Source organism: Candidatus Binataceae bacterium (assembly GCA_035508495.1).
Classification (GTDB): Bacteria; Desulfobacterota; Binatia; order Binatales; family Binataceae; genus JASHPB01.
In genome coordinates, this window is sequence record DATJMX010000035.1 from 1 (window position 1) to 56,627 (window position 56,627).

Annotated in this window: 59 protein-coding genes (1 of these 59 running past the window's edge); 34 read left to right on the top strand and 25 right to left on the bottom strand. The window is 61.2% G+C overall.

The annotated features are described in order from the left end of the window. The coding region (locus tag VMA09_11490; GenBank protein ID HUA34221.1) for a hypothetical protein at positions 1-495 on the bottom strand (495 nt) is incomplete at its 3' end. 290 nt (positions 496-785) lie between these two features. Between VMA09_11490 and VMA09_11495 the strand changes: the two genes are divergently transcribed. Together VMA09_11495 and VMA09_11500 are read left to right on the top strand one after the other, a co-directional pair. Beyond that, positions 786-1,535 carry a glutamine amidotransferase gene (locus VMA09_11495; GenBank protein HUA34222.1) on the top strand — a complete coding sequence of 250 codons (750 nt, stop codon included), beginning with the start codon at positions 786-788 and terminating at the stop codon, positions 1,533-1,535. Positions 1,536-1,578: 43 nt separating this feature from the next. Beyond that, positions 1,579-2,049 (top strand): Fe-S-containing protein, encoded by a 471-nt coding sequence (locus tag VMA09_11500; protein ID HUA34223.1) that lies wholly within the window; start codon positions 1,579-1,581, stop codon positions 2,047-2,049. On the opposite strand, the gene VMA09_11505 is transcribed toward VMA09_11500, so the two are convergent. Further along, on the bottom strand, positions 2,046-2,189 hold the full coding sequence (locus tag VMA09_11505) for a hypothetical protein (protein HUA34224.1): 144 nt from the start codon (positions 2,187-2,189) through the stop codon (positions 2,046-2,048). The genes VMA09_11500 and VMA09_11505 overlap by 4 nt on opposite strands. Positions 2,190-2,563: 374 nt before the next feature. Here VMA09_11505 and VMA09_11510 point away from each other — a divergent pair, with 374 nt between their 5' ends. The 8 genes from VMA09_11510 to VMA09_11545 all read left to right on the top strand — a co-directional run bounded on the left by VMA09_11510 (position 2,564) and on the right by VMA09_11545 (position 9,029). After that, the gene (locus VMA09_11510; protein ID HUA34225.1) at positions 2,564-3,055 is read left to right on the top strand and encodes a CopD family protein; all 492 of its coding nucleotides are present in this window, start codon (positions 2,564-2,566) and stop codon (positions 3,053-3,055) included. 183 nt (positions 3,056-3,238) lie between these two features. Next, positions 3,239-3,640, top strand: a complete 402-nt coding sequence (locus VMA09_11515; protein HUA34226.1) for an FHA domain-containing protein — start codon at positions 3,239-3,241, stop codon at positions 3,638-3,640. Positions 3,641-3,669: 29 nt separating this feature from the next. Next, positions 3,670-4,527, top strand: coding sequence for a MotA/TolQ/ExbB proton channel family protein (locus VMA09_11520; GenBank protein HUA34227.1), 858 nt, complete (start codon positions 3,670-3,672; stop codon positions 4,525-4,527). Between the two features lies 1 nt (position 4,528). After that, positions 4,529-5,137: a hypothetical protein gene (locus VMA09_11525; protein ID HUA34228.1), complete on the top strand. Its 609-nt coding sequence runs from the start codon at positions 4,529-4,531 to the stop codon at positions 5,135-5,137. Between the two features lie 62 nt (positions 5,138-5,199). Further along, a complete protein-coding gene (locus tag VMA09_11530; GenBank protein ID HUA34229.1) occupies positions 5,200-5,799 on the top strand; it encodes a hypothetical protein in 600 nt (199 codons plus the stop codon). Positions 5,800-5,812: 13 nt separating this feature from the next. Then, positions 5,813-6,388 carry an FHA domain-containing protein gene (locus VMA09_11535; protein HUA34230.1) on the top strand — a complete coding sequence of 192 codons (576 nt, stop codon included), beginning with the start codon at positions 5,813-5,815 and terminating at the stop codon, positions 6,386-6,388. Then, a complete protein-coding gene (locus VMA09_11540) occupies positions 6,363-7,163 on the top strand; it encodes a protein phosphatase 2C domain-containing protein (protein HUA34231.1) in 801 nt (266 codons plus the stop codon). The genes VMA09_11535 and VMA09_11540 overlap by 26 nt, the downstream gene beginning before the upstream one ends. A 12-nt stretch (positions 7,164-7,175) precedes the next feature. Then, complete coding sequence (locus VMA09_11545; GenBank protein ID HUA34232.1) at positions 7,176-9,029, top strand: serine/threonine-protein kinase; 1,854 nt, start codon at positions 7,176-7,178, stop codon at positions 9,027-9,029. Positions 9,030-9,035: 6 nt separating this feature from the next. Here the strand turns inward: VMA09_11545 and VMA09_11550 are convergent, their stop codons facing one another. Next, positions 9,036-9,911: an alpha/beta hydrolase gene (locus tag VMA09_11550; GenBank protein HUA34233.1), complete on the bottom strand. Its 876-nt coding sequence runs from the start codon at positions 9,909-9,911 to the stop codon at positions 9,036-9,038. A gap of 53 nt (positions 9,912-9,964) precedes the next feature. Here VMA09_11550 and VMA09_11555 point away from each other — a divergent pair, with 53 nt between their 5' ends. The 3 genes from VMA09_11555 (at position 9,965) to VMA09_11565 (ending at position 12,458) form a co-directional block, all read left to right on the top strand. Then, on the top strand, positions 9,965-10,732 hold the full coding sequence (locus tag VMA09_11555; GenBank protein ID HUA34234.1) for a M15 family metallopeptidase: 768 nt from the start codon (positions 9,965-9,967) through the stop codon (positions 10,730-10,732). Positions 10,733-10,802: 70 nt separating this feature from the next. After that, a complete protein-coding gene (locus VMA09_11560) occupies positions 10,803-11,594 on the top strand; it encodes an alpha/beta hydrolase (protein HUA34235.1) in 792 nt (263 codons plus the stop codon). A 66-nt stretch (positions 11,595-11,660) separates the two neighbouring features. Further along, complete coding sequence (locus VMA09_11565) at positions 11,661-12,458, top strand: hypothetical protein (protein ID HUA34236.1); 798 nt, start codon at positions 11,661-11,663, stop codon at positions 12,456-12,458. On the opposite strand, the gene lptB is transcribed toward VMA09_11565, so the two are convergent. Both lptB and VMA09_11575 read right to left on the bottom strand, forming a co-directional pair. Beyond that, the gene (gene lptB, locus VMA09_11570; GenBank protein HUA34237.1) at positions 12,459-13,256 is read right to left on the bottom strand and encodes an LPS export ABC transporter ATP-binding protein; all 798 of its coding nucleotides are present in this window, start codon (positions 13,254-13,256) and stop codon (positions 12,459-12,461) included. 148 nt (positions 13,257-13,404) lie between these two features. Continuing rightward, the gene (locus VMA09_11575; GenBank protein ID HUA34238.1) at positions 13,405-14,709 is read right to left on the bottom strand and encodes a BamA/TamA family outer membrane protein; all 1,305 of its coding nucleotides are present in this window, start codon (positions 14,707-14,709) and stop codon (positions 13,405-13,407) included. A 441-nt stretch (positions 14,710-15,150) separates the two neighbouring features. Here VMA09_11575 and ilvA point away from each other — a divergent pair, with 441 nt between their 5' ends. After that, positions 15,151-16,662: a threonine ammonia-lyase, biosynthetic gene (ilvA, locus tag VMA09_11580; protein HUA34239.1), complete on the top strand. Its 1,512-nt coding sequence runs from the start codon at positions 15,151-15,153 to the stop codon at positions 16,660-16,662. Positions 16,663-16,933: 271 nt separating this feature from the next. Here the strand turns inward: ilvA and VMA09_11585 are convergent, their stop codons facing one another. Together VMA09_11585 and thiO are read right to left on the bottom strand one after the other, a co-directional pair. Then, on the bottom strand, positions 16,934-17,224 hold the full coding sequence (locus VMA09_11585) for a hypothetical protein (protein HUA34240.1): 291 nt from the start codon (positions 17,222-17,224) through the stop codon (positions 16,934-16,936). Positions 17,225-17,280: 56 nt separating this feature from the next. Continuing rightward, positions 17,281-18,447 carry a glycine oxidase ThiO gene (gene thiO, locus VMA09_11590; GenBank protein ID HUA34241.1) on the bottom strand — a complete coding sequence of 389 codons (1,167 nt, stop codon included), beginning with the start codon at positions 18,445-18,447 and terminating at the stop codon, positions 17,281-17,283. A gap of 141 nt (positions 18,448-18,588) precedes the next feature. Between thiO and VMA09_11595 the strand changes: the two genes are divergently transcribed. From VMA09_11595 to VMA09_11635, 9 genes are all read left to right on the top strand, one after another. Continuing rightward, positions 18,589-19,257: a hypothetical protein gene (locus tag VMA09_11595; protein HUA34242.1), complete on the top strand. Its 669-nt coding sequence runs from the start codon at positions 18,589-18,591 to the stop codon at positions 19,255-19,257. Further along, positions 19,202-20,359 (top strand): serine hydrolase, encoded by a 1,158-nt coding sequence (locus VMA09_11600; GenBank protein ID HUA34243.1) that lies wholly within the window; start codon positions 19,202-19,204, stop codon positions 20,357-20,359. The genes VMA09_11595 and VMA09_11600 overlap by 56 nt, the downstream gene beginning before the upstream one ends. 88 nt (positions 20,360-20,447) lie before the next feature. Continuing rightward, positions 20,448-22,397 (top strand): primary-amine oxidase, encoded by a 1,950-nt coding sequence (locus VMA09_11605; GenBank protein HUA34244.1) that lies wholly within the window; start codon positions 20,448-20,450, stop codon positions 22,395-22,397. A 28-nt stretch (positions 22,398-22,425) separates the two neighbouring features. After that, positions 22,426-23,583: a PLP-dependent transferase gene (locus VMA09_11610; protein ID HUA34245.1), complete on the top strand. Its 1,158-nt coding sequence runs from the start codon at positions 22,426-22,428 to the stop codon at positions 23,581-23,583. 223 nt (positions 23,584-23,806) lie between these two features. After that, positions 23,807-26,920, top strand: a complete 3,114-nt coding sequence (locus tag VMA09_11615; protein ID HUA34246.1) for a response regulator — start codon at positions 23,807-23,809, stop codon at positions 26,918-26,920. Continuing rightward, the gene (locus tag VMA09_11620; protein ID HUA34247.1) at positions 26,913-27,227 is read left to right on the top strand and encodes an Hpt domain-containing protein; all 315 of its coding nucleotides are present in this window, start codon (positions 26,913-26,915) and stop codon (positions 27,225-27,227) included. The genes VMA09_11615 and VMA09_11620 overlap by 8 nt, the downstream gene beginning before the upstream one ends. 100 nt (positions 27,228-27,327) lie before the next feature. Then, complete coding sequence (locus VMA09_11625) at positions 27,328-28,071, top strand: hypothetical protein (GenBank protein HUA34248.1); 744 nt, start codon at positions 27,328-27,330, stop codon at positions 28,069-28,071. 215 nt (positions 28,072-28,286) lie between these two features. After that, positions 28,287-29,153, top strand: a complete 867-nt coding sequence (locus tag VMA09_11630) for a hypothetical protein (protein ID HUA34249.1) — start codon at positions 28,287-28,289, stop codon at positions 29,151-29,153. Next, positions 29,057-29,368 (top strand): beta-propeller fold lactonase family protein, encoded by a 312-nt coding sequence (locus VMA09_11635; protein HUA34250.1) that lies wholly within the window; start codon positions 29,057-29,059, stop codon positions 29,366-29,368. The genes VMA09_11630 and VMA09_11635 overlap by 97 nt, the downstream gene beginning before the upstream one ends. Before the next feature lie 55 nt (positions 29,369-29,423). On the opposite strand, the gene VMA09_11640 is transcribed toward VMA09_11635, so the two are convergent. The 10 genes from VMA09_11640 to VMA09_11685 form a co-directional block, all read right to left on the bottom strand. After that, positions 29,424-31,010 carry a 2Fe-2S iron-sulfur cluster-binding protein gene (locus tag VMA09_11640; GenBank protein HUA34251.1) on the bottom strand — a complete coding sequence of 529 codons (1,587 nt, stop codon included), beginning with the start codon at positions 31,008-31,010 and terminating at the stop codon, positions 29,424-29,426. A gap of 16 nt (positions 31,011-31,026) precedes the next feature. Beyond that, complete coding sequence (gene nuoF, locus VMA09_11645; GenBank protein HUA34252.1) at positions 31,027-32,319, bottom strand: NADH-quinone oxidoreductase subunit NuoF; 1,293 nt, start codon at positions 32,317-32,319, stop codon at positions 31,027-31,029. 24 nt (positions 32,320-32,343) lie between these two features. Next, on the bottom strand, positions 32,344-32,880 hold the full coding sequence (gene nuoB / locus VMA09_11650) for an NADH-quinone oxidoreductase subunit NuoB (protein HUA34253.1): 537 nt from the start codon (positions 32,878-32,880) through the stop codon (positions 32,344-32,346). A gap of 164 nt (positions 32,881-33,044) precedes the next feature. After that, positions 33,045-34,595: an FAD-dependent monooxygenase gene (locus tag VMA09_11655; protein ID HUA34254.1), complete on the bottom strand. Its 1,551-nt coding sequence runs from the start codon at positions 34,593-34,595 to the stop codon at positions 33,045-33,047. A 140-nt stretch (positions 34,596-34,735) separates the two neighbouring features. Further along, positions 34,736-35,728: a zinc-dependent alcohol dehydrogenase family protein gene (locus VMA09_11660; GenBank protein HUA34255.1), complete on the bottom strand. Its 993-nt coding sequence runs from the start codon at positions 35,726-35,728 to the stop codon at positions 34,736-34,738. A gap of 19 nt (positions 35,729-35,747) precedes the next feature. Beyond that, a complete protein-coding gene (locus VMA09_11665; protein HUA34256.1) occupies positions 35,748-38,567 on the bottom strand; it encodes a hypothetical protein in 2,820 nt (939 codons plus the stop codon). A 353-nt stretch (positions 38,568-38,920) separates the two neighbouring features. After that, the gene (locus VMA09_11670) at positions 38,921-40,333 is read right to left on the bottom strand and encodes a dihydrolipoamide acetyltransferase family protein (GenBank protein ID HUA34257.1); all 1,413 of its coding nucleotides are present in this window, start codon (positions 40,331-40,333) and stop codon (positions 38,921-38,923) included. Position 40,334: 1 nt separating this feature from the next. Continuing rightward, positions 40,335-41,315, bottom strand: a complete 981-nt coding sequence (locus tag VMA09_11675) for an alpha-ketoacid dehydrogenase subunit beta (GenBank protein ID HUA34258.1) — start codon at positions 41,313-41,315, stop codon at positions 40,335-40,337. Positions 41,316-41,324: 9 nt separating this feature from the next. Next, entirely contained in the window at positions 41,325-42,365 is a 1,041-nt protein-coding gene (locus VMA09_11680; GenBank protein ID HUA34259.1) for a thiamine pyrophosphate-dependent dehydrogenase E1 component subunit alpha, read from the bottom strand. Between the two features lie 93 nt (positions 42,366-42,458). Further along, positions 42,459-43,388: a DUF1028 domain-containing protein gene (locus tag VMA09_11685; GenBank protein ID HUA34260.1), complete on the bottom strand. Its 930-nt coding sequence runs from the start codon at positions 43,386-43,388 to the stop codon at positions 42,459-42,461. Between the two features lie 192 nt (positions 43,389-43,580). Here VMA09_11685 and VMA09_11690 point away from each other — a divergent pair, with 192 nt between their 5' ends. Further along, a complete protein-coding gene (locus VMA09_11690) occupies positions 43,581-44,297 on the top strand; it encodes a hypothetical protein (protein HUA34261.1) in 717 nt (238 codons plus the stop codon). On the opposite strand, the gene VMA09_11695 is transcribed toward VMA09_11690, so the two are convergent. Further along, a complete protein-coding gene (locus VMA09_11695) occupies positions 44,290-44,628 on the bottom strand; it encodes a hypothetical protein (protein ID HUA34262.1) in 339 nt (112 codons plus the stop codon). The genes VMA09_11690 and VMA09_11695 overlap by 8 nt on opposite strands. Positions 44,629-44,672: 44 nt before the next feature. Between VMA09_11695 and VMA09_11700 the strand changes: the two genes are divergently transcribed. Next, a complete protein-coding gene (locus VMA09_11700; protein ID HUA34263.1) occupies positions 44,673-44,846 on the top strand; it encodes a hypothetical protein in 174 nt (57 codons plus the stop codon). A gap of 73 nt (positions 44,847-44,919) precedes the next feature. Here the strand turns inward: VMA09_11700 and VMA09_11705 are convergent, their stop codons facing one another. Together VMA09_11705 and VMA09_11710 are read right to left on the bottom strand one after the other, a co-directional pair. Continuing rightward, positions 44,920-46,323, bottom strand: coding sequence for a cbb3-type cytochrome c oxidase subunit I (locus VMA09_11705; protein HUA34264.1), 1,404 nt, complete (start codon positions 46,321-46,323; stop codon positions 44,920-44,922). A 10-nt stretch (positions 46,324-46,333) separates the two neighbouring features. Then, the gene (locus tag VMA09_11710) at positions 46,334-46,906 is read right to left on the bottom strand and encodes a c-type cytochrome (GenBank protein ID HUA34265.1); all 573 of its coding nucleotides are present in this window, start codon (positions 46,904-46,906) and stop codon (positions 46,334-46,336) included. 412 nt (positions 46,907-47,318) lie between these two features. Here VMA09_11710 and VMA09_11715 point away from each other — a divergent pair, with 412 nt between their 5' ends. Then, entirely contained in the window at positions 47,319-48,185 is an 867-nt protein-coding gene (locus tag VMA09_11715) for a crotonase/enoyl-CoA hydratase family protein (GenBank protein ID HUA34266.1), read from the top strand. Between the two features lie 21 nt (positions 48,186-48,206). Continuing rightward, entirely contained in the window at positions 48,207-48,926 is a 720-nt protein-coding gene (locus tag VMA09_11720) for a dienelactone hydrolase family protein (GenBank protein HUA34267.1), read from the top strand. Position 48,927: 1 nt separating this feature from the next. On the opposite strand, the gene bfr is transcribed toward VMA09_11720, so the two are convergent. From bfr to VMA09_11745, 5 genes are all read right to left on the bottom strand, one after another. After that, the gene (bfr, locus tag VMA09_11725) at positions 48,928-49,404 is read right to left on the bottom strand and encodes a bacterioferritin (GenBank protein ID HUA34268.1); all 477 of its coding nucleotides are present in this window, start codon (positions 49,402-49,404) and stop codon (positions 48,928-48,930) included. 69 nt (positions 49,405-49,473) lie between these two features. Further along, entirely contained in the window at positions 49,474-49,704 is a 231-nt protein-coding gene (locus VMA09_11730; GenBank protein ID HUA34269.1) for a (2Fe-2S)-binding protein, read from the bottom strand. Positions 49,705-49,771: 67 nt separating this feature from the next. Next, entirely contained in the window at positions 49,772-49,990 is a 219-nt protein-coding gene (locus VMA09_11735; protein HUA34270.1) for a hypothetical protein, read from the bottom strand. A gap of 4 nt (positions 49,991-49,994) precedes the next feature. Next, on the bottom strand, positions 49,995-50,780 hold the full coding sequence (locus VMA09_11740) for an enoyl-CoA hydratase-related protein (GenBank protein ID HUA34271.1): 786 nt from the start codon (positions 50,778-50,780) through the stop codon (positions 49,995-49,997). Between the two features lie 23 nt (positions 50,781-50,803). Next, the gene (locus tag VMA09_11745) at positions 50,804-51,037 is read right to left on the bottom strand and encodes a hypothetical protein (GenBank protein ID HUA34272.1); all 234 of its coding nucleotides are present in this window, start codon (positions 51,035-51,037) and stop codon (positions 50,804-50,806) included. Between the two features lie 126 nt (positions 51,038-51,163). Here VMA09_11745 and VMA09_11750 point away from each other — a divergent pair, with 126 nt between their 5' ends. The 7 genes from VMA09_11750 to VMA09_11780 form a co-directional block, all read left to right on the top strand. Continuing rightward, positions 51,164-51,607 (top strand): hypothetical protein, encoded by a 444-nt coding sequence (locus VMA09_11750; GenBank protein HUA34273.1) that lies wholly within the window; start codon positions 51,164-51,166, stop codon positions 51,605-51,607. A gap of 160 nt (positions 51,608-51,767) precedes the next feature. Continuing rightward, complete coding sequence (gene gspE / locus VMA09_11755; GenBank protein ID HUA34274.1) at positions 51,768-53,486, top strand: type II secretion system ATPase GspE; 1,719 nt, start codon at positions 51,768-51,770, stop codon at positions 53,484-53,486. Positions 53,487-53,513: 27 nt separating this feature from the next. Beyond that, the gene (gspF, locus tag VMA09_11760) at positions 53,514-54,755 is read left to right on the top strand and encodes a type II secretion system inner membrane protein GspF (protein ID HUA34275.1); all 1,242 of its coding nucleotides are present in this window, start codon (positions 53,514-53,516) and stop codon (positions 54,753-54,755) included. A gap of 20 nt (positions 54,756-54,775) precedes the next feature. After that, the gene (gspG, locus tag VMA09_11765) at positions 54,776-55,195 is read left to right on the top strand and encodes a type II secretion system major pseudopilin GspG (GenBank protein HUA34276.1); all 420 of its coding nucleotides are present in this window, start codon (positions 54,776-54,778) and stop codon (positions 55,193-55,195) included. Next, complete coding sequence (locus VMA09_11770) at positions 55,192-55,791, top strand: prepilin-type N-terminal cleavage/methylation domain-containing protein (protein ID HUA34277.1); 600 nt, start codon at positions 55,192-55,194, stop codon at positions 55,789-55,791. The genes gspG and VMA09_11770 overlap by 4 nt, the downstream gene beginning before the upstream one ends. After that, on the top strand, positions 55,788-56,255 hold the full coding sequence (locus VMA09_11775) for a prepilin-type N-terminal cleavage/methylation domain-containing protein (GenBank protein ID HUA34278.1): 468 nt from the start codon (positions 55,788-55,790) through the stop codon (positions 56,253-56,255). The genes VMA09_11770 and VMA09_11775 overlap by 4 nt, the downstream gene beginning before the upstream one ends. A gap of 5 nt (positions 56,256-56,260) precedes the next feature. Beyond that, positions 56,261-56,627 carry the 5' portion of a type II secretion system protein GspJ gene (locus VMA09_11780; GenBank protein ID HUA34279.1) on the top strand. The gene runs 293 nt beyond the window's last position, so the window shows 367 of its 660 coding nt (coding positions 1-367); its start codon is at positions 56,261-56,263; its stop codon lies beyond the right edge, outside the window.

Below are 56,627 nucleotides of genomic sequence, written 5' to 3' on the forward strand. Positions count from 1 at the left end.
GGCCGGGTCGAAGATCGACTTCTGTCCGAAGAGCACGATCGCGCAAAGCAAAATGATGAGCGCGACCGAGATCCCCTCGAGTATCAGCATCAGGATGCTTGACAGCTGGATGTCCTTATATGCCAGCAGCCAGATCGTGAAGCCGCACAGCGCGAACAACATCAGTTGCGGGATGTGGATTCCGATCATGTCGAGCAGCGTGCTGGCAAAGATCGTGAACCCGGTCATGCCGGCGGTGCCGATAAACAGGTAGGCCCATATCAGGCACCATCCGGAGACGTTGCCGGAGGTCGTGCCGAGCCCCATCACCGTATAGCCGTACATCGAGCCCGCCGCGCTCGAGCGCTTGGCGAACTGGTTCAGGTTGAGCGCCACGAACAGCAGCATCACGGTGCCGAACAGGTAGGAGAGCCAGCTCGCGTTGCCGGCGCTGCTGTACATCAAGGGTACGATCAGCGCCGCCGTCATCGTGGGCGAGATCAGTGCGATCGCCATTGCGCTAACTTCGCTGAAGTTGAGACAATTCGATCGCAACCCGGATTTGGATACGTCGCTGTTTGCCATAAAAACTCCGTTTGCCTCTCGGGCAACTCTGCGGTTGTTGCCTCAAAGGCAACGCTCTGCAATCATTGTGCCCTGTTGGCAACATCGCCATTAATCAAGCGCGACGTGCGATCTTTAAGCGCAACCCCTGCCCTGAGCGGCCCGCTGATGCTGCCGCGACAGGCAGATGCCCGGCAGGCGAACAGCGCCCAAGTTGCCAAAGACGGTCATGGAGACGGTGGATGAAATCAGCTATCGCGATCAGATACGTACACTTCGAGGACCTCGGCACATTTGAGCAGCCGCTGCGACAGGCGGGGTTCGACGTGCATTACATCGAGGCAGCTGACGGCAAACTGGATGAGGCCAAATGCCTCGCCGCTGACATCTTGTTTTCTCTGGGTGGACCAATCGGCGCGTACGAAGACGATGCTTATCCGATGCTCAAGCCGATCCTCGCGATGCTCGAGCGGCGCATCGCGGCCGACTTGCCGACGGTTGGAATCTGCCTCGGGGCGCAGCTGCTTTCGCGGGCGCTCGGCGCGCATGTGTACCCTGGCGCGGGCAAAGAAATCGGATGGTCGCCGATTAGGCTGACGGAGTTCGGCGCCGCCTCTTCCCTGCGCAATTTCGGCTCGACTCCCGTCCTGCATTGGCATGGCGACACCTTCGATTTGCCGCACGGCGGCACGCTGCTGGCCTCGACCGAACGCTACGCAAACCAGGCGTTCAGCTTCGGCCACAAGGTTCTCGGCTTGCAGTTTCATCCCGAGGTGACGGCGCGAGGGCTCGAGCGATGGTTCATCGGACATGCGTGCGAGATCGCCGCCACGAGCGGCATCGACGTTCCGTCGCTGCGTGCACAATCAACCCGCTTCGCGTCGGAGCTCGAGGCAGCATCGCAGAAATTCCTTGTGGAATGGCTTGGCCAATGCGGTATAGGCGGTATAGAAGGTGCCCAAGATGTCGACGGTCGGGTGATGCGCAGATAGCGCGGGATTGACATCGATTTGATCGGCGTATAGCCGGTTAGGCATGCGAGCCTCGCGGTTCAAAATTTCCGGACGCCTGTTGCTGGCCGGGGCAGTCGCGCTGGTTGGTCTGACGGCGTCACTGACGGTGGTTGGTATTGGGCCGCGCACGACGGAGGTGGTAGGCATCGGCGCCATCACTATCGCGACCAGCGATATCAAGCCCGGCAGCGTGAAGTTCTATTCCTATCAAGGCGCCTCGGGCGACAAGATTCGTTTCCTGCTCTCGCGCGACGAGACCGGCGACGTGCGCGCCGCGATTGACGCATGCCAGCGCTGTTACACTTTTCACAAAGGCTACACCGCCTCACGCGACGGCTACTTGATCTGCCGGCTCTGCGGTAATCGCTACAAGCTCAGTGACAAGACGCTGGGTATAGCCACGTGCAATCCGGTCAAACTGCCGATCCGAAAGAACGGCGACACCGTGCAGGTCAATTCGAACGACCTCGAACACAATCGCTCGATGTTCTAGATAGCGATGGATCCGAGCCAGACGGCGATTGAGATCGAGGCGCCGGCGCGCGTCTCGTCGGTGCGCGGCTTGCGTTGCTGCTGCTGCTCGGCAGCATGCCCGCGACGACGGGAGTTTTTGTCGTCTTCGGAATGTCGCATCCTGAGCTCGCGCTGAACTTCTGTCATCCGCTGGAAAGCGCGGTGGCCGCCGCGCCGATTCTGCTCGCGCGCCCGGCCCTCGCTGCGCTCAGGCCTTCGTTCGTTGAATTCGAACTCGCGCGGCGTCCGGCCGAAACACGGCCTTCTGAATTTTCGCCCGAGCCTGAAGGTCCGCCACCCGAATGGGGCTGCCTAATCGGCACGTATACTGACATCTGGTTTTGCGATTGCGCCAAGCGCGGCTCTTTGCGCGCCGCAATCTCTCGCTCGTGCCGGATCAGGCCGGCAGAAATGGGTTCATTCGCGGGCGTCGGGTCCTTGAATTCCTGATCTCGCTCGAGTGGGAGAAGGGTTTCGGCGATTTGCCGAAATCCATGGCTCGGACCCTCGTCGCGTTCTGGATGATCGTGTGGCGCGCAAAGCCACCCGAGGATTGGTTCGAGCGCGCCGCGGCGCGGGTCTCCAAGGCCGCGCTCTGGGCAGTCGTCGCGATTGTCGCCAGCGGGAGCTACCTCGCGTACCTCGGACTCGGCTTCGACCTCGACCATCTGCTCTACTCGTCTTACGGCCGTACACTGATGGTCAAGATCGCGATCTTCGCCGCGGTGCTGCCCTTCGGCGCTTACAATCGCTTCTGGCTGATCCCGCAGATCGACACGGCGCCGCCGCGCCGCGCGCTGCTGCGTAATGTCGGGATTGAAGCGTTGATCATTGCGGCTCCTGTTCGCGACGATGCTCGCCAACACGCCGCCGACTCATCCGCACGTGATGACGCCGGGGATGACGATGACGATGTGACGCCAATCCGCGCATCCGGTATTTTCTTCACGATCAAGCCGACTAACCGTCTTCAATTGAATGCTTAATTAGCTGATTGGAGTTGGAATAGGCAGGCGAGCGCGGCTATACTTGCGCGCGATGGCGTTAGTCACCGCGCCGGGCTCGAGCGGGGCAGCTCGGGCAGCGGCGTTTTTCAATTCAGCGACCGCGGTCCATCGCCGGGTACGGTTCATCCCGGACCGCTCACTCTCACGAGCGACATCTCAACTATGAGTTCACGACGCTTCACTGTTGGGCGCGCGCCGACCTGTGACATTCCAATCGCCGATGATTCGGTGAGCCGGGTCCATGCCGAAATCGTGATCCTGGGCACGGATCGGATGCTGGTGCGCGACCTGGGCAGCCAGAATGGCACCGTACTGCTCCGCCAGGGGCGCGAGTTCAAGCTCGGCGAGGAAACGATTTACCTGACCGACACCCTGCGCTTTGGCGAGGTGACATTGCTCGCGCGCGAGGTTTACGAGGCGCTACCTGCCGAGCAACCTGTGCCCGCCGCGGTCGTCCAACGTCCGGCACGCGGAAAACCGTCGAGTGGTGGCGCTGTAATGGTGAGATGCGACTGCGGAGCGGTCAAACCTCGCGGCCAGCAATGTCCAGTGTGCGGTGAGTAACCGCAGGTCAGAAAGGGAGTCACGTTTCGATGAGTCAGCCACAGCAAGTCGCGCCTGTCCGAGCGCCGCAGCCCCCGGCCGGAAGCGCTCCGGCGGCCTCGCCACAGAATACCCTGAATCAGCTTTGGGCGGTTCCCGATCGGCGCACCGTGATGATGATCTCGGTCGGCGCGGCAATCGTTTTCATCCTGCTGCTCACGGCGATCTTTCCCAAGGACAGTCACGGTGCCGAGATCTTGACCGATCACAGCAAGTACTCGCACTTCCCCTACCCGTTCACGATTCAGAACCTCGAGCACATCCTGTTTTTTATCGGACTCGGCGAGCTGTTTGTGCGCTGGCGCGTCGCGTCGCGCGAGCATGAGTTCGCCGAGATGCATTTACTGCCCGAGGACCAGGAAACGGTGCTCACGCACGGCGATCTCGGCCCTATTCGCCGCCGCGTCGCGCATATGTTCGGACGCGAGCACGGTTTTCTGCCCTATCTGATCGACGTATCGATTCTGCAATTCCAGTCGGGGCGCTCAATCGAGCAAGTCGTCGGCGTGATGAATTCGAGCCTCGAGCTGATCGAGCATCGCGTCGATCTGCGCTACGGCCTCATTCGCTATATCGCGTGGCTGATCCCGACGGTCGGCTTTATCGGCACGGTCGTGGGGCTCGGCGGATCGCTCGCGCTGGTGCCGCAGAACGGCAATATCTCGATTTACGAAATCGCGCAGGCGCTCTCGCTCGGATTCAACTGCACGATGGTCGCGCTGATGGAAAGCGCGATCCTCGTGTTCGTGCTCTATCTCGCCCAGGAGAAAGAAGAGACCGCGATCAATCTCGCGGGCACTTACACGCTGCGCAATCTGATCAACCGGCTTTACGAGGAGCCGAAGTGAAGTGAAGCCGCGCAATCGCGAGGTCAGTATCTTCAACATGTCGGTGCTCGATCTTTTGACGGGCGCCCTGGGAGCATTCTGCTTCCTGACCCTCGCGCTCTTCCCCTACTACTTCAAAGCGACAGGAGCTTCGGCGGGAATCAGCAGTACCGATGCGAACCAGGCCAAGAAGGCTGCAGAGCAGCTTAAAGAGATCAACCTCAAGCTGAAGAGCCAGCTCGCGACCGCCAAGGCGAACCAGGCGGGGATGCCGCCGTTCGCGATGGCGTCGCTCTTCGCGTCTCCGCCGAACGCGCCCAACTCATGCGGCGCGCTCCAGGTTACCGATTATTCGGGCCCGGGTGGACAGCAAGCCGTAAAGCTCCTGCCCACGGCCGGCAGCAACGGCTACGACACTGGTCTCGATCTGTTCCTGCTGGCTCCCGGCGACTACTCAATCACAGTGACGGCCTACGCCACCGGCTTGCCCTGTTCACTTTGGATGACGGTGAATGGCGCTACCGGCCAGACTCAAACTTCGACTGTAATGAATACCACGGCAGCCGCGAGCTACACGCTGAAATTCTCAGTCGCGGCCGCGGATCTATCATTCGCCCAGGTAATGAAGTGAGAATGTTCGACCAGTGGTGAACGAGCGGTCACAAAGAGCTATCGAGCCAAGGGCAGCGGGCAATGAAACCGCGTAATCGCGAGGTCAGTATCTTCAACATGTCGGTGCTCGACTTGTTGACGGGCGCGCTCGGCGCGTTCTGCTTCCTGACGCTCGCGCTCTTTCCGTACTACTTCAAAGCCCAGGGCGCCGCGGCGTCGCCCGCGCCGCAGCCGTCGCCGGGCACGAATATCGCCGAGCTGCAGGCCGAGAATAATAGCCTGACCGAGCAGATCGCGGCCGAAAAATCGTCGGGCAAGCAGATGCCGCCGTTTGTGCTGATGTCGATAGGCTCCTATTTCGCCAGCACCGGCAACACCTGCGCAACTTTCAGTTTGACGGGGATTACTCCACCGGCAGGGGCGCCGGCCGCCGGCTATCGCCCGACCGGCAACCAGACTCCGGATGGCCGATTCTACGGCTACTACCTCTTTCTCCAGCGCGTCGGCCAGTATGGAATCGACGTGAACGCTGCTCCAATCGGGGCGGGCGAATGCCATGTTACGATCGACGTGGAAGGAATCGCTAACAGCAATAAGGAAAAGATCATCACGCAGCAGCAATCGCTGCATTTCGATTACCAAATCACGGGCGATGATTTTCCCTCGAGTCTTTTTGATTGAAGGTGGATGAACGATGGCAATGACGAGATGCAGTCACGGTCACTTTTTCGATGCCGCCAAGCACACTTCCTGTCCCTATTGCGGTGTCGGCGCTGACGTCGAAGGCAAGACGCGCCGCGTTCCCGACAATGCGGGCGCTGCCGCGAGCGCGTCTTCCCCTGCCCCTGTCGCGCCTATTCCCGCGTCCAGTCCAACGCCGAGCGTGGAGCCGGGCGCCACGCGCGCCGTTTATCGCGACGCCGCCAGCGGGATCAGTCCGGTTATCGGATGGCTCGTCTGCGTTGAGGGGCCCGACAAAGGCCGCGACTACCGAATCCATAGCGAGAAGAACTTCATCGGGCGCAGCGCTACGATGGACATCGCGGTCACCGGCGACGAGAGCGTCTCGCGCGAGAAGCACGCTTCAGTCGCTTACGATCCCAAGCGCCGCGCGACCTGGATTCTGCCCGGCGAAGCCGCGGGGCTCGTCTATCTCAACGATCAATTGGTCAACACCCCGATGAAACTCGCGCCGCGCGATATCGTCGAGGTCGGCAAAACCAAGCTGATGTTCTGGCCGCTCTGTGACGACAAATTTCATTGGGACTGACGGCCTCGTCTACGCCCCGGGCAACGCCCAGGATGTAGGCAAGCGCAGCGATCAGCAGGATTCGTTCGGTTTTTCCGATCCGCGAGACGCCGGATTCATGGCGCACGGCGGGATGCTCGCGATCGTTGCCGACGGCATGGGCGGGATGGCGCACGGCGCGGAAGCAAGTCAGATCGCGGTGCGCACCTTCCTTGCGCAATATGCCGGCAAGCAGCCGGGCGAGGCTGTGACACAGGCCCTCGCGCGGGCCTTGGAAGCGGCAGATCGTGCAGTGTACGAATTTGCCGCATCGGTCGGGCTCCAGCGCGATGTCGGCTCGACGCTGATCGCGACCGCATTTACGCCCGCCGGAATGTATTGGACGTCGGTCGGTGACAGCTCGCTCTATCTGCTGCGCAACGCGCGCGTGGAGCGGCTCAACCGTCCGCACACTCTGAGTGAACGGCTTGCCGAGCTGGTGAAGCGCGGTGAGATGTCCGAAGAGGAAGCGGCGATCGATCCCGATCGCGACGCGCTCACGAGCTACGTCGGCGCGGGCGGTATTCCTGAAGTTGATGCATCGGTTGAAGGGCTGGCGCTGACGCCTGGCGACATGATCATCCTGTGCAGCGACGGTCTGTACCGCGCCCTCGATGTTGAAGAGATCGCGCGGATCGCATCGTCAGCCGCCGACGGACAGCGCGCCGCCGACGCGCTCATCGCGCAAGCGCTTGCGCGTGAACTGCCGCGTCAGGATAACGTTACTGTTCTCTGCGTTGGGGTTTTGGAGCAGTAGAGAGGCGACGAGTTGGACGATACTGCGCAGCTTTGCATGGGGTGCATGGGCGATCGAGGCAACGCCGCGATCTGCCCGACGTGCGGCTACGACGAGAACTCGCCGCCGACCGTCGCGTTTCAGCTCCCGCCGCGCGCGGTCCTCAACGAGCAATATATCGTCGGCCGCGCGCTCGGCGCCGGCGGCTTCGCGATCACCTATCTCGGGTGGGACATCAGGCTCGCGCGCCGCGTCGCGATCAAGGAGTACATGCCGAGCGGACTCGCAAGCCGCGCGGGAGACACCAGCCAGGTCGTGCCGCACAGCGGTCCTTCCAAGGAAGACTTCGCTTACGGCCTCGAGCGCTTCCTCGACGAAGCGCGGATGGTCGCGCAGTTCGAGGGCCATCCGGGAATCATAGCGGTCACGAATTTCTTTCCGGCGCACGGCACCGCGTACCTCGTGATGGAATATCTCGAGGGCACAACCTTAAAGGATTACTTAAAGGATCGCGGCGGACGGCTCGCCTTCGACGAAGCGCTCGACATCATGACGCCGGTGATGGACGCGCTGCGCGAGGTGCATCGCGTCAACGTGCTGCATCGCGATATCAGCCCCGACAATATCTACGTCACCTCGGGGGGCCTGATTAAGCTGCTCGACTTCGGCGCCGCGCGCCAGGCTCTGCGCGATCGCAGCCAGCGAATGTCGGTAATCCTCAAAGTCGGTTACGCACCCGAGGAACAGTATCGCAGCACCGGCAACCAGGGGCCGTGGACCGACGTTTATGCGGTCGGCGCAACGTTCTATCACCTGATTACCGGTTCGATTCCGCCGCCTTCGATCGATCGCCTCGCCGAAGACACGATTCAGCTTCCTAGCACGCTCGGCTGTGATATCCCGCCAGTGGCAGAGCAGGCGCTGATGACGGCGCTGTCGGTGCGCGCGGCGCATCGCTATCCGACGATCCAGGATTTCCAGGCCGCGATTGGAATTCCAGTCGCGCCGGGACCAGGCCCGGTACCAGGACCGATTCCGCCGCGGCCAAAGAATTTTCTTGAGCAGTTAAACGCCTGGCTGAAGACGCTGCCGCCGTGGGGTGCGCCGGCTATCGGCCTGGGTCTTATCGCAATTGCGTTTCTGGTCGGCTTCCTCGGGTTCCATCGCAAACCGAAGCGCCAGTACACGGCGTACACCAGCAACCAGCCCTTCGATCAGAGCACGAACGCTGGGGCACAACCCTCGACGCAACCGGGACAACCCTCGACGGCGCCATCCAACCAGGCCGTGAACTCCAACATTTACAATCCTTACGCGACGATCACTGCCGCGCACAGCGGTGAGATCGCGCCGCTCAACGATACCTGGCCACTGCCCGACCTCGACACGATGGCGCAGAAGGCGCTGGTGCGCGCGCAGCAGTGGGCACAAGATGCCGAGTTGGTTGAAATCGATGTGTCGCTTACACAACAACCGGCCAACGTCGCCTACCCGTTTTACATTCACACCAGTGCCGGCATGATCATGGTGCGGCTCAGCTTCTATTCGCCGATCAAGCAGCAGGCGATCATGCTCACCCCCAACGCGCCGGATAATCCCGGGCAGACCGACGGCGACCTTTACAGCATGGGCTACGTCGATTGGGGCAACAAGGTTGCGATCCCGGCGCAATTCCTCAGTCTCGGCGACGCCATCCGGCAGGCGCATCTGATGGGGATGCAGGCGCGCATGATCAGCAGCGCGACGCTCGAATACAACGAGGAAGGCACTTCACAGGGCGGCGTCAATACGTCGGGCCTCAAGTGGGTGCTGATGCCGGCGTTCGGCGACGGCGTGTTCGCGATCAACGCCCAGGTCCCGCAGGGCGGCACCGCGCAGAACCAGTAGCGATAGTCACTTCAAATCGGTGAGCAGCACCGAAACGTCGCGCGTCGGATGCGTGAGAATCTCATTCGGCGGCTCGCCCTTCAGATAAGCGTTCATGAAATCGACGGTATAAGCCATGATCTGCCGGTGAGCGATGTGGCCGACGTTGGTCCAGGCGAAATGCGTGGCGCCCTGGAACACGACGAGCAGTTTAGGCCGTGGTGACTGAGTGTATGCGGCGCTGATCCAGGGCGTGATGAGGAGATCGGCCGTGCCGCCCTGGTACATCACCGGCGATTCGAGTCCGCCGAGCGTCTTCTGGGCAACAAATGGATGGCAGTACGGCGCCAGCGCCAGCACCGCTTTGACACCGTCGAGCTTCCAACTCGGCCACGCCCCGGCGAGACCGAGCACGGTATAGCCGCCGAGCGAGTGACCCATCAGTCCGAGCCGCGACCAATCGATCTGCGAGTTGTAATGCTCATCGGCGCGAAGCGCGGCAATGAGTTTGCGGATGTCGTCCGCGCGATCGCGATAAGTCGTATCGTTCCACTGTTCCGGATGGACAAAGGGAACTTCCGGCGCCAGGCCCTCGTTTCGATTGCCGCCGCAGGACGCGTCGCGATGGTCGGGCGCGAAAACGAGGTAGCCCGCCGATGCGAGCGCTTGCGTCAGGAACTCCGACTGCGCGGCGCATCCATGGAATCCGTGAGAGAAGATGACGATAGGCAACGGGCCGGTCGGAGCGATGTCGGGCGACCATTCGGTGACCTTGAGTCCGGCAAAAGTGAGCGTCTGCTCAGCGGCCCTCGCATCGAGGCTCGTCAAAAACAATGCTGCGACAACGAGTATCCCGATCAAGATGGTCCAGGTGCGCTTCATATTGTGCATGCGGAAATCCATGAGCAGTATTGCATAATCGCTCGGCGATGCAGGGGCGACTCGGTCTCGTTGTTATGAATGTAAAGTTGGCAATTTGGATCGCCGTGACGATCTCGCTGATCGTCGCCGGCAGCGATGCCGATGCTGCGCCAGTGTTCGCGTCACTGCCCAGTGACTTCGTCGATTTGCATTCGGTCGCGCCGCAAATCGTCATCGACATGCGCTATGCGACCGACCACGACTTCGCCGGTCATCCCATGCCGGGTTACGAAGCGGCGAAGTGTCTGCTCACGCGGCCGACAGCGCTGGCGCTTTCGAGCATCGAAAGCGACCTCGCGCCGTTCGGTCTCAGCCTGAAGGTTTACGATTGCTATCGGCCGCAGCGTGCGGTGGATTTTTTTGTCCGCTGGGCCGCGGATGCGCGCGATCAAAAGATGAAAAAGGAGTTCTACCCGCACATCGACAAGGCCGACCTGATTCGCCTCGGCTATATCGCGTCGCCTTCAGCGCACAGCCGCGGCAGCACCGTCGACCTCACGATCGTTCCGCTGCCGTATTGGACTGCGACTTACGATCCGCATCAGCCGCTCGTCGCTTGCGATGCGCCCGCGTCGCTGCGATTCGCCGACGGCTCGCTCGACATGGGGACTGGCTACGATTGCTTCGATCCGAAAGCAAACACGCACGCGGCGGGAATCATCGGGCAGGAGCGCGCGAATCGGATGCTGCTTGCCACGGAAATGATCGCGCATGGCTTCCAGCCGTACAAATACGAATGGTGGCATTTCACGCTGAAGAACGAGCCCTACCCCGATACCTGTTTCGACGCACCAATCCGTTGACCGCCGAATCGATCGCTCGCCGCTTTGGCGCCGTGCGGCATCGCTGCTAGAGTCCAAAAGGGAGACTCCCATGGAATACCGCACGACGCCCGGGCGGCTGCAGATCGGTGATTTCTCGCTCTACTACGAACGCACGGGCAGCGGTCCGCCGCTGCTTTTTCTGCATGGCCTCGGCGGCAACCATCTTTCATGGTGGCAGCAGGTGCCCTACTTCATGCGCTGGTACGAGTGCGTCACGGTCGATCAGCGCAGCTTCGGGCTCTCGCCCGATCCGGACGGCCTGTTCAATCGCGCACATGCCAGCGACCTGTCACGTCTCCTCGACCATCTGAAAATCGAACGCGCGGTCCTGGTCGGGCAATCGATGGGTGGATGGACGATCGTGGGATGCGCGCTGGAGCAGCCCGATCGAATCGCCGCGATGGTGATGGCGGACACGCCTGGCGGAATCTTCACGCAAAACATGAAGTTTGAGCGAACGACGCCGCTGCCGGTCGATGCGACACCGCCAATCGGATCGCTGCCCACCTATGCCGCCGATTACTTCGATCGAATCCCGCAGATGGCGTTTCTATACGACGAGATGCGGATCCTCGGTGCACGGCCCCCGGCGGACGCGGGCGCGCGAATAATCACGCAGCGCTATGATCTCGACGAGATCCGCACGCGGCTTAAGATGCCGGTGCTGTGTATCGTCGGTGAGCTTGACGTTTTGATAACGCCCGCGATGGTGCAGGAGGTCGCAGGCACTCTGCCGGCCGGACGCTATGTCAGCGTTCCGGATTGCGGGCATTCGGTGTATTTCGAGAACGCGCCCGTGTTCAATCAACTCGTGCGCGATTTTCTGAGCGATATCAGGTGATCGAGAAGCGCCCGGACGGCTAACTAGCGAATTGTTCAACGACAGGCGCCGTCTTATAATTGTTGCATGCTGCGAACCGCTAACACCCTGCTCTGTGGCGCCTTGGCCCTTGGCCTGGCTGCGATGGCCGGGTGCGCGCCGCAACAGACCCCGCACGACGCGACTGGCTCGCAGCCGGGTTCGGTGGCGAACAATGGATGGCAGAACAGCGGCGGCGGCTCTGGCACGCTCACTTATGGTCAGCCTTCGCCAGCGGGTACCGTCGCGGGCGGCACCGTCGATCGCCCACGCAGCGAAGCACTTAGCGAATATCTCAAGAGCCATCATCTGCCTCTCGTGAGCGCGCAGGTGGTTTCGAGTTCGAGTGGCACACCGCAAGTCATCCTGTTTGGCTATGTCGCAACCGAGTACGGCAAGAGCGACGCCGAACAGAAAGCGCGAACGTACCTCCAGAACCCGAGTGTGCTGGTCGACAATCGAATCCAAATCTCGCCCGAGCTCGCTGGCGCAAGCTCCAACGGCGGCAATAGCAACGGCTCCGGCAATTCTTCGTATGATCCGTATGCCGCTGGCTCGGTCCAGGATTATCAGAATCAATTCGACCCACAGGCAGCGCAGCAACAGTATCAGTATCAGCAGCAGGGCTCCGGCGTCATGTCGCCCGGGATGTCACTCCTGCTCGGCCTACTTGGCGGCGGAATCGGTGTGGGCGGCGGCAGCGGCGGTTTCGGCGGTGGCTTTGGAGGAGGCGGAGTTGGATTTGGCGGTGGTGGAGGCGGCTTCGGCGTCGGCGGCGGCAGTACCTATGGCGGCTACGGATATCCGACTTATCCGCCGGCCCCGACGGGCGGCGGCTTTCCGTGATTAACGGGCGAGCTTGAAGCGCTCGCCAAGAAAGACCTGTCGCACCTGGTCACTGGCAACGATCTCCCGCGGTGTCCCCTCGAACAGAATCTTGCCCGAGTGAATCACGTAGGCGCGGTCGATGATCGACAACGTCGCCTGCACGTTGTGATCTGACATCAGCACGCCGATACCGCGGTCCTTCAAATATTTAACGACGCGTTGAATCTCGATGACCGTGATCGGATCGATTCCAGCGAACGGCTCGTCCAGGCACAGGAACACCGGATCGAGAACCAGCGCTCGCGTGATCTCAACGCGGCGGCGTTCGCCGCCCGAGAGAACACCCGCCTTCGAATCTCTGAGCCGCGCAATCCCGAGCTCGTCGAGCAGAGATTGCAATCGTGCCTGGCGCTCCTCCTCGTTGAGCGGCAGGGTTTCCAGGACCGCGAGCAGATTCTGCTCGACCGTGAGCTTGCGAAAGACGCTGGGCTCCTGGGGCAGATAGGAAATTCCGCGGCGTGCACGCTGATAGAGCGGCAATCCGGTGATATCTTCGTTGCCGAACAGGATACGTCCCGCATCGGGCCGCAGCAGACCGACGAGCATATAAAAGGTCGTCGTTTTGCCGGCGCCGTTAGGCCCGAGAAATCCCACCACCTCGCCCGGATTGACCGTGACGTCGACATGATCGACGACGGCGCGGCCGCCGTAGGATTTGACCAAGCCTTCGCCACGAAGCGGCCGCTCCGAAGCGAAAAGGTCGGTCTGGGCTGGATTTTTTACGACCCCGATTGTCATGCGCTCCGCGGTAGGCATCACATCACCACCACACCACCGATGCTCACCCGAAACATTAATCGTTTTGGAACGATTATGAAACTTTTCTCATCCAATTAAGCTCCGCCCTGATAGACGTGTTATACCGCGTCCGGTTTCACCCGGCGCCACCTGCGGTCAGGGGAGTTTAGAAAGGATAGTTGACGCCGGCGAATATCGAGCTGCCGTCGCCGGCATAGCCGATATCGACGAATCCCACCACGAATGGCTGCGCCTGCGCCCGAATTCCGAGGCCGCCGGCAGGATGGAACTGGTTTACCGGATTGTCGGTGAAGTAGTGGGTGACCTTGCCCATGTCTACAAACGGCGCCAACTCGAGTGTGCCCTGCGTATCGAAGACCTTTGCGCTGTAGACCTTCGTGCGCATCTCAGCGTTGAAGCCCTCGATATTGTTGTCAGTCCAGCGCCCAACGCCCCATCCACGCTGAGTCGTGCGATCGGTCAGGAAATCTGTCGCCTCGCCGCCCAGACGCGCCATTGACCAGAAAGGCGGCTCGCCACCGGCCGGCATATACGAAACGTATGCGTGCGTTGCAAAGACGATTCGATTGCCCAGTGGGAAGTAATGCCTGATCTCGGTACCGAAACGGTTATAGGACATCGAGCTGCCGAGTCTCCTGTCAGCCAGCCCGTAATTGAGCTGATAATAACCGCCGCGCGTCGGCAGGTCCGTCGAGTCACGCGTGTCGTAACTGAAAACCGCTCCATTGAATATTTCGCTGCCCCCGCCCAAACCTTTGACGGTCGGGAATACCTGTGAGGTCGCCGGGATACTGGTGAACCCGCCCGGGCCGAGGCGCTCGTATCGCGGACGGAATAGCCACGCGAGCTGCAACTGCTCGCTGAAGTTAAGACCAAGCAGCGATTCCGCGTAGATCTGCTTGGTCATGTAATTCGATTCCTGGGAGTTCGGCGTCATGTTGCCAATCCCAAAAAAGCGTTCGGTCGGATCGTGCTCCCAAAACAGCCGGCCCGACCACGACCACCATTGCTGGCGCGTCAGCCCGGTTTGATACGAAACATCGACGTTGCGCGCCTTGGTTTCTTGCGCGCTCGCGGTCGCATACCAATGAGTATCCGCGGAAGGATACGCGAAATATCGGAAGTCGCCGCCCACACCCAGCGTGGTGTTCTTGGTGATGTCGGGCGCGAAAATTTCGCTGATATCGCCGTTAGCATCCTTGAACAGCTTCACTGCCATCAGGCCGTAAGTAGTGCCGCCGTTAGGATCGGTGGTAACGATCGGAATCGGAATTACCGGCCAACTATTGGGGTTGGTCACGGAAAACGGGTCGCTTTGCTGCCATGCGCTGGGATCGAGAAGCGAAAACGCAGATGCCCTCGAGGCCGCGGTGAACATCGCGAGCATAAGGCCGAGGGCCATCACGCAGCGGATTATTCCGTTTGCTTTGCGAATAGTAATCGGTTCCATCCCACGATCACTCCGCCACGTCCACCTCAGCCGCCACCAACCGCGCCGCGCATTGAGACACTTGCGCGGCCAGCAACGGTACGCCCCCGAAATTGCTCATCAAAATACAGATATTCCCGATCGGATGAAACCCGGGCGTTTAATCCGCGTCTTCTCCAGATTGTGCTCCCGCTCGCCAAGTCTGCTCGCCTTTCATTTGCGCGTTTGATTGACCCGAACTTTGTTATTCACGTAGCATCAAGAGCTGACCAGCTCATGCGCAACCGCATCTCCGCCATCGCCATTATTATGATGATTACCCTGGCGGGTGGGGTGCGCGCCGAGCTGCGTTAATCAACTCGGAATTTGCAACAGACCCCTCTCGCCGCGATGGCCCGGAGGGGTTTTGCTTTTCGGCATCTCCGTGGCTGGCGGCAAGGGGCGAGGCCAGGGAGAATTGCGATGGATCATCACGGGATGCTGACCGCGGCGCTCAACGCCCGAGTGGCCGAGGTCTTGCCCGACCCCACCCCAATCACGGAGGCTCCGCTGCTTTCGGCGCGGCTCGGATTTCCCGTGCTGCTCAAGCGCGAGGACATGACGCCGATCTTTTCCTTCAAATTGCGCGGCGCGTACAACCGAATCGCGCATCTTGATCATGCCGCTAAAGCGCGCGGCGTTATCGCCGCGTCGGCCGGGAACCACGCACAGGGCGTTGCCTATTCGGCTGCGAGGCTGGGACTACGCGCGCGGCTGGTGATGCCGACAACGACGCCGCTCATCAAGATCGATGCGGTCCGGCGTCATGGCGCGCAGGTCGATCTGTTCGGTGATAACTATTCCGAAGCTGCCGACCATGAGGCGGAGCTCGCGCGCGCAACGGGCATGGTTACGATTCCGCCCTTTGACGATCACGTCGTGATAGCAGGTCAGGCGACGATTGCGCTCGAGCTGCTGCGGCAAGCCGACTGCGGATCGATTTTCGTCCCCGTCGGCGGCGGCGGACTAGCCGGCGGTATTGCCGCGGTGATCAAGGCTGTGCGACCGCAGGTGCGCGTCATCGGCGTTGAACCCAACGACTCCGATGCGATGACGCAATCAATCCGTGCCGGGCGGCGCGTTGAGCTCGAGCATGTCGGGACCTTCGCTGACGGCGTCGCGGTGCGAATCGTGGGTGAGCATACGTTTGAGCTCTGTCGCCATTATCTCGACGATTGCATTACGGTCGGCGTCGATGAAATCTGCGCGGCGATAAAAGACGTCTTCGAAGACACACGCACCGTGCTCGAACCCGCGGGCGCCCTCGGCGTCGCGGGCCTCAAGCACTATGCGCGTCAAGGCCGAGTGCCGCACGGAGCTGCGCTCGCTATCGCATCGGGCGCCAATGTAAATTTCAGCCGGCTTGCGTTTGTGGCGGAACGCACCGCGCTCGGCGAGCGGCACGAGGCGATGCTCGCCGTGACGATTCCGGAACGCGTTGGTGCATTCCTCGAATTCGCCACACTGATCGGCGATCGCAATATCACCGAGTTCAATTACCGGCTGTCGTCGCGCCAGGAGGCGCATATCTTCGTCGGGATCGAGACGGGCGGCCCGGCTGAAGCGGACGAGATCGCGCGCGTGCTGAACCAGCGCGGCTTTCGATACTGCGATCTCACGGACAACGAGCTTGCGAAATCGCACGTGCGTCATATGGTCGGGGGACGAGCGCGCGAAGTGCGCGACGAAGTGTTGTTCAGCTTCGAATTTCCGGAGCGTCCCGGAGCGCTGCTCAAGTTTCTCACCGCGCTCGGCAGCCGCTGGAACATCTCGCTCTTTCACTATCGCAATAACGGCGGCGCCTGGGGCCGCGTTCTCTGCGGTTTCGAAGCGTCAGCCGACCAGCGGACCGCGCTGATAGAACGCCTCGCGGCGTTGGGCTTTGCCTATCGGGAGGAAACAACAAATCCAGCCGCCGAATTTTTCTTGAGATGAACTCGCGTGCGCCCTCCCAATAGCCTCGCCCGCGGCTGACGCCGCAGGCGGAAGCGCACACCGGGAGAGGCCGCGGAGCGCTTCGTAAGCGAATCGCTCCGCGGGTGAGGGTGCAGCGTCTCGAAGCTTGGCAGAATGTGAGCAACGAAGATCCCGGCTTGCGTCCTTCGCTGCACCCACAACCGCGCGTCACGCCGCTTGCGATAATGATCGCAACCGCCGCGCCACGCGACCGCTCCCATTTTGCGGGCGAGGTATTCAGAAAGGCGTTTTAGGACTTTAAGAGTTCGGCGAGCTTGGCGGTGAATTCGCTGCGGGAGAGGGTTTGCTCGAAGCCGGCTTCGCGCGCGGCTTTCAGCGGTTTCAGATCGATGTGCGAGGCGAAGCCTACGAGGCGGGCCGAGGGCGCCGCGCTGCGAACTTTTGCCGCGGTCTCGGCGGCGGGAAATGATCCATCTGACAGGTCCGCGAAAACGATCGAAGGTTTGAGCTCGGTGCAGCGCTTTTCCACCACGCTCAGGTCGGAGGCGTATCCGATCTCTGCGCCAACGATGTTTGCCACCGCATCGATCTTCGAGCGGAAGAACAAATCGCGAACCAGCCCTAGTGCGACAATGCTCATAATGCCTTCAAGGTGAGCGGGACTTTCTGCGCCCTGCCCTCGCGGAATCGCGCGGGTAAGACATCTTTCAAGTCGATTCGTGGTCGGCGCTCTTTGACGAGGTCCGCGACGATCTCGCCCGTGAGCGCCGATAGCAAGATACCGCTGCGGAAATGCCCCGACGCGTAGATCACATTCGAGACCGTTGGCGACGGTCCGATCACCGGCACCAGGTCGTCGGTCGCGGGACGCAGTCCTGCCCACGCCTCGCGAAATGGAATCGCGCCGAGTTGCGGCGAGAGGCGACGCACCGCGCGCAGGATCACTTCCATCCCGGCCATCGTGACGCTCTTGTTGAAGCCCGCCTCCTCGAAGATCGAACCGGCAATCACGCGGCCATCGCGGCGCGGTACAAGGATTCCATCACCGGAAAAAAGCGACGGCGCGAGGACGCCAGGGCGCGCATCGAAACAAATGATCTGGCCGCGCACCGGATAGAAGCGGATCCCGTCCTGCTCGAGGCCGCGGATTTCGCTGCTCCAAGCGCCCGCCGCGACGATCACGACATCGGCCGATTCGGTCGAGCCGTCGTCGAGCCGCACGCCCGCGGCTTTGCCGCCGCGCTCGATGATCGCGTCGACGCGCGCGCCTTCGCGAATCTGGGTGCCCTTGTTCACGGCGGCATTGATATACGCCTGCGTCAGCTTGCGATTGTCGGTGCGCCGATTGGTCGGCATGTGCAGCGCGTAAACGACCTCGTGCGACAGCGTCGGCGCGAGCTTCAGAGCTTCCGCGGCCGTGAGTTCCTCAACGATACCACCGCCCGCCTGCTGCCACGCCGCTCGCGCCTTCAAATCCTCGACGGTGCCGCTGTTGAACGCGACGTAGAGCACGCCGTGTTCGTCGTACTCAGGATCGACGCCGCTCTCGCGCGTGAGGCGCTCGATGTTTTCATCGAAGGAGCGCTTCGCCTCCATCGCGATATCGAAGAACGGCCCCGGTTCGTGCGCCTCAGCCTGTGGCGCGATAAGTCCGGCGGCCGCCCACGAGGCTTCCTGCCCGAGTCTGCCACGCTCGAGCATCGTGACTTCGAGGCCTTCGCTCGCAAGCCGCCACGACACCGACGCGCCGATTATTCCTCCGCCAATTACAACTGCTTTCACTCCAAGTGAGTTTACCGGCATCGATGACAAGGCGAAACGCCTCTCAATGGCTCTGTCTTTTGGGCAGATCGTTCGCAGTACGAACAATCCTGTCTTTCTTGACAAGATTGAGGACGCTTCTATATTGTCCGCCGTGACAAGATTCCCTCTACCAGGCAGGCCATGGCGAGACCGCGCATCGGTGATCAGCGACGAGAAGAGATACTGGCCGCTTTCGAGGCGTGCGTGGTGCGCAAGGGCCTGGAGAAAACCACCCTCGGTGACGTTGCAAAGGAAGCCGGCCAGCCGCGATCGCTGGTCCGCTACTTCGCCGGCAATCGCGCCGAGCTCGTCGCGCTTTTGATCGATCGCCTGGTCAAGCGCAGCATCGATCGGCTACTTGAACTCCGTGCGCAATGCGGCCGTGGCGCCCGGACGCAAATGATCGCGTTGCTGTTCGAGGCGCTGTTTTCCGATCCAGTTACCAACACGATTATCGTCGAACTCTGGCACATGTCGTACCGTTCGGCGTCGCTTAGAAATCGCCTTGCCAGGACCTACGAATACGCAATCGCGGAGATGGCAAAGCATCTGTCGCGCGGCGAGGTGGACCGCACGAGCCCCGAGTTCGATGCGATTTTTGCGACCTTTTCCCTGGGTCTTGGCGCGGCCGTTCTGAAGCACTTCGGCGTCTTGCCCAACGACCCGGCCCAACTGCTGCGGATCGCCCAACGCGTGGCCGCTAACGCATCCCGACAGAATAACCCCAGAGAAAAACGACGAGGAGTCAAACCACATGCCCCGGCAAGCCGAAGAAACAGGGTTCGGATCACTGCGCATCTTCTCGGGTGAACCGCAGGACGACAACTTCGCCAACCTGAAAAATCTCGTGAAGGTCAAGGAGATGAGGCCTTCCTCGCGGCCGTTCGAATTTTCGACGGGACCTGCGATCGCATTGCCAAAGACTTACGAGGTCAACGGCGTGTCGAAGGAACTGAAGCGCCTGCTCGAGGAAACGCATACCGTCGCGTTGTTCGTGCTCAAGGATGGCGCCGTCAGATTCGAAGATTACGCAAGCACCGGTGGACGGAAAACCCAGTGGATTTCAATGTCGGTGGCGAAGAGCTTCACCTCGGCCCTGGTTGGGATCGCATTGGCAGAAGGCCGGATCGGCAGCCTCGAGGATCCCATCGACAAGTACGTGCCGAAGCTGTCCAGGTCCGCGTATGACGGGGTGCGCATCAAGGACGTGCTGCAAATGTCGTCTGGGGCGCGATGGTACGAGGACTACAGCGATCCCAAATCCGATATTTTCCGCCTGAGAGTCGCATGGGAGCGCGGCGGCTCGCTCGACGATTTCGTCGCGAGCTTGCCCAGGGAGAAACCTCCCGGCACGGTATGCAAATACGATTCGGCCGATACCCAGGCATTGGGCATGCTGCTCGTGAGCGTCACGGGAAAATCGATCGGCGATTACATGCAGGAGAAGCTATGCGAACCGCTCGGCATGGAGTCGTCGAGTTATTGGTTAATCGACGACCGAGGCCGCGAGCTGGCTTTCGGCGGCCTGCTCATGACCGCCCGGGATTTCGCCAAGCTGGGTGAACTCTATCGCAACGGCGGTGTGTGGAGCGGGAAGCAGGTTGTACCGGCGCACTACGTCGCCGCGTCGACGAGGGCCGACGCTCCTCACCTGGCGCCGGGCAAGCCGATCATCGCCGATCATACGCTTCCTCTCGGATACGGTTATCAGTGGTGGCTTCCGGAGGGCGACCGCGGCGAGTTCACGGGGATCGGGGTCTATAACCAGTTTGTTTATGTCGATCCGTCGCGCGGCGTCGTCATTGTGAAGCTGTCGGCCAATCCGGCTTATGGTACGACGGCTGATGAAGAAACCAACCTGGACTTTCACAATGTCTGCGCGCTGCGCGCTATCAGCGGTCAGTTAGATTGAGTCGAATCGGTCGCGATAGCAGACCGTGCGAGTCATAATGTGGCGAACGACTAACGACTAGGATTTAGTCTCGATGGAGATTTGAAAAATGAATGTGAGGACAATCGAGAAGCCTGCCAGCGCAGGATTGGCGACGCAGCATCCCCTGGCTCCCCTGACTCCGTCGGAGATCGCGAAAGTCGTGAGCATCGTCCAAGCTTCGCCGCTCTTCAACGACAAGACTCGCTTCGAAGTCATTGAGCTATTGGAGCCATCTAAGGCTCTTGTTCGTGCGCTCAAACCAGGTCAGAAACTTCCCCGTGAAGCGCGGGCCAACATCTTCACGGCGGGCAAGATCGGCGTCGCGCGTCTAAAGGTTTCACTCGACGAAGAGAAGATCATCAGCGCCGAAGAACTTCCCGATCAGCGTCCCATGATCCAGCTCGAGCAGTTCCTCCTGGTCGAGAGCACCGTGCGCGCTGACCCGCGCTTCGCCGCGGGATGCGCCAAGCGCGGCATCACCGACATGAGCAAAGTATGCATCGATCCGTGGTCGGCCGGCAGCTTCGACGTTCCCGGCGAAGAAGGACGACATCTGTGCCACGTCTTTGCATGGGTGCGCCTTTACAAGAATGAAAACTTCTACGCGCATCCGATCGAGGGCCTCAACGCCGTCATCGATCTGAACAGCGGCGAAGTCATCCGCGTCGATGACTATGGCGTCGTGCCGATTCCGATGAACGAGGTGAACTACGAGGCGCAGTTTCTGAAGAGTGATCGCCAGGCGCTCAAGCCGATCGACGTGGTGCAGCCCGAGGGCGTCAACTTCGCGATCGAAGATGGCGTGCTGACCTGGGACAAATGGCAGCTCGTCGTCGGCTTCAACGCGCGCGAGGGTCTGACGCTGCACGATATCCGCTACGACGACCGCCCTGTGATCTACCGCGCCTCGATCGTCGAGATGCTGGTGCCGTATGGCTCGCCGGACAACGGTCACTTCCGCAAGCACGTGTTCGATATCGGCGAGTATGGGCTCGGCAAGCTCGTCAATTCGCTGAAGCTCGGATGTGACTGCCTGGGCGCCATTGAATATCTAGATGTCAACGTCAATATGATGGACGGCTCGCTGATGACGATCGAGAATGCCATCTGCATCCACGAGGAGGACTCGGGCCTGCTGTGGAAGCATACCGACTTCCGCACCGACCGCACCGAAGTGCGCCGCGCACGCAAGCTCGTAGTTTCAATGATCGCGACGGTTGGCAACTACGAATATGCCTTCTACTGGTACCTGCATCTCGACGGCGCTATCGAGTTTGAGATGAAAGCGACCGGGATCATCAACACGGTGGCGTGTGAGCCTGGCAAGCCGGGCAAGTATGCGACCGAAGTTTCGCCCGGCGTCGCAGGACAGATTCATCAGCACATCTTCTGCGCGCGCCTCGACATGGCAATCGATGGCGACGCGAACAGCGTCATCGAGCAGAACACTTACGCTGAGACCGAGGACTCGCAGAATCGCTACGGCAACGCCTACTTCGACCAACCAACGCTGCTGAAGACGGAACTGGAGGCAGGCCGGCGCATCAATCCCGAAACGATGCGCTACTGGAAGATCATCAATCCCAACGTGAAGAATCACGTCGGCCAGCCGACCGCATATAAGCTCGAAGCGAAACACACCGTGACACCATTCGTGCGCAAGGATAGTTTCTCCGGACGCCGCGCCGGCTTCGTGCAGAATCACGTATGGGTCACAGCGTTCGATCCCGAGGAGCGCTATCCAGGCGGTGATTTCATGAATCACTCCAAGGGTGGCGGCCTGTCTGAGTTCGTAAAACAGAATCGCCCGATCGAGAACGCGGATATCGTGTTGTGGCACGTGTTCGGGTTGCATCACACGGTGCGGACCGAGGACTTCCCGGTTCAGCCGTGCGTGATGACGGGATTCAAGTTGATGCCGGCCGGGTTCTTCGATCGCAATCCAACGATCGATCTGCCGCCGGCCGCGAACAAGGCGAGTTGCTGCGCCAATGCCAATGGCGACGGGCATCATTGAAATCTAGCCACTCCGCGGGACGACCAGCATGCGACGAATGAATGAGATCGAGACGAAGCTCATCCACGCCGGGGAAGCCTCGCCGCGGATCGGCGGCGCCGTCGCGATGCCGATCTTCCAGTCGTCAACCTTCGAGTACTCCGGGGAGAGCGACTACCACGACATCAAGTACATCCGGCTGAACAACACGCCCAATCACGCCGTGCTGCATGCGCGGCTGGCCGCGCTCGAAGGCGCCGAGGCCGCGCTGGTGACGGGCAGCGGGATGGCGGCGATCACGTCCACGCTGCTCGCGCTGGTGGGCGGCGGCGGGCATATGCTCGCGCAGGATTGCCTCTACGGCGGCACTCACGATTTGTTGACACAGGACTTTCCGCGCCTCGGCATCGAGGTCGATTTCGTCAATCCCGATGAGCCTCAGAGCTGGCGCGAGATGCTCCGCCCTAACACCAAGACGCTGTACGTCGAGACGATTTCGAATCCGCTGATGCAGATCGGCGATCTTGCTGCCGCGGTTGATTTTGCGCGCGCACATCGGCTGGTCTCGATCATCGACAATACTTTCGCAAGTCCGCTGAATTTTCGCCCGCCCGAGATCGGTTTCGATATTTCACTGCACAGCGCGACGAAATATCTGAACGGCCACAGCGATATCGTCGCGGGCGCCGTGGTCGGACGCGCCGCGCTGGTGAAGCAAGTCAAACGCGTGCTCGATCACACCGGCGCGCCGCTCGATCCGCATGCCTGCTTCCTGCTTGAGCGCGGGCTCAAAACGCTCGCGGTTCGCGTGCGCTATCAGAATGAGAGCGCCCTCAAGATTGCGCGCTTCCTCGAGCAGCACGCGAAAGTCGCTCACGTCAACTATCCGGGCCTCGAGAGTCATCCGGCGAACCTGCGCGCGTGCGAGATGTTCGACGGCTTCGGCGGGATGCTGAGTTTCGAACTGCGCGGCGGCCTGACAACCGCGGAGCGCTTCCTCTCCGCGCTCACGATTCCGATCATCGCGCCGAGCCTCGGCGGCGTCGAATCTCTGATCACGCGCCCGGCCGCAACCTCTCATTCAGGAATGTCCGCGACGGATCGCGCGCGCGCAGGTATCAGCGACGCGTTGATCCGAATGTCAGTAGGCCTCGAAGGGACCGATGATCTAATCGAGGACCTGAGCGCGGCGCTCGAGCAGTCGTAATCGCTCTGCGTCGGCGACGTATCAGTTTCGATCGCTCTGTCGATAGCTTGGCCCTATTTCGCGACGGCGCCGCCGTCGATGCGCGCCTCTCGCGTGCGATAGCCGCCTAAAGAAAGGCATCGCCCGACTCTCCCGCCGCAAAGCATGGGCACTCCGGTTGCTTTTCATGCGGGGCACCGCTCACTTCGCGTGCTCTCGATTAGAGCTTCAAAGCAGCAGCGCCATGTCTCCTACCGTTTATCCTCACGTCCACGTTCGGCCGCATTCGAACGGCGGACTTTCATCGGGCGCACGTCGCAATCGTTACATCTCGCGGCAAACGATCTATGAGCCGCGAGGCGTCCAACTCCGCACGGCGCGGCTTTTGCGGGTCGGCGCGACCGCGATCCTGTTATTCGAATGCGTCAATGCTTTGATCGCACGCGCCGATCCAGCCGAGTTCGCCGAGACGTCGCAGTTTTTCATCATGGCGATCGCCGGGGGACTGCTTGCGATTCTGATTACGTCGGTCAGGGCTTGGCGCGGTTACTGGCGACAACTCTCGTTCGCGATCAGCGCCGGGATGATTTTCAACGCGTTCCTCATCTCGCGACGCGTCGGCACCAGCGACCAGGTGCTCATCACCGCGATGCTTGGGATGTTCGGGACCGCGACACTCGTGCCGTGGGAGCCGGGATGGGAACTCGGTATCACGGTAATTGGGCTGCTGGCGATGCTCGGCATCACGGTCGGCAACCCGTCACCCGATCCCGACATCGCGCTTCACTGGCTAAGCGTCCTGACGACCGCATTTGTCGCGAATATGGCGGTGCGCGTTGCCAATAACTTCCGCAGCGCCGAAGACGCGCAGCTCGCTGCCATTCATAGTCATCATCAGCGGCTCGATGAGGAAATTCGAATCCGCGAGCAGCTCGTCGCCGATCGCGAGCGCGCTCACCAGAAGCTCGCTGAGAACGAGGCCATGCTGCGAACGATCCTGACCGCGATTCCTGATCAGGTTGTGGTCAAGCGCAAGTCTGATGGGACGCTGGTCGACTTCAACGCGGATTTAAGCCGACCTGGCGTCGATCACGAAGAGTTCATGCGCCTTTGTTCGCGACCCGACGGGGCGTGGGTCAGCGCTCAGCGTCGCGCCGAGTTCCGCAAGATCGTCGATGAACACGGCATCGTGCGCAACCTCGAATGCGAGTTCTATCGGTTTGATGGAACGATAATGCCGGCGCTGCTGTCTGCTGCTGCCGTCGACTTCAACGGCGAAACCTACGTGGTCTCGATCGCGCGCGATATTACGGAGCTCAAGGAAACCCAGTGCCGGCTCGAAGAGCGCGAGCTCACGTTACGCAAGGTGCTGGATGCGAGTTTCGACGGCATCTCGATCGTTCGCCTCTCGGACAGCAAGTTCGTTGACGTGAACCGCGTGATACTGGAACGGAACAACATCAAGCGTGAGGACATCCTCGATCATACTTCGCAGGAACTCGGATTCTGGCTCGACGACAACTTGCAGGCTGAGTTCCAGAAACGGCTGATCCGCGACGGTGAGATCCGCGAGCTTGAACATGAGATCCGCACTCGCGACGGATCCGTCATAAACTCGCTGACCTCGGCCGTCATCCTCGAAATCAATGGCGCGCCCTGCATCGTGTCGTTTGCGCGCGATATCACCGCCGCCAAGAAGGCGCAGCAGGAGCTTGAGGCCACGCGCGAGAAGGCGCTGGCCGCGTCGCACGCCAAGTCGGAATTCCTTGCCAGTATGTCGCATGAGATCCGCACACCGATGAATGCGATTCTCGGCATGACTGACATGCTCGCGGAAACCGAACTCAGCCTGGAGCAGCGCCGCTTCCTCAATTCGGTGATGAGCAACGGCAATGCCCTGCTCGAACTGATCAACGGCATCCTCGATCTCGCCAAGGTCGAAAGTGGACGCCTGATGCTCGAGAGCGTGGAGTTCAGCCCCGAAGAACTAACCGAGCGAGTGCTCGAAGCGCTCGCGATTCGCGCACACGAGCGAGGCATCGAGCTGATAGGACGAATCTCGCCGTCGATTCCTCAAACAGTCGTGGGCGACCCGCTGCGTTTGCAGCAGATTCTGATCAATCTCGTGGGTAACGCGATCAAGTTCACACGGCGCGGCGAGGTCGTGGTCAGTGTTGACCTCGATTCTTCATCGGAAGATCCGGGCGCGCTGGCCTTTTCGGTATCCGATACCGGAATTGGAATCCCGCCGGAAAAGATCGACTCGATTTTCACGCCGTTCACGCAAGCCGATTCGTCCACTGCGCGCCGCTATGGCGGCACCGGTCTTGGACTAACGATCGTTGCGCGCCTGGTCGCGATGATGAATGGCGACGTGAAAGTCACGAGCGAGCCGGGACGCGGGAGCCGGTTCTCTTTCACTGCAAGGTTTGGCTACCCGGCCAGCAGAATCGTCAATGGGACATCGCCGCGCAAGCTGGAAGGTCTCGCCGTGCTGATTGCCGATTCAAACGTGGCGTCGAGCGCCGCTACCGCTGCGATTCTGAGCGCGGAAGGCGCGCAGGTCTCCGAGATCGACGGCTCCGGACGCGTGGCAGAGATGATCCAGCGCGCGCGGCTGCTCGGAAATCCTTATGCAATCGTTGTTATCGATGGACGGATCGTGCCGGCGGGCGGACTCGAACTGGCGCGGCAGCTCCAGGCGATCGACGGCCCTAAGCCCGCGCTCATCTTGACGCTCGCGACTGACGACCAGACCTCGAAGATCGCGCGGCTGAAATCGAGCAGACTCGAGAACTACATCACCAAACCGGTAAAGCGTCAGGAGCTGCTCGCAATCGTGGATACCGCCCTTAAGCGCGGCGATTCGACCAACGACAAGCATGACGCCAACTCCGGTCGGGGTGTCACTGACAATTCGTTGATAATCGATCGCCCGCTCAAGATCCTCGTTGCGGACGACTCCGCCGACAACCGGATGCTGGTCGCAGCTTATCTGCGCAAGACGCCGTACCAGGTGGTCGCCGTCGAAGACGGACAGCAGGCGTTCAATCGCGCGACCACCGATCATTTCGACCTGGTGCTGATGGATATCCAGATGCCGGTGATCGATGGCTTCACCGCGACTCGCATGATCCGGCAGTGGGAGTGCGAACATAGCGCGCCGCGCGTGCCGATCGTTGCTCTGACCGCATCGGCGCTGGGCGAGGCTGTGGGCCGCGCGCACGAAGCTGGATGCGACATCCACGTCTCCAAACCGGTCAAGAAAGCGACGTTGCTGAAGGCGATTCGCGACGCGGTTGCATTGCAAAAGAAAGCGGCCCCGGAAGGCGCTCAACAAGGAGCCTTAGATGGTTGAACGAATCACGATCGAAGTGGATGAGGACCTTAGCGACCTCGTCCCCGGATTTCTCGCCCGCAAGCGCGGCGAGCTCGAAGCGATGCGCGACGGGGCCGTGCCACACGACTACGCCGAGATCGGGCGCACCGCCCATCGCATCAAGGGCGAAGGCAGCGCGTACGGCTTCGATCGCATGAGCGACGTCGGCCGCAAACTGGAGGACGCAGCCAAGGCCGGCGACGATGGCGCGATCACGACGCTCGCTAGCGGTCTGCTCGACTTTCTCGACCACGTGGAGATCGTGTTCAGGCCCTGCGAGGAGTGATGCGCAAGATTTGAGGCCGCGCCCACCTTCGCATCCCCCCTTTGGCGAATGCGGTTGCGCTCGGGCGAGCCCCGATGCTACCGATCGGGCGCGGCCTCAGATGTTTGCCTCGTGCCCCCGCCCTTCGCGATTCAAATATGCAATCGCGATCCTGCTCGTTGCGGGATCGATCGCAGCGGTGCGCGCCGAGGAGATTCCCGATAGCGTCAAGTCGTATGCTGACGCGCTCGCCGCGTTGCAGAAATCCCGCCGCCGCCAATCGATCGAGCCGGTATTCGAAGCCGGCTTTCAGACGACCTCACATCTGCAAGCCGTCCTGCCCTCGCTGAGCGAGGCCGATTACCAAAAGGCCCAACGCGAGATGCAGGGCTTCATCGTCGTGCGCAAAGCGAACGAGAATTCCGTTGTGCGGCCCAGCGTCGATTACTTCAAGGCGCTTGCGAAGAAGAAAGGCATCAAGGCCGATCGCGCGTTCTTCGACGTTTACGCGCAGACCGAGCCTGATGGGAACGGGCCCTTCCCGTCCTACATCAAGCAGCGCGACGAAGAGTCGGGTTGCACCAACTTCGCGGGCAAGAAGATCACCGAGCTCTATCGCGAATGGCTCGCGTTCCGGACCGGGTATCCCGATGCGTACCAGTCAGAAGCGCAGGGCGAGATCGACAGTATCGAGACCGAGCTCCAGTCGGGGATCTGCTCGTGCGACGATGCCGATAAAACCGCGGCGGGTTTGCAGAGCTTCGTCGACGCGTACCCCAACGTGCCGATCGCGCCGAAGATCAAGACGCGGATCGATCAAATCAAGAGCGGCAAATCGGCCTTCCGCTTCAATTGCAAAGGATAGCTGGCGTTCGTTACTCCCCGATCTTTCTTCCGAGGACCTCTTCACGGGAGTTTTTCATGACCAACCGTATCTGCTAAACACCCGCTGTCTGCCTGCTAGAGAGCGTTATACCTGACTGAGGAGGAGCCAGTCATGAGGTGCTCGTGCAGCGGTCGATTCGGTTCAGGTCTTGTCCTTTTGGCGATTAGCACGGGATTGGCGGCCGCGGCTGCAGGATGTGGCCCACCAACGGCCTCCCGGCGCTCAGCGGCGAATTCCTTTACGTCTCCAGCTCAAATTTAGACTCTATCTATGAGCTGTCGATCAACAGCTCGACGGGCTCGCGCTCGTATGTAAACCAATTTCAAGTTGAATCTCCGCGCGCGATTTGCGGCCCGATCGCAATCCATCCCAGCAACGAGTTTATCTTCGATGGGATGCTTGTCGGAGCCAACGGCGGCCCTTCGTCCCTTGATAGCCTCGACGTAGGCGATAGCATTTATTCGGGCAAGATCTTTCGGCTCAACAAGCCGGTCTTGGTTGCCGGTGGCGCTGGCTCAGCGGCTGGAATAGCGCTCGACCCGCCGGGGCGATGCGCATACGTAACTGAAACTCACGGGATAACGCGCTACTCAATCGGACAGCATACTGGCACCGTGACGGCGCTGGGCGATACAGCGGTCGGCCCGGGTGCAGCATTCGCAATCGCGGTGCAACCAAATGCCGGATCGGTGGTGCTGGTCACCCGCCGCGATGATCAGCAAGCGTACGAATTCACGACCGGCGGCAATTGCTCTCTTACTGCAAATGGGAATTTGCTGCTCTCCACGCAGTCCTCAGATGCCGAGGAGGTGGCATTTCATCCTGCGCTAGCGGTTGCATACGTGAGCGACCCGCATCTCGACACCGTATTCGAGATCGGGATTAATCCGCCTCTCACGGTCTCGCTTCTCGGTGCAGTGACGCCGCCTATTTCGTCGCAGTATTTTTCAGAATCAGCGGCCTGGTGGTTCATCCGCGCGGCCACTTTCTCTATACCGCAGCGGGCCCATCCAGCGGCGCAGAGATTTCCGAATTCGCTATCGACGCGAACGGATTGCTGACGTGGGGTTCCGATGTAACGCAGGGCGTTAAAGATGTGTCCTCGCTCGCCATTGATGCATCGGGAAAATTCCTCTACGCGGCGAATTTCACTGAAGGAACGATTGCGATGTTTACAATCGCTCCTGATACCGGAGCACTTACTCCAAATCCACCTGCAGGCAACAACACGATCGGCGTGCCTGGCGGAATCGTCTCGATCGCAACCACCCACTAGCCGAAGGTCTCGAGCCAGCCCGCCGCACAGGACGAACGCCTTGCGATCAAGCCGCCTATTGCGCGGCCAGATCGAGGCCGTGCTCGCCGAGAGCGTCGAAGCTGAGGCCGCCGAAGGCCGGCTCTTCCGCGCCCATCTGCGTGAAGATCGTCGACGCTGACTTGGCGCGATCCACGCCGTCGAGTGCGTGACCGAAGCGGGCGATCACTTCGACTGCCGGGAGCGCTTCGCCCGGAGGCGGGAAGGCTTCGCGGATGCGCTGCACGCGGCCCTTGAAATTCGTGAAGCTGCCATCAATCTCGGGATACGCGCCGATCGGCCACACCTGGTTGGCCATCTGGCAAGTCTCGTTGGCGTCGGTCGAAAGCACGAGCAGATAGTCGAGCGCGCCGAAGCGGCGCATGAACTCCGCCTCGCCCATCGCTTTCACCAGGTCCGCGCGCAGCGTGATCAGCACCTTCAGTTCACCCGATGCGACCGCGTCGGTAAGCGCATCGAGGCCGCTGTCCGGCAATCCGAGCGCTTTCAGCCCGCGCGTATTGGGATTCTTGTTGGCGCGAATCAACAAGTTGTCGTCGCCACTGGCGCCGGGCGGCGACCATGACAACGTCGCGATCCGGTCGGAGCCGATCGTATCTCTGATCAGCTTCTTCATCGCGAACGCTTCCTCGTTCGTCGATTGGGCGTCGATCACCGCGCCGATCGCGTTGGCGCCCTTCTCGCTCCCGATATTCTTGATAATGCTCGCGGCGCGGCGCACCGCCTCGCCCCAGCTCTCCGCGACGAGCTCGTCTTTCTGTTGCACGAGCGGGACCGTCAACCGCGTCTCTTGCTGGAGGCTCGGAAAGCCGTGGCGGCCTTCATCGCACATCCAGTAGTTATTCACGTCGGGGTTGTAGCGGGGCTTGTAACGGTAGATGCGGCCGCGATGATGATGGATGTCGATCGAGCATCCGCGCTCGCATCCGCCGCATACCGAGGGCGCGCGATGGAGGTACCACACGCGCATCCGGAAGCGAAAATCCTTCTCAGTGAGCGCGCCAACCGGGCAGATATCGACCACATTGCCGGCGTACTTGTTGTTGACCGGCTGCCCCGGATTGATCTCGATACGGTTGTGATCGCCGCGCTCGAAGATCGCAAGCTCGCTTGTCTTGGTAATCTCATCGAAGAACCGCGTGCATCGCGCACACAGAATACATCGTTCCTGGTCGAGCATGACGTCGGAGCCGATGTCGATCGCCTTGCCCTTGTGCACTTTCTTTTCCAGCGGAAAGCGCGAGGCCTGCCGATCGTAGTCCATGTAATAGTCTTGCAGCTTGCACTCGCCCGCCTGATCGCAGACCGGGCAATCGATCGGATGATTTATGAGCAGGAACTCGAGCACGGCCTTCTGCGCGGTCTGGGCCTTGGCGCTCTTGGTCTGCACAACCATTCCTTCGGCCGCGCGTGTGTTGCAGGCGATCTGCAGCTTCGGCGCCTTCTCGACATCGACCAGGCACATACGGCAGTTGCCGGGAATCGAAAGCCCGGGATGATAGCAGTAGTGCGGAATCTCAATTCCGGCTTTCTCAGCGGCCTGAATAAGGTTCAGGCCGTCCGCGACTTCAACTTCCTTACCGTCAATCGTGAGCTTGGGCATCGCTGACTCTCGCCGGCTAGGCCGCCTGCGCCTTGCCTTCCGGGGACTTGAACGGGCATCGGCCCAGCTTGATGTGTTCTTCGAACTCGCTCCGGAACTTGGTGACGTAGCTCTTCACCGGCATCGCGATACTGTCGGCGAGCACGCATATCGTGTTGCCGACCATGTTGTCCGAGATGTTGCACAGGAGGTCGAGCTGTTCGATCTTGCCGTGCCCGGCTTCCATCTCGGTCATGATTTTTTCGATCCAGCCCGTGCCTTCGCGGCATGGTGTGCACTGTCCGCACGATTCGTGATGATAGAAGTGCGCAGTCGCGCGCAGCATATCGACCATGCACGTGTCTTCGTGCATCACGATTACGACGCCAGAGCCCATCGCCGAGCCGATCGCGCGCATCGAATCGAAATCGAACAGCGCCCGCTCAGCTTCTTCTTTGTTGAGGACGGGGAACGACGATCCGCCAGGAACCACACCCTTCAGCATCTTGCCGCCCAGCATCCCCCCGCCGATGTCGTAGATCATGTCCTTGATCGGCGTGCCCATGACGAGTTCATAGAGCCCGGGTTTGTTTATATGGCCTGACAGGCAGACGAGTTTCGTGCCGGGACTCTTTTCGGGACCGATTGCTTTGTACCAGTCGGCGCCGCGATTGATGATATGCGGGACGTTCGCCAGCGTCTCGACGTTGTTGACGACGGTTGGACATCCAAACGCGCCGACGATCGCAGGAAACGGCGGGCGGTTGCGCGGATAGCCGCGCTTACCCTCGAGCGATTCGAGCAGCGCGCTCTCCTCGCCGCATACGTATGCGCCCGCGCCCTTGTGCGTCCAGATGTCGACGTCGTAGCCGGAGCCCATCACGTTCTTGCCGACGTAGCCGTTGGCGCGCGCGTCGGCGAGCGCCGCATCCATGCTCTTTTTCTGCTGTGTGAACTCGCCGCGCATGTAAACGTACGCGGTATGCGAGCCGACTGCGCGGCACGCGATCAGGATTCCTTCGATCACGCCGTGCGGGTCGTTTTCGAACTGATAACGATTCGCGAACGTGCCCGGCTCGCTCTCATCACCGTTGACGCAAACGTAAACCGGCTTCTTCGAATCCTTGGGGATGAAGCTCCACTTGGTGCCAGTCGGAAACGCCGCGCCGCCGCGTCCGCGCAGGTTCGAGTTCTTGACCTCGTTGATAATGTCGTCCTGCGTCATGTCGAAGAATGCCTTGCGCGAGGCCTGGTAGCCGTTGTTCGCGAGGTAAACGTCGAGCTTGCGCAGATCAGGGATATCCAGCCAGCGGGTCAGTATCCGTACCATCTGAATTTGATTCCCGAGCGAGCGTCAGGCCGCTTCGTGTTTGGGTCCGAGTCCGAGCAGCTTCTGCTTCTGACCCTGGATTTTTCGCTGCAACGCCATCAGCGCGTCGAGCACGGCCTCGGGCCGCGGCGGGCATCCGGGGACATAAACGTCAACCGGCACGATTCGGTCGATACCCGGCAGCGTTGCGTAGTTGTCGTAGAATCCGCCGGTCGATGCGCACGCACCAAACGCCATCGTCCATTTCGGCTCGGCCATCTGATCGTAAACGCGCTTCAGGATCGGTCCCTGGCGCACCGTTACCGTGCCGATAACCATCAGCAAATCGGCCTGACGCGGAGTGAACCGCGGCAGGAGCGCGCCGAACCGATCGATATCGTAGGGCGTCATCGAGAGCGACATGTATTCCATTGCACAGCACGCCGTCGCGAACGGATACGGGAAAATCGAGAACTTGCGGGCCCACGCCACGGCCTTGTCGAGGCGGGTTAAAACGGCGGTATCGCCGAGCAGAATTTCTTCGCCCTTGGAAAGCGCCTGAGCCTCTTTTGCTTCAGCCATTGATGCCCTGCCCTCGCACGATTCGGTCGAACGACTTCTAGGCCGAGCGTATCAAGCGCGGACCGAATGGGTCAATGAACCTAATGAAAGCGGCCTTCCAGATGAAGCAAAACTTGCGCTTCGATTGCGCGCGATAAGGGTGCGTCCGCGCTATGCGGCTGAGCTCATCTAAGCGGCGCGATCTTTTTCTCAACCAGGTATTTGGAAATCGACGCGGCTTTCGCTTCCGCATCGACCATCGCGATATAGCCGTCGGGGCGCAGCAGGTATATCGCATTGCGATTAAGGCCCGCGCGTTTGATCGCCGAGCGCCACGGAAACACGTGCAGCTCCAGCTTGCGCTCGGCGCAAATTTGTTCGATCTCGGACGCCGCCTTTCCGTAAACATGAACTTGCCAATCGAGCGACCTAAGCGGCGCAAAGTTATCATCTTTGGGATCGCTCGAATCTGTCGGAACCCACGGCAATCGATCGCCGCCTTGAACATCGCCAAGATGCCCGACGCTGAGCGCGCTGCGGCGATAGTTCACACCCGTCTGCGACACGGTCCGAAAGAAGAACCGCCGCGCAGCGGGAATCCTGAGGAGTCCGGGCAACAAACGCGGCACCAGCCGCAATCGAAACAGCAACGCGATCTCACTCGAACTGACGACGCCCGTAAATGCGCGATCGGTCGTCTCGACCAGGCGCTGCGCGAACGCCATGCGCTCCGGCTCGTAGGTCGCGAGCAGATCCGCATCCGCGCGACCGCGCAGGACAGAGGCGAGCTTCCACGCGAGATTCACCGCATCGCCGATACCGGTGTTCATCCCCTGTCCGCCGACTGGACTATGCACATGAGCCGCGTCGCCGAGAATAAACGCACGTCCCACGCCGAAATGATTCGCGACGCGATGATGCACGCGATACGTCGAGAACCAGTTCACGCGCTCGACTTCGATTCGCATCCACTTCGCGACCGTCGTGCGGACGTCGTCCCAGCTGAGATCCTCGCGACCGTGCAAGTCGTCGCGCACCGTACCGACCAGGCGCGCGCATCCTTCATCTTTCAACGGGAACAGGGCCAGGAAATCTTCGCGATCGAGCCCGACGTGAATCTCGCCGTTAAGCACCTGCCCGTGCGCGTTAACGTCGGCCACGTAATACAGATGGTCATACGCGCCGCCGGGAAATCCGATCCTGAGCTTCTGCCGCACGGTGGAATGCCCGCCATCGCATCCTGCTATATAGGCCGCGCGGTATGCTTCCTCGGCGCCATCATGACCGCGCAGACGCGCTCTGATGCCGTCTGCTTCGTCGTCGAAATCGATCAGCTCTGTTTGTCGCTCCACTTCGACGCCGAGCTCGCGCAGACGATCGATCAACATCCGCTCGTGCTCGTCCTGCGGATATATCAGCGGCATCGGATATGGACTGAGGCCCTTGCCCATCTCACCAATCGGAACGTGCGCCGATTTCTTCGCGGACACCCAGAGATTGACGGCGCCGATTGCGCGGCCGCGCGCGACGACCGCGTCCGCAAATCCAAACTGACGATAGAACTCGAGTGTGCGCGGCTGCACGGCAAGCGCACGCGACGTCGTTCCGGGCTGATCCGTTTTGTCGACGATACGAACGCGCACGCCCAGGCGCGTGAGCCACAGCGCGAGCACGAGACCGGTGGGACCTGCTCCAACGATCAGAACTTCACTATCGCGACTGGCTGATGCAGTCATCTTAGCCTCCGCTACGATCACGATACTCCAAGTTGCTCGTGTCGATGCGACCACGAAAATAGCCTCTCCGGCGGCTGGAACCGCAGGCGGAAGCCACACACCGGGAGAGGCTATTTATCGGATTCGGCCCACGGAAAAGTTCAGGAGACGCGGAGCACGGCGGCGCCTTTGATTTCGTCGTGCTTGAGCATCGTGAGTGCGATGTTGGCCTCTTCGAGACCGAACGGCACGGTATGCGTGCGAATCGGGATTTCGCCGGCGATTTTCAGGAATTCCTCGGCGTCCTGGCGCGTGTTGGCGGTGACGCTGCGAAGCTCCTTCTCATAGAAGAGATGCTTTTCGTAATCGAGCGGCGGAATCTGGCTCAGATAGATTCCTGCGACGGCGAGGATTCCACCCCGATCGAGCGCTTCCATCGCAGGCGGCACGAGATTACCTGCCGGTGCGAACAGGATCGCGGCGTCGAGCGGTGATGGCGGCCGATCCTCCGCGTTGCCGATCCACTCGGCACCAAGGTCTGCGGCGAGATCGCGATGAGGCCCGCCGCGGCTCATTACGAATACACGGCACTCCCAATATTTGAGCACCTGGATCGCCAGATGTGCCGAGCCGCCGAAGCCATACAGTCCCACGGTCGATCCGGGCTTGATATCGGCGCGCTTGATCGCGCGATAGCCGATGATTCCCGCGCACAGAAGCGGCGCGGCTTCATCGTCGCCGAGCTGATCGGGGAGCGCGTAGGCGAAGTTCTCGTTGACGACTGCCCACTCCGAATAGCCGCCGTCATGGTCATATCCAGTGAAGCGCGCGTTGGGGCACAAGTTCTCGCGGCCGCGCTGGCAGTAAATGCAGGTGCCGCAGGTCTCGCGCAGCCACGCGATTCCGACGCGCGCGCCAACCTGATGCCGAGTGCACGCATCGCCGCGCCGCTCGACGATGCCGACGACCTCGTGCCCCGGCACGACGCGCGAAATGCGCGGCGGCAGATCACCCTCGCATACGTGGAGATCAGTGCGGCACACACCGCAGGTTTTGATTCGAATCAGCAGCTCATGTGGACCGGGCTCAGGTATCGGCAGATCGAAGAGCTTGAGGGGCCCGGATTCTATCGGCGCCGGCTTCTCTACCGCCATCGCCTTCATCGTGCACCTGCTACGACGCCTTGACCGTTACGTAGCCCGGCGCTTGGGCCTGCGCCTCGTACTGGTAACGCTGCCATTCCTCGGTGCCGCGCCGCAGCATGCGCGTCACGAGCGACGTCCATCCGGTCTGATGACTCGCGCCGAGACCGCGGCCCGTGTCGCCATCGAAGTATTCGTAGAACAAAACGAGGTCCTTCCAGTGCGGATCGTTCATGTAGCGGGGATCGTCACCGTGACACGGGCGTCGCCCGTTCTTGTCCGGCAGAAACAGGCTCGCCAGGCGCCGCGAGATTTCGGCCGCGACTTGCCGCAGTGTCATCATCACGCCCGAGCCGGTTGGGCACTCGACTCTAAGCGTATCGCCATAAAACAGGTGATAGGTTTCGAGCGCCTCGACTAACAAATAGTTAATCGGCATCCATACCGGGCCACGCCAGTTCGAGTTGCCGCCGAAAAGTCCCGAGTCTGACTCCGACGCCTGGTACTGCACGCGATGAACGTGGCCCTCGATATTCAACTCGAAGGGATGGTCCTTGTGGTAGCGCGAGAGCGACCGCACACCGTAGGGCGACAGGAACTCGTTCTCGTCAAGGACGTAGCGCAGCACGCGCACCAGCCGCTCGCTCGAGGGCAGCGCAATAAGCCCGCGCAGCGTGCCCGCGGGATGGGTCGATTCGCGGAACTGGAAGTGGCGCGAAAGGTTCTTGCGATGCTGCCGGAACCATTGCACGCGCTCGTAGAACTCGGGCAGCTTCTCGATCATCCCAGTCTCGACGACAGAAGCCGCCAGCACCGGGATGATGCCGACCATCGAGCGAATCTTGAGCGGGAACGTCACCCCGCCCGCTATTAACCGATCGTAGTAAAATCCGTCCTCTTCATCCCACAGCGCATCGGTGCCCTCGCCGTGCATCGCCTCGATAATCGTAGTGAAGTGCTCGAGGAACTTGTAAGCGATGTCCTGGTAGGCGGGATCGACGGACGCGAGCTCGAGCGCGATCGACAGCATCGAGGCGCAGTAGAACGCCATCCAGGCCGTGCCGTCGGCCTGCTCGAGTTGGCCGCCGCCGGGCAGCGGCCGAGAGCGATCGAACAGGCCGATATTGTCGAGGCCGAGGAAGCCGCCCGAAAACAGATTGCGCCCTTCGGGATCCTTGCGGTTCACCCACCAGGTGAAATTGAGCAGGAGCTTCTGAAACACCTTGGACAGGAAAACGCGATCGGCGCCGCCGAGCGGACTCGCGATCTTGTAGATGCGGTACGCGGCCCAGGCCTGGACGGGTGGATTCACGTCGCTGAAGTTGTATTCGTAGGCGGGAATCTGGCCGTTCGGATGCATGTAGTTTTCGCGCAGCATCAGCTCGATCTGATGCATCGCGAATTTCGGATCCCATACTGCGAACGGCATCATGTGGAACGAAAGGTCCCACGCCGCAAACCACGGATACTCCCACTTGTCGGGCATCGAGATCAGTTCGAGGCTATGCAGATGGCGCCAGTCGGCATTGCGTCCGCGCTTGCGATCCTTGGGCGGTGTGGGCGTGGACAGATCGCCGTCGATCCATTCCTCGACGATGTAGTGATAAAACTGCACGGTCCAGATGAGCCCCGCGATCGAGCGCCGCACTATCAGGTCCTCGTCGGGTGTGAAGAACTCCTCACCGAGTTGGGCCGGTTCAGTCGTGGTGTTGTTCTGCAAGACGGGAATGTTGATAACGCGCTTTCCGTATTCGTGCTTGAGCGCGAGGTAGTATTCGTCAAGTTCGGCGCGCCGCTGGTCGATCATTTCATCGAAGCCGCGATTCATTTCGATCTCGCTGACGGACTTCGAGTCGCAGAATCGGACCCTGACGATTTGCTCGCCACCAGCGGGTACCGTCGAGCTGTAAAGTGCGCCCATCTTGGTTCCAACGCCCATGGGATTTATCGCGCTGCGCTCGCCATGAACCAGGTAGCGATGGAACGCATCCTTTACATACGGGCTCGCGTTCGGCGATTTGAACAGTAACTCGTTGTTACTCTCGTTCTCCGTGAACAGCAATTGCGGGCGCGTTCCGTCCGAGGCCGGCGCGGCCTGGAAGATATAACCGCCGAGCGATTCGTGAACCAGACGCGCCGTCGACGGCGATGTGCGCTTGATCGCGGGCTTGCGCCAGTAGGTATCGCCGTCGCGGCCCCAGCTCCAGGTGTTGCGGAACCATAGCGTCGGGATGATATCGAGGCGCGCCGCTTCGGGTCCGCGATTGTGCGCGGTGATCTTGACGAGGATATCCTCGGGACTCGCTTCGACGTACTCGATGAAGACGTCGAAGTAGCGATTGTCGTCGAAGACCCCGGTATCGACGAGCTCGTACTCGCGATCGAGGCGCGTGCGCTGCCGATTCTCCGCGACGATTTGATCGTAGGGATATGCACGCTGCGGATACTTGTAGAGCGCGCGCAGGTACGACGCCGTCGGGCTCGCGTCGAGGTAGTAGTAGCATTCCTTGACGTCCTCGCCGTGATTGCCCTCGGGGCCGGTGAGGCCGAAGAGCCGTTCTTTCAGGATCGGATCGCGGCCGTTCCACAGCGCGGTCGCAAAGCACAGGCGGCACAGCCGATCGCAGAGACCGAGCAGGCCATCCTCGCCCCATCGGAAGGCACGGCTGCGAGCGTGATCATGAGGAAAATAATTCCAGGCATCGCCCGTCGGCGAGTAATCTTCGCGAACGGTGCCCCACTGCCGTTCGGGCAGATATGGTCCCCACAGCTTCCAATTATTGCGATGGCGCGCGTCTTCGACCAGCCGCGCAGCCTCGGGGTTCGCAGCCAACCCGTTCTCTCTAGCCATTGAAGGACAAACGCCCCTGCGCTGAAAACGATGCGGCGCTCAGAGCCGCAAGGACGTATTTCTCACGACCACGCGCCCACACGCAACCGGATCGACGACTGACCGCGAGATCGCCACGCAATGCATCGGCGAAGTCGCATCCATCAATCGCCGCTACGGAATCGCGATCGCGTCGGTTTTCTGGTTCCCCTTCGCGTGCGGGAAGGGGTCAGGGGTTAGGTCGTTTGTCTGGATTCCGGGGATCGCGGCGCTTTCAGAAAAAATCGACCTAACCCTCTTTCCCTTCGCACGGGAAGGGAAGTTTGAGCGCCTGACGCTTCTACTCGAGTGCCATCATTGCGCGAGATCAAGACTCAGAACTCGAAGTCGGCTTCTTCGAGGATTTTGGCGGTGCGGTAGAGGAAGCGGTTGCCGAGGACGCCGTCGACTACGCGATGATCGTATGACAGCGCGAGGTACATCATCGTGCGGATCACGATCGCGTCGGCGCCGTCGACTTCGATCACGACCGGACGCTTCTTCACTTCGCCCATCCTGAGTATCCCGACCTGCGGCTGATTGATTATCGCGAAGCCGTAGAGGTTTCCTTCGCGCCCGGGATTGGAGAGCGTGAAACTGCCGCCCGCGAGATCGTCGGCGGTGATTTTCTTTTCGGCGATTTTGCGGCGCAGATTTTCCATCTCGCGCGCGATTCCCGTCAGCGACATTCCTTCCGCTGCCTTGATCACCGGCACGAGCAGACCTTCGTCGGTATCCATCGCGATTCCGAGGTTGATCTGCTTGCGCAGGATCACTGAATCTCCGGCGACCGAGACATTCATCCGCGGAAATTCCTTGAGCGCGCGGACCGTGGCGTAGGCCGCCAGCGGCAGCATCGTGAGAGCGAAGCCCTCGCGGCGCTGGAAGTCATCCTTATGCTCGGCGCGAAATCGCGTTGCACGCGTCAGATCCACCTCGGCGACCGTGCCGACGTGCGGCGAGTGCGTCTTCGAGTAGACCATGTGCTCCGCAATGAGCTTGCGGCGGCGCGTGAAGGGCTCGATCACGTCGCCTTCGTGCGGCTGATAAATGGGCGGGTTGTATGCGCCTGCGGCTGCCGCAGCCGGTCGCGATGCGGGCTGCGCCGCCGCCACTGCCGGTCGTTGCGCAACAGCGGCTTGCGCTGCACCGGCGGACGACACCGCGTGCTCGGCGGGAGCGCCGTCCTTGCGGAGATTTGCCATGTATTTTTCGACGTCGCGCTTGCTCACACGTCCGCCGATACCCGTTCCCGGTACGCGAGCAAGGTCGATATTCTGCTCGGCCGCGATCTTCAGCACCACCGGTGAATATCGCCGATGGTCGCTGGCGGGGGCGGCCGAAACTTGCACACGCGGAACTGATTCTTCGACGGCCCCAGCGGCGCGCGCAGGCTGAGGCTGCGGCTTCGGCACCACGCTGAGCGGCGGCTTGGGTTGGGCGCCAGGCTCCGCGGGCTTCGGCGCCGGAGCTTCAGCGCGCATGGGCGCGGCGGGCGCTTTCGCAGCGCCGGCGGGCTCGATCTCCGCGAGCTTGGCGCCGACGGGAAGCGTCTCGCCCTCGCGCGCGACAATCTTCGCGATTCGTCCCGCTCCCGGTGAGGGGATCTCCGTATCAACCTTGTCGGTCGAGATTTCGACCAACGGCTGATCCTCGGTGACGACATCGCCTTCCTTGATCAGCCACTTCAAGATCGTGCCTTCAACGACACTCTCGCCCATCTGCGGCATCGTTACGTCGATACTCATCTTAATACGCCGCCAGGCTGCGGATGCCGTCCACGATCTTGTTGGTGTTGGGCAGAATCGCTTCTTCGAGCGGCGTGCTGAACGCGACGTGCGAGTCGAGCGCCGCCACGCGCCGCACCGGTCCGTCGAGAAACTCGAACGCATTCTCGGTAATGATCGCGGAGATCTCGCCGCCGATTCCGCCGGTCATGCGATCCTCGTGCACGATCAGAACCTTGCCGGTCTTCCGCGCCGTGGTGAGAATCGCCTCGCGATCCAGCGGCAGCAGCGTGCGTAGATCGAGCACTTCGACCGAGAGCCCATCTTCCTTCTCGACGATCTTCGCCGCATCGAGCGACTGCCCGAGCGTGCCGCCATACGTGATTAACGAAAGATCAGTGCCGGGCTTGCGCACCTCGGCAACCCCGATCGGCACCGTGAAATCGCCCTCTGGCAAATCCTCTTTGATGCTGCGATAGAGCCGCTTGTGCTCGAAATACACGACCGGGTTGTCGTCGCGGATCGCGCTCTTGAGCAGACCCTTGGCATCGTAGACCGTCGCCGGAGCGACGACCTTGAGACCCGGCACGCGGGTGAACCAGGCCTCGGGATTCTGCGAATGGAACAGCGCGCCGTGCACTCCAGCTCCTGACGGTGCGCGCACGACGAGCGGACACGCGGCCTTGCCGCCATGGCGATAACTTAGAGTCGCCGCCATGTTCACAATCTGATCGAATGCGCACGAAATGAAATCGGCGAACTGCATCTCGACCACGGGGCGCATCCCGAGCACCGCGGCGCCGATCCCCGCACCGACGATCAGCGCCTCCGAGATCGGAGTATCGATCACGCGTTCCTCGCCGAACGACTCGAGCAAGCCCTCGGTCGCCTTGAACGCGCCGCCGAGATCGCCCACGTCCTCACCCATGATGAAGACGTTTTCGTCGCGGCGCATCTCTTCGTGCAGCGCGGTGTTGATCGCTTTGATGTAGGTATTTTCCATGGCGAGGGTCTAGCGGTTACCGTTGTTCGAGGTTGAAGGAAATTTGAAAGTGTTCGGCGCGTAGATGTCTTCGAGCGCCTCTTTGGGATCGGGCAAAGGGCTTTGTTCCGCATAGTCGACGGCCTGCTGCACGGTCTGCTGCGTCTTGGCGTCGATCTGCTCGCGGATACCCTTGATGTCGTGGCCTTTCTTTTCGAGATAAAACTCGTAGCGCGGAATCGGATCGCGGCTCTCCCATTCGATAAGCTCTTCCTTGTCGCGATAGAGCGCCGCGTCGTGCTCGCTATGCCCGCGGTAGCGATACGTCTTGCATTCGATCAGCGCCGGGCCCTCGCCGGCGCGCATCTTCTCCACCACGCGCTCGGTTACGTCGAGGACGGCGAGAAGATCGTTCCCGGAGCATACGTGGCCCTTGAAGCCGTAGGCCTGCGCGCGATCCGCCACGTCTTCGATCGCCATTTGCTTTTCGAGCGGCGTCGAATACGCGTAGCGATTGTTCTCGCATACGAAGAGCACGGGCAGCTTGTGGACACCCGCGAAGTTCATCGCCTCGTGAACGTCGCCGCGCGAGGCCGCGCCCTCGCCGAAGAACGCCACGGCGATATTCTTCTCGCGCTTCATCTTGAACTTGAGCGCCGCGCCGACTGCGACCGGCAGCGACGAGCCGAGCATCGAGGTCGAGCCGAAGATTCCGTGCTCGAGGTCGCCGCCGTGCAGGAACGAATCCTTACCGCGCGAAAGCCCGGTTTCCTTGCCCATGAGCTGCGCCATCAGACGGCCGGGATCGACACCGCGCATGATGAAGACGCCCATATCGCGATGGAGCGGCGCGACGAAGTCGCCCTCCTTGAGCGGGGCGCAGATTCCGGTGACGATCGCCTCCTGCCCGGCGCCGGAATAGACGCCGCCGAAGATTTTGTTCTGGCGATGCAATCGCGAGACGCGCTCTTCGAAGGCGCGGATCAACTTCATCCAATAATAGAGCTGCAGTTCATACTCCACGCGCGGTGAAGTCTCGGCCGCATCGTGCGCGCCGCTGGGCTGGGGCATTCGCGTACTCCTGGTTGCGTAGCGATCAGCACCTAAGCTTATCGCAGGAGTGGTGGCGGCCAAAAGTCGAATTGTCGCGTTCGTGACGCGGATCTAGGCGATTTTACTGATTCGTTCTTTGACTGCCGCATCAACAGGCAGCATGAACGGCGGCAGCCGCAGCGCAAGCGTGATCCAGTTGCGATCAATTGCTGCCACCGCGCGCAGCTTCGCGATACCCTCGTCGGTCTTGCCGGTGCTGAGCAACCCCACCGCGTGCCAGAAGCGCATCTCGGGATTATCGCCGATGAGGCGCGAAGCGGTTTCGAATTCGAGCGTCATGGTGTCGAAGTCGCGGCGCTCGGCAGCGTTCTGCGCAAGCCGCATATGCGTGTAGGCGCGCGCGACAGCGAGCTGGCGGCGAATTTCGATCAGCGGCTCGGGCCCATCGTCGACGCGGATATTGTAGAGCGTGTCGTACCACGGACGTCCTGTGCTCTTGCCGGCGACTACGAGAATCGCGGCGGACTGACGGCCGCGAATATCGCCGCCTTCGGCTTCAGCGGCATCGAGCGCTGCAAGCAGGCGATCGACGAGCTCGCCCTTGGCTGACTTGAAGGCCTCGGCCATTGTGGGCCACACCGTGGCATGCAGCATCATGTTGGCCTGCACGGAGAATCCGTCGCCGACGATATGCCCTGCTTCCGCGATCGTCATCGCGCCGGTATGTGCCGCAGCTCGTCCTTGAGCATCGACCATCGCGACCTGGCGAATCGCACTCGCGCCGTCGCTCGCGACGAGACCGGCCAGCGCATCGGGCGCGCTCTTCCCTGCGCGCATCAGATCGAGCCCGAGCTTGCCGTACGAAGGCTCAGCCAGCGCCTGCGTCGCAACCGCACCGACGCCGGCCTCGGCCCACGTAACGACAGAGCCGACGGCAAAATAGTGCGACTCGACCGCGACGCCCATCTCACCCGAAGCGGCATCGCGCGCAACAATCGAGTAGGTATGCGCGAGTGGTGCATGCTTTAGATAGGAATCCATGTTCGGCTGCTCCCTGCGATTTGATAGCGTTTTCCCGTAGCGATAGCGACGGAGACATTTCCGGGCATCTCGACTTGCGCGGACATCAAATCGATAACTGCTTGTTGACACCTCTGAAAGCGCGAGCCTCCCCCAAGCCCGTTGGAGCCTTCGCGTGACGCCGATTCGCCGATGAGGTAAAACCCGGAGCGCATGAGAAAAGCGCTCCTCCTGGCAACTCTCGCCGTTCTTGCTCTCGTCTCCGCCGCGTCAGCCGCAGACAGAATGCGGCTGGTGAGTATCCCGCTCGATATGCCGGAAAGTGACGAGGTTGCTCTCGACCAGCAGTTTCTCGAAGGGCTCTACAATGGCGATTACGGCAAGAGCATGCCGCGCAACTTCGGCGGCTATCTTGGCAACAACGTCAAGTCGAGCGGCCTCGAGGAGTCGCCCTTCTATCATATCGATACGACGCTAAAGGACGGCCGCACGCTACAGCTCTGGTTTTCGAGCGAAAAGGACGGACGGCGGACCTTCGGCGTGTGGATGGAGACGCCGTGGTCGAACAAGCCGCCGACGAAGCCCTATGCCGCGGCGCGCAAAGAACTCGAATCCGCATACGGGCAACCGGATCTGGACTTCAGCCCGCCAAGTCTGGCCGGTCAGCACATCACGATATTCGTCGATCGGATGGCGCCGAATTACCAGGCGGTCATGGCGGCACTGCCGAAGGCGAGCCAGATATCCTCGAAAGACGCGGAGTCCTTTTGGCACTGCGATTTGCGCACGCTGGCGAGGATTCTCGGTGCGAACTTCCGCGGCGCAATCGTGATCCAGACCGAGCAGAAGGGCAAGCTCGGCGGAGAGACCGCCGAACTTCTCGATCTCGTCCGCGCGCGCACGGTCTTCAATCTTGACGACATCAAGTAGGTACTTGCTCCAGCGGGCCGCGGTAGAGTGCGGACCATAGCGACACGACGCCGGCGGCGCTGCCGCTCCAGAAGGTTATCCAGTAGGCGGATTCGGCCGAGCGCGCGGCCAATCCCGAAGCGAACGTGATCGTGACTATTGCTCCTGACACGAGCGCCGTCGCTCCAGGCCATTTGAGGTAGTCAATGCGCCACGCGAGGACGCCGAGCACAACCAGCAGCGCGCCGGCAACCAGCAGCACTACACCGTGGGATTCGATCGCCGCGCTATCCAGCACTACGGTGCAGACGAGGCCCAATCCGATCAGCGTGCTGAGCAGATTCGGAATCATGAGATTCGCTCCCTTCGCTATGAACTCTGGCCAGGTAGCGCCATGTGACCGGCGGAATCGCGACGTATACCACCGCGCTCGCCGCGACCAGCACTTTCCATCCGGGATGCAGCGGCGTGACGACAACGATTGCGAGTGCGACTGCACACATCACCGCCCCGGTCACACCGCTCGCGGCATTCAACGACGAACTCTCCCTAAGACGCGCAACGCAATAGAGCAAGCCGTAAAGGCCCGCCGCGATCACGAGCGCGCCGAGCATCAGTGCGGTCTCGACCATCGCTGACGGATTCATGAGCCGGCCGCCGCCATCGTTTGGCGCGATTCGACGCGCTCGCGCTTTGGGACCGCGATCAGATCGTAGGCGAGAATCGCGAAGCCCGCGGCGAAGACGAGGCCGAATGCGAGCCGCGCCCACATGCTCTCGTTAAACCACGGCCGGCCCTCCATCGAGAGGAACGCGTTCCACGTCGAGCCGCCGATCGCACGCTCGTAAAACGCCTGATCGATTCCCGCGACGAGAAGCGCACCAGCCATCCCGAGCATCCCCGTGTTGAGCAGCGCGAACGACCATTTCCACACACGGCCGTCGAGCGCGACGGATCCGCGACTCTCGCCAATCGCGAGATACAGCACCGAAATAACGCCGCATCCGTACGCGCCCCAGAAGGCGAAGTGCCCATGCGAGGCGGTCCACTGCGTGCCGTGCGAATACAGGTTGATTTGGGGCAGCGTCATCATGAAGCCCCATACGCCGGCACCGAGAAAATTGCCGAAGGCCTCGGCCAGCGTCCAATAGAACGCGGGCCGATTCGCGGCCTCCAGATGCCGCTCGCCGGCGTCATACACGGCGTGCACGACCATCCCAAGGAGCGGCAGCGGTTCGAGCGCCGAGAAGAATCCGCCGATCGCGAACCAGTAGCGGGGCGTGCCGATCCAGAAATAATGGTGTCCGAGGCCGAGGATTCCGGTGCCGAGCACCAGCGCGACTTCGACGTAGAGCCAGCTCTCGACCACGCGCCGCGCCGCGCCCACCAGATGGATCAGCGTCCAGGCCATGATGCATCCGATCAGAACCTCCCACGTCGCTTCGACCCACAGGTGCACCAGCCACCACCACCAGAACAGGTCGACCGACATGTTGCTCATTTCCGGGAATGCATCGAGATAGAGCACGACGAGCGGCACGAGGTCGGCGATCAGCACGCTGATGATTCCCGTCGAGCGGCGCGCCGCGACCGTCGTCGCAATCACGTTGTAGGCAAACACTACTGCCACAATGGCGATACCAATTGCGGCCCAGCGCGGCGCTTCGACGTACTTGCGGCCCTGGTTGATGAACCACATGCTCAGCTCATTGGCCCCGCCATATTGAACCGTGATGAATACGGCGACGACGACCGCGACCGCGGCGCAAAACTCCCAGAAGAGGATTTCGGCAAGTCCAATACCCTCGACCTCGCGCTCGAGTTCCTGCGGCAGAAACCAGTAGATCGCGCCGATGAAGCCCATCAGCATCCAGATGACGAGTCCGTCGATATGCACGATCTTGGCGGTGCTGAAGTTAAAGACGTTGAGCAGGAATCCCGGTAATACGTAGTAGATGGCCGAGAGCAGGCCAAAGGCGATCATCGCGCCGAACATCACCATCGATGCCGTCAGATATTTAAGGCCCAGCCGCTGCGCTCGATACATCGCCCGCCTCCTATTGCGCCGCCGCCGCGCCGAAGCGGTCCGGGAATCCGTTGCTGTCAACCGAAGACATCCACTTGAGATAAGCGACGACCGTCTCCGCCTCGTCACGCTGGATATGCAGATCGGGCATCGGTCGGGAGCCGAGGCGGAGCGGCTTCATGAGGAATCGCGCCAGATGCTCGGCGCGCTTGGGCCCCGGATATCGCGCCCAGATCGGATCCATCCACGCCCGAGTCAAATCAGGAGCGTAATACGCGCCGTTGCCGAAGAAGGTGTGGCAATCGATGCAGGCGCGGCTCTGAATCACCAGCTTGCCCTTGGCGATCGCGGCCGCGGCCTCGTCGGCACTGTAGTTGTGATCGAAGATCAGCTCTTCGGCGCCGATCTTTGGAGCATACTCGCCGCGGGCCGGATCGTATTCGTAGGTGACAGCGCGATTGATTACTTCGTAGGCGGGAACGTGCCGCCCGCCGGGCGTGATTTGCCTCAGGGTGTCGATCGTGAGGGCCGCGAGCACGGCGCTCATGAAGATCGTCGTCGCAATCGCTCCCGCCCGCCAGAAACGCGGATCCTGCGTGTACATCCTGCCCCCCTCCCAGTCGAATCTACTCGACCGAAAGAGAGCGCCGCCATACGGCGAGGCTCAACGCGCGGCTAGGTCGCGTATTTTGTTCAGTTTGATGGTCGTTGGCTGTCGCTGCTAACGATTGGTCAAATCCCGGATTCATTTAACGTGATCCTGAGCGAAGGCTGCCTCCCTTGTGTCATTTCGAGCGGAGTTTGCGGAGTCGAGAAATCTGTGGTGGCAGCGAAGGGGCCTCCGAGAGTCCCTTCGACTTCGCTCGGCACGCTTTTCGACGGTGGCAGCTTTCGCTCTAGGTGATGGTCAGGAATGCGTGCCACATCATGCTCGGCGCAATCGCGTTGCCGCGCAGTGAAATGATGCCCTGTCGCGGGGCGGTCGGCTGCTGTTATATGGCTGCTGGTGACTGGCGATGCCTAAGACGCTTCGGACCGAAACACATAGCGGCGTGCGCTCGATCGTTCTGACGCGCGCTTCTGAGTACAACACGATTACGCCCGAGTTGCGCGACGAGCTTGCCACTGCGATCGACGACGCTGACGCCGAGCCCGAGGTGCGCGTGATCCTGCTGCGGGCCGAGGGGCCGGCGTTCTGCGGCGGCTACGCGCTCGGCTTTGCGACGCAGGCGCAGGCGGCGGAGCAGAAGCGCACTCGGGCGTGGGATTCCGCGTCTGACTTGCGGATGATCTCGCGCTACGTGAATGTTTACATGAAGCTCTGGTATGCGAGTAAGCCGACGATCGCGGCGGTCCACGGATGGTGTATCGGCGGCGGCACCGACATGGTGTTGTGCGCCGACATGATTATCGCGGCCGAGGGTGCGTCGTTCGGCTATCCGCCTTCGCGCGTATGGGGCACGCCGACAACCTCGATGTGGGTCTATCGCATGGGGCTTGAGCGCGCGAAGCGCTACCTGCTGACAGGCGATGAAATTCCCGCGCCGGAGGCGGCGCGAATCGGACTCATTCTCGAAACCGTTCCCGACAATCGGCTCCAGCAGCATGCGATTTCGTTCGCCGAGCGGATGGCGCGGGTGCCGCTGAATCAACTCCAGATGCTGAAGCTGCTGTGCAACCATACTGCGGAGAACATGGGGCTCAGCACGTCGCGCCTGGTCGGCTCGCTCTTTGACGGAATCGCGCGGCATACCCAGGAGGGCCTCGATTTCGTCACGCGGGCCGGCGATATCGGCTTCCGGCAGGCCGTGCGCGAGCGCGACGATCCTTTCGGCGACTACGGCTCAGGGCCCAAATCGAAAAGCCGCAGAAACAAGAAGTGACCTGATCGCGAGAGCATCGCCATGAATACCCAGGACGTCAGCTTTCCCACTCACGACGGTCTCATGATGCGTGCCGCATATGCGGCGCCGGCCGACGGCGCCAAGCATCCCGGCGTGATCGTGATTCACGAGATCTTCGGGCTCAACTACGATATCCGGCGCATCACGGGACGGATCGCCGATCTCGGCTACGCCGCGCTCGCACCGGATCTTTATGATCGGCGCGGCAACAAATTGATGTGCGTGGCGCGCACGATGATGACGCTCAATCGCGGCGAGGGCGACGCGTTCAAGGATCTCGAATCGGCGCGGATCTTCCTGCAGCAGCAATCAGCGGTCGATCCGTCGCGAATCGGCGTTATCGGATTCTGCCTCGGCGGCGGCTTCGCACTGATGTACGCGATTCGCGCACCGCTCAAGGTCGCCGCGACGTTCTACGGCGACGTGCCGAAGACGCCTGAGCAGTTGAGCGGCATCTGTCCTGTGATTGGCAGTTACGGCCGCAATGACAAGATGTTTGCATCGCAGGGCGAGCGCCTCGAAAAGCTACTCACCGAGAAGAACGTGCCGCACGACGTGAAGATCTACGAAGGCGCCGGCCACAGCTTCATGAGCCAGAACTCAGGCGTGCTTTCGACGATCGGCCGCATCGGCCCGATGAAGGCCGAGTACAACCACGACGCCGCCGAGGACAGCTGGCGGCGCATCGAGTCGTTCTTCGCGCAGTACCTCGGACGCTAGGTCAGCTCGCGCTGCTGGATTGGAGCTGGATGTAGTTTTCGATTCCGATTTGCTTGATCAGGTCGAACTGGACCTCGATGAAATCGATGCTCTTTTCTTCTTCGTGCATGATTCCTTCGAGCAGGTCGCGGGTGACGAAGTCCTTGACCGATTCGCAGTGCGCGATTGCGGCGCGAAGATCACCCAGCGCCTTCAGCTCGAGCTTCAGATCGCATTCGAGCACTTCTTTGACGTTCTCGCCGATCAGCAGGCGGTCGAGATCCTGGAGATTGGGCAGACCCTCGAGAAACAGGATGCGCTCGATGATGTGATCGGAGTGTTTCATCTCGACGATCGATTCATCGCGTTCGTACTTGCCGAGCTTCGTGACACCCCAATGGTCGAGCTGCTTCGCGTGCAAAAAATATTGATTGATCGCGGTCAGCTCGTTGCGGAGCACGGTGTTGAGGAACTGGATTACCTGAGGATCACCCTTCACGGTATTCTCCGGGCCGACAGTCTCGACCAGATCAGTTTATGTACAATGGGAGTGCGGGCGAAAGAGCGCTTAGCGCTCAATGTTGGCTAACGATTCCTGGCGAATCTCAGCGGAGCCGGAATCAAGCATTTGACGCACTGCGGGCACGCATTTGCCACACTTCGGCTTGACGCCAAGGGCGCGATAAAAGGCCGCCACCGAGCACGACGAAGAATCGGTATGGGCGCGCGCCTGACGGTCGGTGATCGCGTTGCAGATGCATACGTACATGTTGAGAATGATTATCAATCCCGGAATCAATCCGCAAGCGCATCCCCTGTTCTTTCGAAAAGCGCAGGAACCTTAAGGATTTTTCGAGAGGTCCCCGCTACTGATTGTCGCGGTTGAAGTCGGGTCTCAATTGATAAATCACATCGATTCCGGGGATGCCGCGCGGCGTTTCATCGTCGAAAAGCACCGACACCACGCCGTAAAAACACACGATGATCCAGAACGAGCCCGTACCGATCGGCGGGATCGCCGCGGTCGCGTACGCGGCGACCAGTTGGCGCATCATATGCCCGATCAGTACGAGCTCGTCTGGCATTACATCACTCGCCGGTCCAGTTGGGCTTGCGCTTCTCTGAGAATGCCAGCGGCCCTTCGACCGCGTCCTTCGAGCGGAAAAGCTTCTGCATCAGATCGTACGACTTTCCCATCGCTTCCGCGACTGGAATTCCGAGACCGTCCATTGCGGACTGCTTGCTCGCCTGGATGCTGATGGGCGAGCATTCCATGATCTCGGCGGCCCACTTCTCTGCCGTCGCGATCAGATCCTTGGCCGGCACGACTTCGTTGGCAATACCCCACTTATGAGCTTCCTGGGCGGTGATGTGCTTGCCGGTCATCATCATGCCCATCGCGATCTTGAGCGGGATATGACGCGGCAGACGATGCACTCCGCCTGCGGCTGCGGCGAGTCCAACGCGCGGCTCCGGCAGTCCGAAGCGCGCGTGATCCGCCGCGATGATGATATCGCAAGCGAGCGCGATCTCGAATCCGCCGCCGAGTGCGAAGCCGTTAACCGCCGCGATGATCGGCTTGTAAATATCGAAGCGCGCCGTGATCCCGGCAAAGCCGCCTTTGGAGCGCATCATGGTGTCGAGCCGGCCGCGATTCTCGGCCGTCCAGCGCAGATCGTTGCCGGCGGAGAAGGCCTTTTCGCCCGCGCCCGTGACGATCGCGACCCACATCGCTTTGTCGGCGACGAAATCGTCCCACACATTGTCCATCTCGACGTGGCATGGCGGATGGAGCGCGTTCATCCGCTCGGGGCGGTTGAAGGTGATGTAGGCGATGTGGCCGCGTTTCTCGTACTTGATAAATTCCAGGTTCATCGAAATTCTCCTCAGCCTGCCGGCTAGTTTTCGTCGAGCAACTCGAAGAATGCGTCGATACTCTGCATGAGCTGACGCCGAATCTGGGCGCGGGTGCCTTCGATCAGATGCATCGTGACGCCGGCGCCTTCGCCGCCCGCGAGCGTGACGCGCGCCTGCTCGACGCTGGCGATCGCGCCCGCGTCGAACATCCGCATCCCGTAAACCAGGGCGCCGCGCTCGGAAGCGCCTTTCACGAGTGTCAGTCGGCGCGCCATTGAGGCCTCCTTCGGGCGTCGATGATCGCCTCGTGTATAGCACATGCAGCGCAGATGTGGCCTACGCACACGGAGAAATTCGCCTGTGCGTTGACTTTGATTGTCGGGCTCACGAGAATCCCCTCGGTGCGGACGATTTCCAGATTTTCGTTGGTCGCCGGCGCGGTGGCATTGCTGGGTTTCGCCGGATGTGGGGTTGCCTACCAGGCCGGAACACGGATCAAGGCCTCGCACATGGCGGATTCGATCCAGGTGGGCGAAAGTTCATCGGAAATTCATGCGCGCTTCGGCGAGCCGACGATCCGAGACTACCAGCGCGACGGCGACGAGGTCTGGAGCTATCCCTATAAGCCCAACAGCAATGATATCGTCGCGGGGCTGCTCTACACTTCGACCAAGGAAGGCGACAAGGGAACTTTCCTGGATTTGAAGTTTGTTGGTGGCAAGCTCGTCTCATGGCAGGAGGTTGAGCACACGACGCCAGCCAAGCAACGGACCGGATTTGGCGTGGGGATCGGTGGCGGAGGAATCATGGGCGGGCCCGGGAGCAGCGGAACTTCCCACTACTAGGTAGTTTTGCCGATTGCAGGCTCGATCAGGGTTATCTTGCAAGCCACCAGATGCATCGTGTCTAATTATGCACGATGGAGCGAGTTAGCGGTTTACCCTCAGGTTTCGCGTTCGGTTGCATGATGACAGAAAGTCTATTGATCCGTATTTTCATCGGGTAATGGCGACCGCGCGCAAAACTTTCGAGGCCATCCTGCTCGATCGTTCGTGGGTTTCTCCTCAGGACCTCGACAAGGCGCGTCAGCGCAAAAAGCCGGGCCAGGAGATCGCGGACGTGCTGGTCGAAATGGGCGCGCTCGAGCCTCAGCGCCTCGCCCGCGCACTCGCACAGGAATATCGCCTGCCGTTCCAGGCTCATATCGACGAAAACTCGCTCGACCCGACACTGGTCGCGAAGATTCCCATCAACTACGCCAAGAAGAACCGGCTTTTGCCGATCGCCAGTTCCGATACTGCCGTGACGGTGGCGGTTGCCGATCCATCCAATTATGAACCACTCGACGATTTGCGGCTGCTCTTCGACCAGCAAATCGAGCCGGTGGTGGCGCCCAACGAAGTTATCATCGAAGCAATAAATCGGGTTTATGATCAGGCGGCGGCGACCACGGCTGAAGACCTGATGATCGATCTCGGCGAGGAGCGCCTCGACCTGGTCGCCAATGAGCTGGCCAATGAGCCGCTCGATCTCCTCGAATCCGACGATGCCGCGCCGATCATAAAGCTGGTTAATGGAATTCTCTCGCAAGCGGTCAAGGACCGCGCGAGCGATATCCACGTCGAGGCCTTCGAGCGCGAGTTGGTCGTGCGCTTCCGTGTTGATGGCATGCTCTACGACGTGTTGTCGCCGCCCAAACGCCTGCAACCCGCGATCACCTCGCGTATCAAGGTCATGGCGGGCCTCAATATCGCCGAAAAGCGCCTGCCGCAGGATGGTAGAATCCGTCTGCGTATCGCGGGCCGCGATATCGATATCCGCGTCTCTTCGATTCCGACTCACTTCGGCGAGCGTCTCGTGCTTCGTCTGCTCGACCGCGCGCAGGCCGCCGTGGATGTAAACCTCGACCACCTCGGCTTCTCCGGCGACAACCTCCAGAAGATCGATCGCCTGATTCGCCAGAGCCACGGCATCATCCTCGCGACGGGTCCAACCGGTTCGGGCAAGAGCACGACGCTCTATGCTTGCCTGAGCCGTATCAACTCGCCCGAGAAGAACATCATCACGATCGAAGATCCGATCGAATATCAGTTGCGCGGCGTCGGCCAGATGCAGGTGAATCCGAAGATCGATCTGACCTTCGCGAGCGGTCTGCGATCGATTTTGCGCCAGGATCCCGACGTCATCATGGTCGGCGAAATCCGCGACGGCGAGACGGCCGAAATCGCGATCACCGCGGCGCTCACCGGCCACCTGGTTTTCTCAACGATTCACACCAACGATTCGTTCGGCGCGATCACCCGCCTCGTCGATATGGGAATCGAGCCGTTCCTCGTCTCCTCGTCGATTCTGGCCGTGCTGGCGCAGCGGCTCGTGCGCAAGCTCTGTCCCGATTGCAAGGAGCGCTACGTGCCGAGCCAGACCGAGCTCACACGAATCGGTCTGCGCGACTCGAGCGGATCTGGCGGCACGATCTTTCGTCCCAAGGGATGCCGCAACTGCCGCACCACCGGTTATCGCGGCCGAATGGCGATCCAGGAACTCATGGTCATGGACGACGAGATTCGCGCGCTCGTCATGCAGCACGCCGATTCCTCGACCATCCGGCGCCATTGCACCGGCAAGGGTATGATCCTGCTGCGTCAGGATGGCGCGGCGCGGATTATGGCGGGCGAAACTTCGATCGAAGAATTGTTGCGCGTCACCCAGGAAGACATCCAGTAAGCGCGCGCTGCGGAGAACTGATCCAGCATGGCGGTTTTCGCGTATCACGGATTTGATGCGAGCGGCCGCGCGGTCAGCGGCGTTGTCGATGCCGAGAGCGCGCGGGCGGCGCGCGCCAAGCTGCGCTCCGCGGGCACTTTCACAACCGATCTGAGCGAGGAAGCCGGGCGCGAGGCTGCGGCCGCCGCGCAGTCATCCAAATCGTGGACCGATTACCTGCCGAAGATGACCCGCGGGATGTCGCCGAGCGACCTGGCGCTGATGACGCGGCAGCTCAGCGCGCTCCTTGGCGCGGGTGTACAGCTCGTCGATGCGCTGGGCGCGCTCAGCGATCAGGCCACGCGAGCCGTGACGAAGCGGATGCTCTCGCAGGTGCGCGAGCGTGTGCGTGAAGGTACGTCGCTCGCCGACGCGATCGCATCACATCGCGATGTCTTCTCCGATCTGTACGTCGGCATGGTGCGAGCCGGCGAACAGGCTGCGGCGCTCGAGCAAGTGCTCGATCGCCTCGCAGAATACAGCGAGCGCCAGAACGAATTTGTGACCAAGGTGCGCAGCGCGCTCACCTATCCGATCATCATGATGTGCGTGGGTGCCGCGATCATGGGATTCCTCGTGACATACGTCGTGCCGCAGGTTGCTACGATCTTCCAGCAGCAGCATGCGGCATTGCCGCTGGCGACCCAGATCCTGATCGCGTTCTCGACTTTGTTGACGACCTACTGGTGGCTGATCGGGATCCTGGTCGTCGCGCTCGTCGCGGGTATCATCACGATCCTGTCGACGCCGCGCGGGCGCGCCATCTACGATCGAACGATCCTACGCATCCCGTATATCGGGCCGACTATCGTGCGAATTATCTGCGCGCGTTTTGCCCGCACCCTCGCGACGCTGCTCGCAAGCGGCGTTCAGTTGCTGCCGGCGCTCGATGCCGTCAAAGGCGTTATCACGAACACCCTCCTGCGCGGCGCGGTCGAGAAGAGCCGCGAAGAGATTCGCGAGGGTCACGGCATGGGCCAGACGCTCTCGCAGAGCGGCTACTTCCCTCCCCTACTCATCGAAATGATCCGCGTCGGCGAGCGCTCGGGCGAACTCGAACGGATGCTCGAGCGGGTCGCCGACAACTACGAACGCGAGGTCTCGCACTCGCTCAGCCAGATGACGACCGTGCTCGAGCCGGTAATGACGCTTGCCATGGCGGGTGTTATCGTCTTCATGATGCTGGCGGTGCTGATGCCGATCTTCCAGCTCAACCAGTTGATGCAATGAACGATTTGAGGATGCGTGCCATGCGCGATCGCCGCAGCAATCAGGACGGCTTCACTCTGATCGAGATCATGGTCGTGATCCTGATCCTCGGTTTGCTCGCGACGATCGTCGTGCAGAGCTTGCGGGGAGCCGCCGATAAGGCCAAGAAGACCAAGGCTCAGGCCGATATCTCCGAGCTCAAGACCAGCCTCGATCGCTACTACCTCGACAACGGCTTCTACCCGACTACCGACCAGGGCTTGCAGGCGCTGGTGTCGGCGCCGACCTCGGGCCGGATTCCACCGGGCTATCCTCCGGGCGGATACATCGAACGCCTGCCCAAAGATCCGTGGGGCAACCCCTACGTCTACCAAAGCGATGGATCTAACTACATCCTGAAGTCCTACGGACCTGACGGTGTTGAGAGCGCTGACGATATCGACGGTTCACAGAACTCATGAGCGGGTTCCCGCCACGCGCGGGCCGCGCACCTGATCTCAGGCGGCGATCGCCATCCAGCCGCGGCGCGCCCGGCTTCACGCTGCTCGAAATCGCCGTCGTGCTGTTCATCATGGGGCTGATGATCACGCTCGCCCTGCCCTACCTCGGCGGATTTCGCTACGCGAAACTGAAGAGCGAGTCGCGTCGCCTCGCGGGTCGCGCGACATTCCTGTTCGACAAGGCCGCCGGACAGAAGGTCATCCTGCGGCTGGTGTTCGACATCGATCGCAACGGCTACTACGTCACCAAGCTCGATCCCTACGCGGTCACGCCGGTCAACGTCGAGCCGAGCTTCACTCCCGATCACAGTCCGGGCTCGATGCCGGTGCTGCTGCCGGCTGACGTGCGGATTCGCGACGTGAGCGTCGAAGGAATCGGCAGCGCCAACCGCGGAATCGCCTTCTGCCAGTTCTATCCCGAGGGCTATGTCGACGCGACCGTGGTGCACCTGATGGACGCCTCGGGCAACGTCATGACGCTCGCCTTCAATCCGCTGACCGGACTTGTCGGGATCGCCGACGGCGATGTCGAGCCCGACAGGATGTTCGCGCAGTGAGCCATCCGCCGAACATCGATGCCTCGCGCGGATTCACCCTGCTCGAAGTGCTGATCGCGATCTTCGTCCTCGGCATGGGGTTGACGGCCCTGCTCGGACTGCATCATCGCAGTATGCAGAGCGTGATCGACGCCCAGGATGAAACGCGCGCCGCGATGCTCGCGCAGGTCGTAATGACGCAGGCCGAGTTGCAGCGCTATCCGGACGACGGCAACACGCACGGCGACTTCAACGCCGTGTTTCCGAATAAGTTTCCGAATTACCGATGGCTGCGCCTGGTCCAGGAGTCGGGGATCTTTCCCGACGTGCGCAAAGTTCGCGTGACGGTGCTCTATGGCGCCGGCTTCGGTCACGCCTTTACGATTAGCGAGTTCATCCACAATCCGGTGCCGCTCGAAGAAATGCAGCAAGGCGCCGGCGGTCCTGCGCAACAGGGCGGAGCGCCGACGGGGCCAATGCATTGACCTTGATGGCGCGCATACGATCGCGCTCGGCGGCAGGTTTCACCCTGCTTGAGATGATGCTCGCGATCGGCGTGCTCGGCCTTATCCTGGCGATGATGGCGGAGTCGTTCCACGCGGTTGCGGCGAGCAAGGTCCACGCCGAGGATCGCCTCTACGCCGATCGCGCCGGACGCGCCGTGATGTGGGAGATGACCAAGGAGATTCGCGGTGCGGTGCAGACGCCGATCGTGCCGAGTCGCGTGGTTTTCATCGGCGCCGGCCATAATGCCTTCGGCAACACCGCCGATTCGCTCACGATGTCGACGCTGGACAGCGGACATGGCCGCGCGATCGTCGGTTACGGCGCCGAGAATATCGTCTCGTGGTCAACGG

What these genes read in the sequence shown, in the direction of transcription:
- VMA09_11505 (HUA34224.1), bottom strand. Translation starts at nt 2,189, where the DNA reads ATGCGACATTCCGAAGACGACAAAAACTCCCGTCGTCGCGGGCATGCT.
- VMA09_11690 (HUA34261.1), top strand. Translation starts at nt 43,581, where the DNA reads ATGAGAAAAGCGCTCCTCCTGGCAACTCTCGCCGTTCTTGCTCTCGTC.
- VMA09_11680 (HUA34259.1), bottom strand. Translation starts at nt 42,365, where the DNA reads ATGCCCCAGCCCAGCGGCGCGCACGATGCGGCCGAGACTTCACCGCGC.
- VMA09_11620 (HUA34247.1), top strand. Translation starts at nt 26,913, where the DNA reads ATGGTTGAACGAATCACGATCGAAGTGGATGAGGACCTTAGCGACCTC.
- VMA09_11600 (HUA34243.1), top strand. Translation starts at nt 19,202, where the DNA reads ATGCCCCGGCAAGCCGAAGAAACAGGGTTCGGATCACTGCGCATCTTC.
- gspF (HUA34275.1), top strand. Translation starts at nt 53,514, where the DNA reads ATGGCGGTTTTCGCGTATCACGGATTTGATGCGAGCGGCCGCGCGGTC.
- VMA09_11575 (HUA34238.1), bottom strand. Translation starts at nt 14,709, where the DNA reads ATGGAACCGATTACTATTCGCAAAGCAAACGGAATAATCCGCTGCGTG.
- VMA09_11595 (HUA34242.1), top strand. Translation starts at nt 18,589, where the DNA reads ATGGCGAGACCGCGCATCGGTGATCAGCGACGAGAAGAGATACTGGCC.
- VMA09_11660 (HUA34255.1), bottom strand. Translation starts at nt 35,728, where the DNA reads ATGGCGGTAGAGAAGCCGGCGCCGATAGAATCCGGGCCCCTCAAGCTC.
- VMA09_11655 (HUA34254.1), bottom strand. Translation starts at nt 34,595, where the DNA reads ATGACTGCATCAGCCAGTCGCGATAGTGAAGTTCTGATCGTTGGAGCA.
- VMA09_11745 (HUA34272.1), bottom strand. Translation starts at nt 51,037, where the DNA reads ATGGCGCGCCGACTGACACTCGTGAAAGGCGCTTCCGAGCGCGGCGCC.
- VMA09_11665 (HUA34256.1), bottom strand. Translation starts at nt 38,567, where the DNA reads ATGGCTAGAGAGAACGGGTTGGCTGCGAACCCCGAGGCTGCGCGGCTG.
- VMA09_11515 (HUA34226.1), top strand. Translation starts at nt 3,239, where the DNA reads ATGAGTTCACGACGCTTCACTGTTGGGCGCGCGCCGACCTGTGACATT.
- VMA09_11705 (HUA34264.1), bottom strand. Translation starts at nt 46,323, where the DNA reads ATGTATCGAGCGCAGCGGCTGGGCCTTAAATATCTGACGGCATCGATG.
- VMA09_11530 (HUA34229.1), top strand. Translation starts at nt 5,200, where the DNA reads ATGAAACCGCGTAATCGCGAGGTCAGTATCTTCAACATGTCGGTGCTC.
- VMA09_11565 (HUA34236.1), top strand. Translation starts at nt 11,661, where the DNA reads ATGCTGCGAACCGCTAACACCCTGCTCTGTGGCGCCTTGGCCCTTGGC.
- thiO (HUA34241.1), bottom strand. Translation starts at nt 18,447, where the DNA reads ATGCCGGTAAACTCACTTGGAGTGAAAGCAGTTGTAATTGGCGGAGGA.
- VMA09_11710 (HUA34265.1), bottom strand. Translation starts at nt 46,906, where the DNA reads ATGTACACGCAGGATCCGCGTTTCTGGCGGGCGGGAGCGATTGCGACG.
- VMA09_11535 (HUA34230.1), top strand. Translation starts at nt 5,813, where the DNA reads ATGGCAATGACGAGATGCAGTCACGGTCACTTTTTCGATGCCGCCAAG.
- VMA09_11675 (HUA34258.1), bottom strand. Translation starts at nt 41,315, where the DNA reads ATGGAAAATACCTACATCAAAGCGATCAACACCGCGCTGCACGAAGAG.
- VMA09_11605 (HUA34244.1), top strand. Translation starts at nt 20,448, where the DNA reads ATGAATGTGAGGACAATCGAGAAGCCTGCCAGCGCAGGATTGGCGACG.
- VMA09_11555 (HUA34234.1), top strand. Translation starts at nt 9,965, where the DNA reads ATGAATGTAAAGTTGGCAATTTGGATCGCCGTGACGATCTCGCTGATC.
- gspE (HUA34274.1), top strand. Translation starts at nt 51,768, where the DNA reads ATGGCGACCGCGCGCAAAACTTTCGAGGCCATCCTGCTCGATCGTTCG.
- VMA09_11695 (HUA34262.1), bottom strand. Translation starts at nt 44,628, where the DNA reads ATGATTCCGAATCTGCTCAGCACGCTGATCGGATTGGGCCTCGTCTGC.
- VMA09_11615 (HUA34246.1), top strand. Translation starts at nt 23,807, where the DNA reads ATGTCTCCTACCGTTTATCCTCACGTCCACGTTCGGCCGCATTCGAAC.
- nuoF (HUA34252.1), bottom strand. Translation starts at nt 32,319, where the DNA reads ATGGTACGGATACTGACCCGCTGGCTGGATATCCCTGATCTGCGCAAG.
- VMA09_11770 (HUA34277.1), top strand. Translation starts at nt 55,192, where the DNA reads ATGAGCGGGTTCCCGCCACGCGCGGGCCGCGCACCTGATCTCAGGCGG.
- VMA09_11510 (HUA34225.1), top strand. Translation starts at nt 2,564, where the DNA reads ATGGCTCGGACCCTCGTCGCGTTCTGGATGATCGTGTGGCGCGCAAAG.
- VMA09_11685 (HUA34260.1), bottom strand. Translation starts at nt 43,388, where the DNA reads ATGGATTCCTATCTAAAGCATGCACCACTCGCGCATACCTACTCGATT.
- VMA09_11625 (HUA34248.1), top strand. Translation starts at nt 27,328, where the DNA reads ATGTTTGCCTCGTGCCCCCGCCCTTCGCGATTCAAATATGCAATCGCG.
- gspG (HUA34276.1), top strand. Translation starts at nt 54,776, where the DNA reads ATGCGCGATCGCCGCAGCAATCAGGACGGCTTCACTCTGATCGAGATC.
- VMA09_11520 (HUA34227.1), top strand. Translation starts at nt 3,670, where the DNA reads ATGAGTCAGCCACAGCAAGTCGCGCCTGTCCGAGCGCCGCAGCCCCCG.
- VMA09_11630 (HUA34249.1), top strand. Translation starts at nt 28,287, where the DNA reads ATGTGGCCCACCAACGGCCTCCCGGCGCTCAGCGGCGAATTCCTTTAC.
- VMA09_11740 (HUA34271.1), bottom strand. Translation starts at nt 50,780, where the DNA reads ATGAACCTGGAATTTATCAAGTACGAGAAACGCGGCCACATCGCCTAC.
- VMA09_11720 (HUA34267.1), top strand. Translation starts at nt 48,207, where the DNA reads ATGAATACCCAGGACGTCAGCTTTCCCACTCACGACGGTCTCATGATG.
- nuoB (HUA34253.1), bottom strand. Translation starts at nt 32,880, where the DNA reads ATGGCTGAAGCAAAAGAGGCTCAGGCGCTTTCCAAGGGCGAAGAAATT.
- VMA09_11670 (HUA34257.1), bottom strand. Translation starts at nt 40,333, where the DNA reads ATGAGTATCGACGTAACGATGCCGCAGATGGGCGAGAGTGTCGTTGAA.
- VMA09_11550 (HUA34233.1), bottom strand. Translation starts at nt 9,911, where the DNA reads ATGGATTTCCGCATGCACAATATGAAGCGCACCTGGACCATCTTGATC.
- VMA09_11610 (HUA34245.1), top strand. Translation starts at nt 22,426, where the DNA reads ATGCGACGAATGAATGAGATCGAGACGAAGCTCATCCACGCCGGGGAA.
- VMA09_11495 (HUA34222.1), top strand. Translation starts at nt 786, where the DNA reads ATGAAATCAGCTATCGCGATCAGATACGTACACTTCGAGGACCTCGGC.
- ilvA (HUA34239.1), top strand. Translation starts at nt 15,151, where the DNA reads ATGGATCATCACGGGATGCTGACCGCGGCGCTCAACGCCCGAGTGGCC.
- VMA09_11640 (HUA34251.1), bottom strand. Translation starts at nt 31,010, where the DNA reads ATGCCCAAGCTCACGATTGACGGTAAGGAAGTTGAAGTCGCGGACGGC.
- VMA09_11715 (HUA34266.1), top strand. Translation starts at nt 47,319, where the DNA reads ATGCCTAAGACGCTTCGGACCGAAACACATAGCGGCGTGCGCTCGATC.
- VMA09_11500 (HUA34223.1), top strand. Translation starts at nt 1,579, where the DNA reads ATGCGAGCCTCGCGGTTCAAAATTTCCGGACGCCTGTTGCTGGCCGGG.
- VMA09_11735 (HUA34270.1), bottom strand. Translation starts at nt 49,990, where the DNA reads ATGCCAGACGAGCTCGTACTGATCGGGCATATGATGCGCCAACTGGTC.
- VMA09_11560 (HUA34235.1), top strand. Translation starts at nt 10,803, where the DNA reads ATGGAATACCGCACGACGCCCGGGCGGCTGCAGATCGGTGATTTCTCG.
- lptB (HUA34237.1), bottom strand. Translation starts at nt 13,256, where the DNA reads ATGCCTACCGCGGAGCGCATGACAATCGGGGTCGTAAAAAATCCAGCC.